We start from the raw sequence: 55233 nt of genomic DNA, 5'->3' as shown, positions 1-55233 counted from the left end.
AAATATTTAATCCTGTACCAAAACCTGTTTCACCGACACTGAAATATTCAAAATCAGTCAGAGCCGCGAGGCGAGTGTCGAGGTCATTCCCTTTTAAAAACACATGACGTGTTTCGAGCAGACCGTTGTCCTTCGAAAAATACACATCACCAAACTGTTTAGACACTGGAATATCAATGCCATCGATCATTTGCCAATCGAGATCGGCAGTCTGAATTGCACCTGACAAAACTCAAGCAACCTTTAAATGGAAGTAGAAAAACGAATTACCATTGACGACGACGTTTGGTATAGACGTAACTGGCCAATAAAAAACCTAAAATCACGCCAACACCGAGTGTGGTCCCGCCATATAAAAACATCTGCGCGCTACGTTCACTTTGTAGCACTTGTACTTGTACGCCCAAGCTATCATTTTTAAGTTGTAATTCTTGGTTTTGCGCCAAGGCTTCAAGGTTTGCTTTTTCCAACTGTTGTAAGCGTACAGATTGGTCTTTGACCATCGCTTTAACTTTGGCATCTTGCAGTGCTTTATTTTTTGCCAATTGCTCAATGGTCAATGGATTGGCATCTTGAGGTTGACCATTGGGATTGACGGTTGCCGCCACTTTAATGATGCCCGGTTTATTGGCAGGAATGTTATGCGGCACAGGATTGGGAGGAGGTGTTGCAGTCGTTGCTTGAGCAGCAGGGGCTACAGCAGGTGCAGGAGCCGGTTCTTCAGCCCATGCAGTTGAACAAATTAAAGATAAGCCCAATAAACTAGAAACAACGACGCGCATGAACCTTATCCTTTAGGAAATGCTTTGTTAAATGGTTTGACATCAATTTGGCCATAAACCCCTTCTTTGAGGAAAGGTTCATCTGCCAACCATTGGTCTAGGGCTTCACGACTATCAAAATCGACAATGATCGTACTGCCATAAAAACCAGCTTGCGGGTTTGCCGGATCTTTAGGCATCGCACCTGCAACAATCAGACGACCTTCATCATCAAGTTTTTGTAGACGTTCAAGATGTTGAGGACGAACCGCAAGGCGCTTTTCCACTGTACCTTCATTATCTGTACAGCTTACGACGAATAATGGCATGACTTTTCCTGATTTTTGACCGAATGGATTATTCTGAGGTCTTAAAGTATTTACGTAATACAATAAACTGAATAATGATAAAGGAAAACATCACGATCATGTCACCAAAAGCAGTGAATTCACCCCAATATTTTCCGTCTGCAAACAAATAAGCGAAAAAGGTGTGTAAACATGACATCACCACGAACATTGCAGCCCATGCATAGTTCAATCGTTTCCAACCGACAGCGGTTAAATTTAAGACTGGACCAAATAAACGTTCGATGAGTGGTTTCTTATCTTTACTAAATAGTGGAGAAAGTAAAAACGCGCCAGCAAATACCAAGTTCAGTAAAACGGCTTTTAAACGAATATAAAAATCATCGCTTAGCATCAGGGTAATACCACCAAAAATCACGGTCATGAACAACACAATCCATTGCTGTTTATCTAGACGGAATTTTTGCATGACAAACAATGCACCATAAACCACCAGCATGGAAATGATGAGACCTGATGTTGCCACAAGAATGTTATTGTTATCGACACCCCCAGCAGAACCAATTAATTGTAATAATGGGTGCTGCGTATCTTTTGGATCTACAGTTTTATATAAATAAAAGAAAATAATGAGTGGCACAAAGTCTAAAAGTGCTTTCATGTTAGAGTATCTAAATCTGATCAAATAAATGACATAGTATAGAGATGCAAGGCGTAGATTTACATACACACAGTAATATTTCTGATGGTACTTTGTCACCAGAGGCTTTGGTGCAGGCCGCAAGTGCTATTGGAATTCATACGCTGGCTTTGACTGATCACGATACGATGGACGGATTGTTGGCAGCAGAGCAGGTCGCGCATGAATTAAAGCTGCAATTAATCTCTGGCGTGGAGATTTCCAGCCAGTGGTCGAGACCTGCGACCAAAAAAAGTTATGGTGTGCATATCGTCGCTTTAAATATGCAAAATCCTGCGCCCTTACAAGCCTTATTGATGGATCAAAAGCGTATTCGAGCGGAACGTGCTCGGCAGATTTGTGACTTATTGATACCGTTAATTGGTCAAGATATTTATAGCGATGTGATTGCCAAAGTCGACCATATTCCAGATCGGGTAACACGCACGCATATTGCCAAAACTTTGGTGGAAAAGGGTGTGGTTGCGCGTCCACAACAAGCTTTTGATAAATATATTAAAGAAGGCAAAAAAGCCTTTGTAAAATTTGAAGGTCCGAGTCTTGCTGAAACCATTGAGGTGATTCATGCAAGTGGTGGCTTTGCAGTGTTGGCGCATCCGACGCGTTATGATTTATCTGCGACCAATATTCGTTATTTGATCGAAATCTTTGCAGAAGCGGGCGGCGATGCGGTGGAATTACCACCGGCAATTGAGCCATTATCGACTCGTCAAATGGTGGATCGCATGATTGCTGCCTTTAACTTAAAAGTTTCTGTTGGCAGTGATTTTCATGGCGACAATATGCCATGGATCAAACTCGGCAACATCCCTCGAGTGAAAGAAGGGCAAGTTGGAATCTGGGACAGTTTTAAGTCACATTGACATCAGGATCTTCGATAAACGGTGAAGTTCGATAATGCTGAATGTTACGGTAAAGCAGATAGAGGCAGCCCACGGCAACGCATGCCCAGAACCATGCCTTGAACAAAAACGCGATGATAAAAACACTGATGGCGATTATGCACAACAGTAGACTTGTCACGCGTTGAGGATGCCTCTTGGTCAGCAAGGCAGATTGCATGGTAGGTTGATGTTTAAAATTGCGATAAGGAATAAAATCAATGGCGCTTGAGAGTGCCAATTCGAGTTTATCAAAATGCCGTGCCTGTGAACTGATACGATAGCTCTGCCCATAACTGGTTTTCAGTTTGAGGAGATAACCGGGTTGATCTTCTTCACGAACGGCATGAATTTCCGATAAATAAGGTAAATCCAACGTAAGCCGTGTTGGAATCTGCTCAAAATAGATATTCCCCGTATAGGGCATGGCAAAGTAGTTTTTCATTTGATGAAAATCATCAAGCTGATCATGCGCATATAACTGCACGATGGTGCGCGTACGTGCCAAATAATGCACCCAAATCTGTTGCCCAATGAGGGCAGAATTCAATTGCACATGAATGTTTAAAAACAAAGTACTCGCAAAGACTTGATGGAGATCGACGCTAAACCATTTCGCCTCTTCAAGTTCATTGAGCTTTAAGAGCAATTGTTGCTGTTTGCCTTGCCACCAATGTTCACGGACCTCTCGATAATCCACAATCACAGCATCTGAACTGCGTAAGGCGTGTTCTTTTAAATCCAAAGCCAATTTGGGATCAATCAAATGCTGTTGAATCCAAAATGGAAATTTGATTCTTTGCGATTTGTCACGAAATATACTGATGACAAATAGAGCACTCATCAGGAATAAGAATTGCCAATTGCTTTGCCATGATGTGAATAATATGCCTTGCCATGCTAGGAGTAATGCGATGCTAAACAGCAACACAACGAACATGAAAATCACAGCAAGCGCTTTGCAAGGATGCAGAATCGGTTGTGGCTTATAAGTGAAAATCCGTTTTTTTATTTTCATGATTTTTCCTTATTATGGGTGTTGTATGGATCATGGATCTGAATGCGATCCGTGCATTCAGGCGAAACGCATACCAATTATAATAAATTATGATCTTTAGCTTGAATCGGTGGTGGGGTGGGTTTTCCTAAAGTTCCAAGAAGTTCAATTTCAATAGTTCGTACCATAGAGTCCAATGGAAGGTCATTACTCTGTGTGCCGAAGGGCTCTTCAATCTCTGAACTCAGTGCATCTAAGCCTAAAAAAGTATAAGCTAAAATCCCGACCAAAAGGGGGGTCGCAAGGCCTAAAGTAGAACCCAAGCTAAAGGGTAAGACAAAACAGAAAAAATAAACGGTTCGATTCAGCAAGACTGAATACGCAAACGGTAATGGCGTGGTGGCAATACGGTCACAGCCGGTTTGTACGGTGCTGAGTTCCATCACATGCTGATTCATCTGGGTATAAATAATATCTGAAATCTCACCATCTTTGAGCGCTTGCATTAGCTCCCATTGAATCAAACTCAACGTGTACTGCGGTGCATTGGCCTGTTGGTATAACTGGGTGATGGCATTCGCACTCATGCCGCTGGTTTCAACCAGTTCAGTGGGATTGGCGGTTTGATGGCGGAGTCGGTCACGTAAAACGTTGGCAAAGACGATTACATGTTGAATCACACGTTCACGACGGCCTTGACTGAGTAAACGGCAGTCACGGTCAAAATGTCGCGCGTTGGCAATCAAAATGCCCCATAAACGCCGAGCTTCCCACCAACGGTCATAGCAGGCTGAGTTTTTAAAGCCCAAGAAAATCGACAGCACAACACCGATCAGGGTAAAGCCGACCAAAGGAAATTCGGTAAAATGGAAGATATCGACATAGGATAAGCCGCCCACAATGGCAGACAGCAACATAACGATCCCGAGCGGCGGTAAAACCTTAGGTAAAATCGTTCCTCGCCAAGAAAATAGCAGTTTAAAAATACTCGGTTGGTCACGGACGATCATGTTCGAATGATAATTTCTAGTTTTAAAAAATTATGATGATCTTCGGGTTTGCTCAAGCACTTGTCAATAACTGTTTCATGCAGATGAGTGTGCTTGGAGCAAGCCATGTTCAGCAAAGGAAAAACTCCCTTCTGTTGAGATAATACAATGATCGATCAGTCGAATTTCCACCAGCTGACAAGCCTGCTGAATGAGTCGAGTCAATTCAAGATCGGCAGCAGAAGGTTCTGCACGACCGAAAGGATGATTATGTGCAATGACAATACTGCTGGCATGTTCAGAAATGACATAACGCAGCAGTTGATTGATGGAAATTTCACAGGTATTGAGGCTGCCATAAAAAAGTTTTTTAAAGTTTATTTTTCTTAAATGCGCATCTAGACAAAGCACGCCAAAGACTTCTTGACGTTCCGATAAAAATTCAAAGCGAAGAAAGTTTTGCAATTGTTCAGAATGTTGCAAGTGTAAGGCTTCATTTTGAAAATGTTGACTCACATAGCGTTTACCGAGTTCTTTTACCGCCATGAGCTGCGCATATTTACTGTTTCCAATGCCATGAAACTGGCGTAAATCCTCAAGTGAAGCATCCATCAGCGCTTGCAACTGACCAAAATGTTGGATCAGGAGTCGTGCGAGTTCGACAGCAGAGTGCTGCTGGGAACCAGAGCGTAGGAAAATAGCCAGTAGTTCAGCATCGGATAAACTTTGTGCGCCTTGATGAATCAGGCGCTCACGTGGGCGCTCTTGTTCAGGCCAATTTTTAATTGAATTATTCATTATTCTTAGACTTTTTTATTATCAGTCAATCGGCTTTTTCACAGCAGATTGTTGGGTCAGTGCATATTTAATGCTATTGTGAGCGCCACTGCAACAGATAGGTAGCCTGTTCGTGAGCTTTGATTTAAGTGTAATGCCCACAAAAAATATTCTTTTAGGTGTCACTGGTGGTATCGCAGCCTATAAAAGTGCCATTCTTGTCCGTCGGTTAAAAGATGCCGGATTTGATGTGCGCGTGGTGATGACTCAAGGTGCGCAAGCCTTTGTGACCCCGCTAACGTTTCAGGCGCTTTCAGGCAACCCTGTGCATACCGAATTACTCAATCCCGAAGCAGAAGCGGGCATGGGGCATATTGAATTGGCACGTTGGGCTGATTTGGTATTGGTTGCTCCTGCAAGTTGTGACACGCTGGCAAAATTTGCGGCGGGTTTAGCAGATGACCTTCTTTCGACACTTTATCTTGCGACTAAAGCACCCGTCTGGGTTGCCCCTGCGATGAATCAGCAAATGTGGGCAGCCAAAGCGACACAGCGTAATTTAAATACACTGGTTGAAGATGGCGTACATGTGATCATGCCCGATGCCGGTTCTCAAGCGTGTGGAGATGTGGGCTTAGGACGTATGCCTGAGCCTGAAGATTTGGCGGATCAAGTAACGGCCTATTTTCATCAAGCACAGCGAGCCATTGCTGAAAAATTTGGCATGCTTGCAGGCAAACATGTGGCGATTACAGCTGGTCCTACACGTGAGTCGATAGATCCTGTACGTTATATTTCCAACCACAGCACAGGTAAAATGGGTTTCGCACTGGCAGCGGCTTGTTATGCAGCTGGGGCTAAAGTAACGCTGATCGCAGGACCCGTCAGTTTAGATACACCAAATGGTGTACGACGGATTAATGTGCAGTCTGCAATTAAAATGTTAGAGACCAGTCTGCAAATGTTAGATGAAGGCTGTGATATTTTTATTGCAACAGCAGCCGTTGCGGATTATCGCGTGGCAGAAGTTGCAGAGCATAAAATCAAAAAAGCTGGTGATGAACTCAATGTGGCTTTAATTAAAAATCCAGATATCGTTGCAACGATTGCGCAGCAGTCAAAACGTCCATTTATGGTTGGATTTGCCGCCGAGACACGCAATGTCGAAGAGTATGCTGCCGGCAAACTTGTGGCAAAAAAACTCGATATGATTGCGTGCAATGATGTTTCACGTAAAGACATTGGTTTTGCTTCAGACGAAAATGCCATGACTGTGTTCTTCGCAGATCAATATCAAATGGAAAAGCGTGATTTAGAGAAAGCCTCAAAACAAGAAATTGCACAGCAATTGGTGGAAGCCATACATGATGCGCTACATCATGAGCCTGAAACAGACGATGAATAATTTCAGTTGATTCCTTAAAAATCCCCGCAATGTTTGGGGATTTTTTTTATGGCGCTTTTACGATGTTTTGTTTAAGGCTCTATATTGAAAAAATCACAATAGGATCGTTTTGATGTTGAAACTTTGACGGCTAGGAAACTATTACCAAAATGGTCATTTTCAACAAAAATATGTCAGCAATAGACCAAGGCTGTCAGTGTTTTAAAACAGCAAAAATGCAATTTAAGTGATTGATATCAAAATTAAATATAAAATTGAGAAATCTTGATAATTTGGCTTGTACTGTGTGTTTTATTGGCTATTATGAAGCAAACAATGAGGAATGTTTGGATCGCAATCTGTGAACGGTCTGACTTTTTCATCAAGAATAAATGCATCATGGGGGATGCAATATGTTTCGATGGCTCACCATTTTTTTACTGTTGAGTTTGGCTGGTTGTAGCTATTTTGTCTCGACAGATGAATTATCTCGGCAGATTGAGCAGCAGATGCAACACGAGTTTGATCAGAATCCAGATTATCGGCAGTACCATTTACGGATTCAAAATATAAAAGTATTAGAGCGTAAGGGATTAAGCTTTAAGGCTCAGGCGACGTTGCAATACGATGGTCAGCCTTATACTGTTTTGGTCGATATTTACAAAGACCTGCAAGGCTATGCATGGAAAATAGATGAAGAACAATTTGCCTTCATTGACGAAGCTGAAATTGCAAAGTATCAGGCGCAGTTAGATCAAGAGTTGAATCATTTGGTTGAGGAATTGGAACAACCAACCGAGGAGGTTGAACCTGTTACATCGGCGCCTGAGAGCTATGTGGGTTTACGTGAGGAAGAAGATCCATCCGATTATCAATGGACTGGCTATGATGATGAGCCTTTTCCCAAAGGGAACATTACGGTCAATAGTCATTGAGTGATGATTCTGATTGCTTAGATGATTTAGCTGAGTTGTGACGATGTTGCCAAACACGTATTTTGTGAGGCATGAAAATAAAAAAGCCCGCAAAATAGCGGGCTTTTACTTTATAGGATTAATCTTCTAAAACGACTTTAGGATGATCACGTAAATAGTCTTCTGTACGTTGCATTGCATACTTAATATTTTGGATGGCATTTTCCACATCGGCAAAGGTTTTGGCATTACCTCCACTTAAAGCCTGACGCCATTTTCGAGCACCCGGTAGGTTTTGGAATAAACCTAAAATATGACGGGTAATGATAGAAAGCGGTGCACCTTCTTCCATGCGTTTCGCAATATATGGCAGCATCTGATCAATAATATCGAAACGGTTGGGTAATTCGAGATCCCAAAGCTGACCGATCTCAGCCAATAAGTACGGGTTGTGATAAGCCTCACGGCCAATCATCACGCCATCAACATGTTGTAAATGTTGCTGTGTTTCAGCAAAGGTTTTCACCCCGCCATTAATTTCGATCAATAAATTTGGACGTTCTTGTTTCAGACGATAAACATCTTCATAACGTAAAGGTGGCACATCACGGTTTTCTTTTGGCGACAAACCTTGCAGCAGGGCAATACGGGCATGCACGATAAAATTGTTACAGCCAGTCTTTGCAACCGTATCAACAAAATGCAGCATTTCTTCATAAGACTGCATGTCATCAATCCCGATGCGGTGTTTCACGGTCACTGGAATATCAACAGCATTTCGCATTTCAGTAATACATTCTGCAACCAAATCAGGCTCTGCCATCAAGCATGCGCCAATTTTATTGTTCTGAACGCGGTCACTCGGACAGCCGACATTGAGGTTTACTTCATCATAGCCCCAGTCCTGTGCCATCTTGGTACAGGTCGCTAAATCTTTGGGATTTGAACCACCAAGCTGTAACACAATCGGGTGTTCTTCGTTGTTATAGTCCAAATGACGATTCGCACCGCCAAATAATATCGCACCTGTGGTGACCATCTCGGTGTAGAGAATCACATTAGGGTTAAACAAGCGTGCAAAGAAACGATAGTCACGAGTCGTCCAATCCATCATCGGGGCAACGGAAATACGAGGTTTTATTGAGTTATCAATAAGTTGTGGATTTTTCAGGGCTTTATCTACATTTTGCATATTGCATTTACTCGCATTTTTACTCATATTCCCCCATATTTCAGTATTTCGGTGCACCGTATTTGCACCGTGAAATGGGTTTTGGGTCAGGGTGCAAATTTATGGGTACAGTTACAGAAAGAGTTCTGTCCACTGGTGTGAAAAAATACAGGGCGCAGGTGCGCGTCAAGCGACAAGGGCTGCCGAATTTTACAGAGTCTAAGACATTTAGTAAAAGGTCACTGGCTGAAGCCTGGATTAAAAAACGAGAATATGAACTTGAATTGAATCCAGAACTGATGATTTCTGCAAATATTTCAAAGGGCATGACCTTAGCTGCTGCTTTAGAAAAATATTTAAATGAAGTTGAAGGTTTTGGAAGATCCAAACGCATGGGCATCCGCTTTTTAACTCATTGGCCAATCGGAAATGTCAAAATCAGTGATTTGACCAGGAAAGATTTCACTGATCATACATATTTAAGGCGAACAGGCTACCCAGAGATCGGTGCAGATCCGATTGAATCAAGTACTGCCTTGCAAGATTTGCAATATTTAAAGGTGGTTTTGACGCATGCGGATCTTGTTTGGGGTGAAAAAGTGAATCTTTTTGAGCTAGAACAGGCGATGAAAGGTTTACGCAATGCACGTGTGATCACCAAATCCAAGAAACGTGACCGTTTGCCGACATCAAATGAGCTGCAATTACTGACCAATTATTTCTATAAACGTTGGAAAACCAGTAAAACATCCATGCCTTTGCATCTGATTATGTGGTTGGCCATTTATACCTGCAGGCGTGAAGATGAATTGACACGACTTTTTTTGCATGAATATGACCAGGTGCATTCTGAATGGAAAGTTTTTGATTTAAAAAATCCGAATGGCAGTGCCGGCAATCATAAAAGTTTTAAGGTGACTGAACAGGCTGAACGTGTCATCAAAGAATTAATGAAGCCTGATGTGCGTGATCAAATGCTTCGTTTGGATTCTGCAGATCCATCAGTGTTGTTGCCATTGAATGCAAAATCATTTGCATCACGTTGGCGTGAAGCGATTAAGATGACAGGGATTGAAGATCTACGTTTTCATGATTTACGTCATGAAGGGATTACCCGATTGGCTGAAGATGGTTTGACCATTCCCCAGCTGCAGCAGATCAGTTTGCATGAGTCTTGGGAAAGTTTGAGACGCTATGTGAATTTGAAAAACCGTCGTGATCGATTGGATTTTGTGGAAGCCATGAAAGTGGCCAAAAAATTGGTATAAAAAAAGCCCCATTTATTGGGGCTTTATCAATGGTAACCAGTGCGTGATTTCATGTTCAAAATGACTTCCGATCCATAGACCTTCACCAATATATTTGGCGATTTTGAAATTCGGATCCTCATGCGGTGGTAAGTGTGCATGCGGTCTGTAAATTAAAACCTTTTCACCCTTTGGTGGAAATTGATCTTTTAAGCTGATCATTTGATACATATTTTGCATTTAGATCACCGCGATAAAGTCAAAGTGTTTTAAGTTCATGTGAAATGGTGTGAACCACGTTTTTACCCACATGGTGCGATTGAAAGTCAGTAACCGGTCTTTGCCATCTTCCTTGAAATATGTAATTCGGCTGCCTTTGACTGCAACAATGGTGGCACCTTCAGGTTTTTGTGCCTTTAATTTTTCAATATCTGTTTCGTATTCCATCGGCTTAACCTCGATGCACGCGTTTAGGCGTGCATATTTGTCCAATCTTGTTTAGAAATTTGACTTTGCTTGTTGAGCCATAAAGCAACGTCAGCAATGTTCACCATGTAAGGGGCTTTGTTTGAATCTTCTGCCTTGAACGTTGGGAAGGGCAGGTCTTGAACGGCTGCACGCTTCTTGGCTGTTTCAATTTTAAGATGCGGCAAAAAGTCCTTTACGATCACCTCCAGTGGAACCACTGGAGACTGATACTTCATGGCCAATAAGAAACTTGAATCAAACTGATTCAGAGCAGCATTCATCCTTGTGTTCCGTTTAAGTGTTCAAATTCAGCAAGCCATTGTTCACGACTTACACCATTTTCAGCGGTAGCCGGGGAAATGCCGGCAATGTAATAGCCTACTTTTGTGTCGGAAATTGGATATTCCTTAGCAATGATATTCACATATTCACAATTCATGGCTTTGACAGTGTCGTAAGCTTCAGCTGCTTTTTCATGGTCAGGGGTAACTTTGATCATTTTTTTATTTCCTTAAACCGCATTTGCCTGTGGTGCTGAATCCAGCATCTGTAAATTGTCTGCACGAACTTCTGTGCTGTAACGTTCCTGACCGTTTTGGTCATTCCATTTACGAGTACGAAGTGAACCTTCGATATAAACCTTTGAACCTTTTTTTAAGTACTGCTGGGCAATTTCTCCCAGACGATTGTTGGCCACAATGCGATGCCATTCAGTTTGTTCAATCCAGTCACCAGTCTGTTTGTTCTGCCATTTTTCAGATGTTGCGATGGAAAATTGACAAACTGAACCACCATTTGGAAAGGTTTTGCTTTCAGGGTTGGCACCAAGCGTGCCGACCAGGATTACTTTATTTACGCCACGCATGAAGCTGCTCCTTCAATTTTTGCAAAATGACTGAAATGTCCTGTGAAACATTTCTGATTATTGGTGAATGGAATGTTTGGATTTTCAATGTGGCAGACATATAGCTGGTCAGTGCCAACGATCTGCTTTACTTCAAAACGCTGATGACTGCTGACAATAAATTTGTAGCGTGCAAATACATCAGGGATCCAAACGGTGTCACCCACTTGGAAGTCGTGAACGGTATTGATTTCAGGATCCGTGAACGGCAGGGCATCATCAAAGTCGAGTTCAGCAGTTTCAAGGCCACCTGGCTGTGCTTTGCCAGTATCAACAATATTTTTCATTTCGTTGATCAAGGTGCATGCTTCGGTTGGCATGTGTTGAACGCAATGATGCTGATTTAAAATGCTGTGCAAGCGAAGTACACGTGCTGAAAGTTCTTGGTGTTCAGCGATCATGGTGTAATAGCTTTGGTCTTTGTTTTGAATATCCATCACCACACCTCAAATCCAGCACGATCCAACGCACTTTGTAATGCAGACACAGCGATTGCAATCTGCTTTGCTTCTCGTTCAGATTCAGCATTTTGTTTGTACTCGATATGGCCAATGCGCTTAACAAAATTCGCAAGTGCATACATTTCTGCTTCAGATACATCTGCTATTTCTAATTTAACATCCATTATTTTTTTGCCCCTAAATTTGGATTGGTGAAGATCCAGCACTTCACGTTACGGCTTGGTTTACCAGGTACTTCACGGCTTTTATTCACTGCTGCCACGTCATCGGCAGGGAAACGGTCTGAGTACACCTGTTTATTACTTTCAATGAATTTGTACTTGCGTGAGGTGCGAAGTAATTTTTTCATTTCATTGATTTCAGGCAGCTGCTGATAATTGCGTGCAGCCACTTTGTAAATTTCGTTTAAGTTGATTGCGACCGTTTGAGCATCGGCAGGGTGATGGTTCAAGCCCCATTCTGGTGAACGATTGCCTTGAAGGTATTCGTAAGCGTCCCAGAATTTTTCCACGTCAGGATGATCACCATTCAACTGTTCAACACGTTCACGCGCCATTTGTTCAAGCATTTCTTGTGCTTCAAGCATGTCTTCCAAGTCGATTGGCAAAACGTGTTTGGTCATTGCTTCGATCAGTGCAGCCACTTGTGCATGACATAAGGCAATACGTGTATGTGTAATACCAATTTCATGATAGTGATCTTCAATTGACTGTAACTTTGATGCGTATGTTTCCAAGATTTTGTCTTCATTACGCAGGCAATGGGTCATGAAGGTGCAAGCATCTTCAAGTTCCATGCGATCCAGTTCATCGACAATGCGTTTGGTTTCCAGTGACTGTCCTTTCCGGTCAAAGTACAAGTGCAAAGTACGTGTCAAAATTGCTTCTGAAGCCTGAATTGCCGTGTTTTGAGAAATCAGGATGGCACCACGGAACGGTGGTTCATAGGTTTCATTCCCTGCAGTCTTTAAACCTTTAGAACGAATTGCACGACCGTTGAAGGCATCTTTGAGTTCATCCCAACTGAATTTTGACTTTTGAACAGCATTGCCGTTCACATCGTTACGGTCGCCTTCGATCAGGACCACTGGCAGGTTTGCGATCTGTGCAAAGTTACGGTACACCGCCACGTTTGTTGATTTGTTTGCATCAAAGCCTTCATAGTCTTTACGGCCTGAAAGTTTCCACATCATTTCAATTAAACGTGATTTACCTGCACCTGCTTCACCGACAATTTCCATAAAAGGGTATGAGCTGTGCATGGCACGGATCTGTTCAGCAAAATATGAACCCATCCACCAAGCCAAAGCCACAATACCTTTGGCACCACGGACTTTATGGAAGTCATTCCACCATGACGGATCAAACTGTTTTTTCGGGTTCAATGTGATCGCTGGTGAACTTGCCAGTGTTTTAATTTCCTGACGTTTTACTTTGAAAAAGTCATGCTCATTAATCGCGATGATTTGCCCTTGATGAACGGCATATTTTTCAAAGATATAAGTTTGGTACTCACGGCTATAACCAATGTAGTCAATGGTTTTAACTTCACGTAAACGTTCGGTTTCACGTTTGATGAATGTTTCCAGTTGCATATCTGTGCCTGTCCACATTGCACCTGACATCACCGACATCACACGTGGTTTGAACTTTGAACGTGATGACATTTGATCAGCAGTAAATGTGGTTTTTGCTTCTGACCATGGGCTTTGCAATTTGAAGTAGTACCAAGATTCATCGGTGATTTCATTGCGCTGGAAGTACAACGGTTCAATCTGAGCATTACAAATTTCTTTTGCTGCTGAACAGTTCTTCAATGCACTGGCACGGATCTCTTTATCAGTCAGGATCTGCCCACCATTTTCTGCTGCTTCGTTGTTGCGGTCTTCCAGGTGCTGAACTGCTTTGTTGAATTTGTCATAGTCGAGTTCCCACCAGTACAAACGGAATTTGTGGTTGTAATAGAACGTGTGACGTCGACCTTCATAGAAGTTGTAAATTAAAAGACCGGCATCTTCAGCCGTTTCAGCAATCAGCAATTCACCATAGTGTTTGTACTTTGGGAATTGATCAGGGTTGAGTTTGTCCCACTGGAACAAGTCATTCCAATCAAGTTTTTTACCGCCATTTGCCGGTGGCTGTGCAGCAGTCGATGACCAACCTTCAGCACGTGAACGTTCATGCCATTTAACCGTGTAACCTTTACCTGCAGAGTCATTGTCGAATGCCCAGCGTAAACGTGGCTTGTCAATTTTGAGTTCATGACAACGGTCTGCAATTTGTTTTAAGAATACAGAAGGGTAGTTGACACATGACAGGCAAGACATGGCTTTCACACCTGACTGACTCAGTGCAATGGCATCAAAGATTCCTTCAGTGATCCAGATCGCTTGGCCTTTTTCCCCTAGACGGCAAAGTTCATCCAATTCATGCACTGACCATGCTTGGCCAGCATTTTTAAAACCATAGTTAAAACGTGCTTTTTTATTGCCGAAACGTTCTGGTCTGTCGATTAGACGTTCCCAATAGTTTTTTTCATCCAGCATAAAGCGAACAGTTGCTGATGATTCTTTGCTGTCTTTATCTGTATAGAACTGCTGGGTGTATTTGCCAATTAAGTTTTTAAGATCGAAACCACGACCTTCAGATAAAAATGCATCTGCTGCAGCATTTGGATTTGCATCAGTTTGCGGATGGTATTCAGACCAGTCTTTGAATAAGTCTTCACAGATATCTTTGACGTGTTCTTCATAACCACATTTGACCAAACGACCACATTTCACTAAACGTGGATTATGGGCATGGGTATAAAGTTCTTTTTTACCGCATTGTGGGCAGACACCTTCACGGAACCATTCGCCACGTGTCTTGAAACTGAACATATTTTCAAGACGGTTAATGATGCGGTTTTTAATATCAGACATTAGTGAAGTCCTTTTACGTTGCTGTCTACAATCCATTCCCAGTCCTTTGCGTCCTGGAAGATAATCAGTTGGTTATCGAATAATGCTTCGATATAACCCTTCAGTTTTTCAGCAAAACGTTGACGTTCTTCACCAGACAAAGTTTTAAGTTGTGCTATACGATTGCGTAAGGCTTCTGTACCATTGCGGTTCGCAATTTGATTCTTTCGCTTTATGCAAAGTTCTTGAAGTGTTGTCATTCTGTTTACTCTTAGCTTGAATTAAGTAAACTAATAAGCTTTTCAGGGGCTTATTGTTTATTTTTGGCTTCAGAAAATGGGTTGTCAGATTTTTCAACTTTCGATAAAGCTTCAGAAATGAGTTTTTCTGTAAAGCTGGAAATTGTCATTCCTGCTTCAGCAGCGCAGACTCTCAGGAACTGATGACGGTTCGGAGTTGTGTGTGTGATGATTGCTTTTGTTCTGCTTTCGACATTACTCATAGCAAGTCCTTAAAATGTTGGTAGAGCATCAGTGAATCACTGTATTACTAAATAATATTACGATAAATCGAAAGTTTCAATACTTTGGTGGGTTAAAATGTCGATTAATGAAAAGTTTTTAGAGCGTGGGGCACGTTTGAAAGCGGAAAGAAACCGTTTGAAGCTGACTCAACCTGAAATGGCTGAAATTATAGGTAAAGCAGTCGGATCTATAGTCCGTTATGAAAAGCATGGTGATGCCTTGAACCAGGATCAGCTGATTGCTTTGAGTAATGCGGGATTTGATGTCTTTTATATTACGTTTGGTTTAAGAGCTGATACTTTAAGTGAGCCTGAGCATGAAATTGTCACGGCATACCGTAGTCTGGGTGATGATGCCAAGGTTGCTTTTGTCAAAATGGTCAAGGCTTATGTGGCACAGTAATTTCAGGGCAAGCCTAAATCATCTACCCCAACCTTAGTTGGGGTTTTTTAGTGCTTTATATTGCTTTGGCGATCTGAACGACTTGGTGGTGTAGGGTGTTGAGGAGAGCGTTTAGTTCTTCGCTTGTGATTTCATGCTGTATTGATAGTTTTGTCAGTGCTGAGAGTGTTTGTTCCAGGTTTTTAATTGGAAAGCGTATTTCGTCCAGTATTTCTTCTGCAGTCATGGTGTTATGGCTGTTAATGTCCAGTATTGAGTTCATTGCTCCCCCTGTCTATTTATAGTGGGTTTATTTTGCTGAAAATTGTTTAAAGAATACAGTCATGCGCGACAAGTATTGTCGCACATGATGGTTGGTTTTGTAACTAATTCAAGAGTGGTGGATTTGTTTGGAACAACCAGCATTTGATATTTTTGCTGTCTAATGCGCTGTAAATCTGTCGGTTATTTTGCATAAATACCGGATGGGGGCTTTGACTTTGCATAAGTAGTGAAAAAAGTTGGGTTTTCAACGGTAATCCATCTATGCACTGATAAATCTGAGAAATATTAAGTGCCAAGATATATGGATTACGACTGTGATTGAGTCTATGTAAGCCATAGCTATTCACACTTGCCCAGAAGTCATTCAACATTTTATTGTTGATAATATTTTTTGTTTCTAAGGATAAACAAGCCACTGGAAGGATGTCACGGCACAGAGTCGCTTTATTATGCCAAATGACTTCAGCATCTTGCATGAAGCCATTCTGGTCATAGTGGATCTGACTCACGGTATAGATAGGACCACCTGACTTGAGTTGCACTACTGCACCGACATGGATACTTTCATTTTGGCCGTGCAAGTTGTAGAGCATGGCTGCCATTTGATTAAAGGTGTTGATGTAGGCTTCTTTAATTTTTGCGGCAGCTGCTCCAGTAAAACCCATAACCAAAAATATAAAGCCGTCTTTGGTCATTTCGTACATGGGTAATTTTCGACCCGTACTATCCAGATATTCACTAAGCGTAAAATTGCGCTCAGTGAAATCAGTTGAACAATCCAAGCTTTCAAGTTTACGTAATACATCCTTGTGCTGTTTATTAAAAAGCTCTGCCACTTTTAAACTGGTGGTTTTAACTTGATGTTCTTGAATAAAAACCGCGTCATCAATATGTGCAATTGCGCTCATGCTCATACTCCCCAAAACAATAATGAGAAGACGATAGAACATGCTGAAAAGAACACGGTGGTGTCTAAGATGTTTTTTAAAATTTGTTTACGCTTAAGTTTGCGCTGGCGTTTTTTGTATGCAGCTAGATCGTAAATAGGGGAGTGTTCACGTACGTTATTTTGAGTGCACGAATGTGCAGAAGCGAAATGTTTCATTTGCTGATTCCTGTCGTCAAGATGTAAACCTGACACCATTACTTCTCACGATAATGGTGACAGACTGAACAGGGGTGAGAATACCGTGACAACAGAAACGGCCAGCCCGAAGGCTGCCCTGTCCAGCCTGCCAAAAAGCAGCAAAGCTGAATTTTACGCAAAAAAATAGCCCGATGGCGGACTTTTTGCGCCTGTTGTCAAAAATATTTCAGGTTCTCACGCCTGACTACAGATTTTGCTGTAGTATTAAAACTGTATCAGTGAATCACTTTACGGGTCAAGTAACTTTATAAAAATATTTTTGAGGGGATTATGGTTTATTTATTCGCTTTGCTGTTCTTGGTTAGTTTAATTGCTGCTTTGGTAGGTTTAGTAAAACCAAGTGTATTTCAGTTTGGGAAGCCTAGCATTCCGAGTCGTTGGAAAGTTTTTGGTATTGGTTTACTTATAAGTATGTTGTCTTTGGCATTAGTTGGCGTTTTCGCACCCAAAGTTGAAGAAAAAAATAGTAAAGAAATGGCTGCTGTTAAAGATCCAGTAGTTGTAGCTAATCCAGATGTTGTAAAAGAGCCAGAGCAGAAAGTATTAAATGCGACTGCTGAGGCAAATTTGGGAATGAATCCTGAACAATTTAGACAAGCATTTAATAAACGGTTAAAAGATTTAGATATTGATACTATTCGTCCATTTGGTGAATTTGATGTGAAAAAAGGTGACGTGCATGATGTATTTCAAGTAAATGTTTCGCCTGATGTTAGTTTAACTGGTACCGTTAACCACGATGGTATGTTGCGTGGGATTACTTATATTGTGGTACCAAGTGGCGATAGTCAAAAAGCAATGATGGACACCCTGATTTTAGTTGGGATAACTTCAAATATTATTAGTGGTGAAGAAAATAAAAGTAAAACAAGTAAAGTTGTTACGGATTTATTGACTAAAGCCCTAGACGGTATTGATAAAGAAAAAAATTCACATAACGCTGTAGTTGGAAATGTGAAGTACTTTGCTACTGCTAGTAAATTAACGGGTTTATGGTTTGGCGTTGAACCTGTAAATGCAGACTAAAATCTTATTAATATTAATCTAGAAATAAAAAAGCCCCGAAAGGGGCTTCTTTATAGGATGCCTGATCAGGTCAAGCCCTGCACAGCATATTGATTATTCTGCTGTCATCCCGTTGTTATTATAACCGTTTTTTTAAAACCATCCTACTGTGTGAAGAAATAATAAAGCACTGCCGATCACACCCAGCATAGCACCGACTAAAAAAGGATAGAGCCACATATTTTTATCCTTTACGCTTGGTTTGGGTTTGAATAAATGCACAGCTTGGTTTGTTATTTTGCTGAATTAAGCTTTCAATGCGTTTGGTATAGCGGTCGAACAAGTACCATATGATGAGTACCACGGCAGCTAATAGGTTTACAACAATTAAAATCAGTGCAGTTTGTTGGTCCATTTTTATTTTTCCTTTGCTTATTCATCTTGTGATGTGCATTCAGGGCAGGGGCATTCGATTGGATCTGATGAATCAGCGATAACGATTGGCATGACGTTCTTCCTTGGTCTTGCATTCAATGCATAAAGTGACTGCACCTAGCTTTTGGCGTTCTGGTGGAATGTCATTGCCACACTCGGAACATTCAGACAGTGATGGTGCGCTGTAATCACGTGGCTTGATGTTGACTTGGTTTAGTTGATTTTCTTGTGCGCGGTCAATTGGATCAGACACATGCTCCCCCTTTTCCTTGTTTTGCTAATGACTTAGGAAGATGAATTTCAGGGTTTGGCATTGCAGATGGGGAGAGTTCAGCATCCCAAGTTAAAAAACCTTGAGCAGTAAAACCACAATGTAAATTGGTGCATTGACCGTATAACCGTTTTAAAAGTGGATCGACTTGTTCACTTGAACGGATCCAAAGAGATTCGCCGCAATGAGGGCATTTATTACTTATCGTACGTCCGGGTTTAGACATAGGTCCAGCCTTATTATTAGAATAAATAACATTCAACAAATATATAACAAAATTACGATATATCGAAATAAACTATTGTAAAAGTTTTAAAATATCGTTATTTTGTTCTTACCCATTTCATCCTGACTTCGCCCCAAAGTCAGGATTTTTTTTGTCCTATTTTTTGGCTTTGTCTATTCTTTTTTGTTCACGTTTTATTGCAACCATTGCAGTTTTTTTATTCTTATATTCTTGCGTGAATTTTAATGGTTTTGATTGATCTCCACTTGTTAGTGTTTTAGTTTTGCCATTTTCCCTGTAGTAAACAATGACACCGGTATAATCTGCATAATTTTTACCAGTGCGCTTCTTGGTTTTAGATTGTTCTTTTTCTTCTTCGGTTTTTTCCTCACGACCTTCAAACAGGGTCGATACATCATCGGCATCTGGAAGCTGTACTTCAAGTTCAACTGATGTGGTGAAGCCATTGTCATTGAGTGAATGGGTGACGTTTGTTCCTAACCAGATAATGTCATCAATTTCAGGTTTCAAGCCAATGAATTCAAATTCCTGTTCAGGGATTAAAGTTGGATCACCCAATGCCAAGGTATATGTCAGTTTTTGGGCAGTACGTTTGCAACGATTATATTCCGCATTGGCTGCCAGTTCAGCTGTGGTTTTATCCCGATGCACATAGCGGATCTCTTTCATGTTGTCTTCACTGTCACCGACCACGACATGCAATTTCTTGGCTTTGTTTTCAGTGTAGTAATAGGCTTTGACACCTGTGATATTGTCCGTACCTGTGCCATTGGTGTAGTTGTGCTGATCGCCCTTGTTCCTGGTGATTTGCACACGTGGCAAGGCTAAACCTGAAACCGTTTGACTTGCGCCACGTGGTAATAAAATCAAATACCCATTTTTCACGGTGGCAATTGCGTCATTTTCATCGGCAATACGTGTAATGAGATTGGCATCAGATTCATTCTGGGCAATGTACTTGACCTTTTTCGATGCGAATTTTTCATGAACAATGACGTTTAGTTCATATTCAGCACCGACTTTTTCAAATATTTCTTGAATGGTTTTGTCGCTCCAGCTGCGTTCACGCTTTTGTTTTAAACCTTCTGATACGTCATTGGCCATGGCAGAAATACTGAGTACATCTGGTGCGCCACGATGAGATGTGGAATCGACTTTGTATTTGCCTTTGTCAAATAAACCAGTATTGGACCAACCCAACCAGACCTGAATGATGGCACCTTTGGGTGGAATACTGAGCATGCCATCTGCATCATTCAATTCGATGTCCACTGAATCCACCACAAGCCCACGATTGTCTTTGATGTTGAGTGACATTAAACGTGAAGCCATAAGGGATGAAATATCGACACCATCCACTTCAACACGAAAAATTGGATAAGGGTATTCCGTCATTTTTTCAACAGAATTTAATGCGGTACCAACGACGTTCATGACTTTATTCAGCATTAGAGAATCCTATTCAGTGCGCCAATACCCATGCCGATCAGGGTGCCTAATAAGGTCGGTTGCCAATCGCGTACAATGGTCAGTTTTAAAGTGAATTCAGTTTTTCGAGCTGCACCATCTTTAAAGAAATAGGTTTTGGTTTCATCTAAATCATTGATGATGACTAAGCCATAAATTTTGCCTGTGCCTTCAATTAAGGTATATGCCTTGCCTGTATCTCCCATTTGTCTGAGGGTGTCCAATGTGGCGCGACTCCCTGTCAATTCGTGGTAAATCACGCCTTTAAGTGTAATGACATCTTCACCTTTACCAATAAATTGATAGGCAGGGGAGTCCCCGACACGGCTATTGGAAGGATGTCGCCAATTGGTGACACGTTGCAGTTCTTGATATGACGCTGTTCGTAATGAAAAGACAAACAAGCCTAGAGCCATCATCATGTTATGTATTACTCCGAATCTGTCAGGAATTTACGTCGTGCGTTTTGTTCTTCTAGCGCGACACGTCGAAGTTCTTGACGCATTGCTTCAGCCGTTCCTTTGACCACGGATCCATCTTTGACATGAATATGCACTTCAATCGTGTCTTGGCTGATATATGAACGTGGGTTATTGCGACCAACATTGATGGGTTTGACTGGCTTGGTTTGGGCAGCAGTATTGACCACACCTTGTGTGGCGGTGGATGTTGCTGCAATCGGTAACCCATTGGCATTTGAAATGCCGTTGGCCATACCTTGCATGGTATAGCCACCAATGCCCATGAAGACACGTGAAGGCGAATGAATACCTAGAATGCCCTTGGCTTTATCAATCACGCCACTGACAGCACCTGTGATGGCATCTTTGACGGCATTGACTTTGGATAAAATACCGTTCTTGAGCCCTTCTAAGATCATGGCACCAAAGCCGGTAAACTTCGCTGGAAGATCCACACCGAACCATGACAGTACTTTTGCAAATGCTGAATAGAACAGTCCGATTGGACTCCAATTGATGATTAGTGCTGATATGCCTTTAATGCCACCATTGAATGCCGTTTTGATAGTGTTCCAAATACCGACAAAGAATGCTGAGATCGGGGCCCAGTTTTTATAAATCAACAGGGCAGCACCAGCAATGGCAAGGACAATCCATGTAATTGGGTTGGTCAGTAACGCCATGCTCATACCTTTGGCAGCTAGTGCAACTACACCAAAGCCTTTCGCAACCATCATCATTGGTCCAAAGATGGCGATTGCACCAATGGATAGGGCAGATAACCCCCCAACAATGGCAATAGCACCGACTGCAATTTTTGTTAGTGAACTGGATAAGGCTGGATTCGCTTGTGCCCAAGTCTGTACGGATTTTATTACACCAGTAAATTTCTCGGTAATACTGTTAACACCTGGTAATAGTTGATTGCCGATGGTAATTCCCAGTGCTGCCATTGCATTTTTTGCAAGAAAAATATTATTGGCAGTGGTTTCTGCTCGTGCTGCATATTCTTTTTCCATACTGCCAGCGTACTTTTGCTTATCTGCAACTTTCCCTAAATTGTCTTCAAGGGCTTTCATGTTGGTCAACAAAGGTGCGATAGATCCAAGTGACTCAGAGCCAAATAATTCTTTTAACATGGCAGCTTGCTTGTACTTATCCATTTTTGAAATGGCTTTCAATACAGATAATGTGGTTCCTTCAGCATCCTTCTGCATGCCTTCAGCTACCTTTTTCGCATCCATACCTAATTCAATATAAGCATTGTGCTGTCCCTTTGTGGCAGACTCACCTGCAACCAAGGCAAGCATCATATTTTTAATACCTGTAGCAGCCACTTCTTCAGCTACGCCCATGCCACGAATTGTTGCCCCTAATGCGGCAATAGATCCAGAAGCAAAGCCACCGACTTCACCCAATGGACCAATACGTTGCACAATATCCATGATGCCTTTAGCCGCGGCAGGGGTATTGTTGCCTAGGTAGTTAATTTTATCCGCTAATGTTGTTACTTCAGATTGTGACATTTTGAATGCTGTACGCATTTCTGCCATTGCCTGTCCTGATTCTTCGGCTGTAATGTCGAAAGCTACACCCATCTTCACAGCTGTTTCAGCAAACTGAGTTAATTCATTTTTTGCAATACCAGATTGTCCACCTGCTGCATAAATAGCTGCAATATCTTTGGCGGCCATTGGCAATCGTGTACTCATGCTGATGATATCGTTTTCCATTTGCTTAAACTGCTGTGGGGTATCAAAGTCAACCACCTTTTTTACATCAGCCATGGCAGATTCAAAATCAATGGCAAGTTTTGCTGGTATAGATAATGCGACGGCACCTGCACCAGCCGCCACCAATCCTTTTTGGGCAATGTCTTTCCCTATAGACATTCGACCTTGCCACTTTTCATAATTTTTTTGGGCAGTTGAATGCTTTCCTAAGGCATCTTTTTGCTTGTTCAGTTCCATTGTTGTGAGGTGGATTTTGTTCTTTAGGTCTGATTCGCTTTGACCTAAATCATCCATTTTTATGCCTGCAACATTAAGGTCACGGACGACGCCTGTAATTTCTGCTGATTTACTTTTTAGTGCGTCGTTAGTACGACGAATGCCTTGTTCAAGCCCTTTGAGCTTCTTTGTTTGTTCCTCGCTTAATGGCCCAAGTTTGCTTTGGTCTTTTAATAACTTATGTTCACCGCGGTATTTTTCCAGCGTATCTTTAGTTTTTGCGATGCTGTCTTGAAGACTGCGAAAACTATCTACCTTACGCTGGGTCGCTTGTAAGCCTTTTAAGTCAGAATCAGTCTTTTTTAATGCAGCAGCCATAGATTTTGAGCCACCAACGATGGTTTTCATTGGCCCTGTGAGTTTATCAACTGCTCCAAATAGGACTTCTAATTTTAGTTTTGACATTGGTGGACTCTTTTATACAGTGGTTTGGTGACGCTTGAGCGCATGGTGATGCCATTTACTTAATTCGATGATGTCCATGTCATCGTATGCGCTCGGTGGCCAATGAAAGATGCAAGCAATATCGGCTATCGCTTCGTCTACATCATCGACCAGCTTTATTGCTGATCCTCTTTGATCGCTTTCTGCAGATCCTTCGGGTACAAAAAAGTGACCAAGTGACCTCCAAGTTGTGCAAAGTCCACTGGATCTAGTTCAAGTACTTGCTGTGGCGTTAATGCAGGTGTGGTCACACGAGGTAAAACTTTGATTAATGCGTTTACATCGTGCTGATAGATGGCTTGTAAACTGACACCACTTAATGCTTTGACATTTGGTTTGCGGATGGTGATTTCAGTAATGGTATTGCCACCAAATTGAATTGGTTGCTCAAGCTGAACAGTTTCTTGGTTCGGGTTTTGAATCAGTTGGGTATTTAATTCTTGATCTTGAGTATTCATGTTGCATTCCTAAAATAGATTTGAATCAAAAAAACCTTGCACAGAACGAATCCATGCAAGGGCAGGAAAACTTATAATCCGATAGCTTTACGTTGTGCTTCGAGACGGTCTTTGCCATCTACAACTTCTTTGAAGCCAAGCACGTCAATTTCGATTTCAACTTTGCCGTTGACTGTGAGTTTGTAATAAGCACAGTTGGTCACGACTTTGTGTTCAGTGTCTTCACCTGGTTCAGAGTCACCGCCATCAATTTCTTCATGACGACCACGAACCACGACTTCCACTGCATCGACTTCGCCTGTGTCATCACGTTGATAAGCACCAGCAAAACGCATATAAACACCGTCAACTTTTTCAAGACCGAATTGACGCAATGTGAGCAGGTCTAAACCACCAAAAGTCGATTCAAGTACAAGACCATCATCGCCCATGCCCATATCAATTTTTAATGGAGCATTCATACCGCCACCGCGATAGTCTTCCATTTTGCGTGTGAGCTTCGGCAAGACGACCGTTTTGATTTGCCCTAGATAACTTTCACCTTCGTTAAATAGGTTCATATTTTTGAGTTTACGAGGAAGGCTCATGCATCAGCTCCTATGCAGTGATCGTTGAAGCGAAGTCAGCCAAATAGCTGTCTGTAATACGCTGACGGAAGGTAAGGTCTTCAAGCGGTGGCACTGGGGTATAGTCATAGTCGATATACAATTTGCCGGCTTTGAGCGTGTCTTTTGAGTTTAGCTCTGGGTCATACCAAGCATCGCCACCCATCAGATAGCCTAGGCGTGTCCATTCACGTTGTTTGGCTTTGATGCCTTCCAACATGTCGTTGACCAGTGAACCGTGCATTGGTTTATCAATGGCCCACATGTGTGCTTCTGCAATCGTGTCAGCCATGATCTGTGCTGTACGTGTGTAGTTTTCAAAAGCAAAGAGTGGATCATCTGAACAGGTACGTGAGCCCCATAAACGGAAGCCGTCATGCTGAATCAGTGTGGTGATTTCATTGCTATTGAGATAGCCAGCATCGGTTGCAGGGTCTTGAAGGTCCCAAGTCACATCGGCATCGATACCTGTCACACCGTTCACCGCTACGTTTGATAGGGTTTTATGCCAACCGATTTCGTTGTCGATCTTGGCACGTAAGCCCATCGCCACTGCAACTGCAGGTACAGTTTCGGTTTGCGCTGTATCGACATTGAATGCCACGAAGTTTGGCCAAATCACCATGAGTTCACGCGCTGCAAACGCATCACGATAGGCAACGACTTCTTCTTTGGTTTTGCATCCCCAAGCATAGACATAGGCAAATGCACGAAGTTTTTGTGCAATGGTTGCAAGTTCAGTGGCAACAGCTTGAGTATCTAAACCTGGTGCACCAATGATGCGTGGCTGTACGCCTAGTTTTGATTTCGCTAATAGCAATGCTTTTGCACCGGTATATTTACCAGTAGCGTCTACGGTACCAATGACGTTTGCTGTTTGTGCTGCTTCATCTTCAGCAGCTGCAACACGTACCACGACGCAGATTGAATTCGCTTGGTTGGCCATGGCTTGCAGTGCTGTTTTTAGTGTGCCGTTGGTACCGGCTTTTGCAACTGCAGCTTGGGTGTTGGTAATGAGCACTGGCGTATTCAATGGGAAAACGGTTGCATCTGCATCTTCTGCAGTTGCAATGAGTCCTTGAACAGCAGTGGCAATGGTTCGGATCGGACGTGTACCTTCGTTGATTTCAACGACACGCAGTCCGTGGTGGTATGAATCTGCCATAAAAAAAGCCTGTTTATTGAGGTTTTATTTCAACAAACAGGCTTGCATGTGGATGAATAAAGCCCAAGTGTATGGGCTTGTATTAAGTGGGTTTTACAATGTCACTGTGGTGTCAGTATTGTGTTGTCAGTAGCTAACCAATCACTTATATCCTGATCACCCAGTGATCTCATAAATTTGTTGGTAGTAGTATTAAATATTTCTTTACCGAAAAACTTATTTTGCAAGTTAATATCATGAGATTTATCCAAAATCTGACTAGATTGTAATTTTGGAATACCAGATTGACCAATTTCTTGCCACGTTCCTGATCCTGAACTATCAGAACATGACCAGCCAATTGGAGCACCAATCACACTTGACTCGTTCCATAATATATTACCGATATCCCAGATGCCATCAGTCGGCTTTGTAGTCGATACTCCCTGATAATGATAAGTTCCCATGGTTATTCCATTTGAAAACCAAGGTCTACTTGTTAAAAGAGTTCTATTAAAATCTTCTAAAAATAATGTAATTGCAGCTGAGTCTAGATCTCCGATTGAAAATCTTTTTCCATGCATGAACATTTTTAATGCATTATCAGTTACGGCATCAGTTCCAAATCTAAGTTCTTGCTCCGATAAAGAGGCAAAATCACCACCTTTCCCATCGTAGACAGATTGAAGGTCGTTGGTTACTGAAAATCTTTTAAGAGTATATGGGCCCACGACAGAAGGATTAATAACGTTTGTATTATGAGGACCAGGTTGTGCACCTGTAGCTCCTAGAATTATTGATCTTCCATTAGTTGAGTAAGTGCTGTCTCGTTGTTGTTCAGCATAGTTTCCAATGTATACAGTTTTGGATGGGGTTACTGTTAATCCGCTGTTATCATGAGGAGCTCCTTGCTGAACGTAGTCACCCAAAATATTTACATGGGCCTGATTATTTATACAAACACCACCCAGTAAAGATGCATCATAAAAACCAAAATGATTATTGTATGCAGATAAACATGTATCGTTCTTAATTACGTTTGCATCGCTACCAATCTCAACAATTCCTGACCATCCATTAAATAGAGCTGCGCACTCTGTATTAGTCCCTTGATTTGCAATTCCACGGATAATGCCAAAATATTCAAAATCGGTATTAGCAACTGTTAAAATTCCGTGTTTTTGGTTGTTCATTGAACCCACACCTTTTAAATAAGATGGAGCATTTTTGATGATTCCATGTTCGCTGGATTTCAACACCTTAACATTTTCAATGGTTGAACCCGTTCCACTCAATCCAATTTGACCTATAGGTAAATTAGCTCCGTTGCCAGAATTATCATCAATAACACTTGGATGAATGATAAATATTCCACTTTTATAATTTTTGGTACCGACAGGGATGGCATGTTCAAAATCAAGAATTGAAGTAGATAACTCACCTACACCAATACCGTGGATATAATGTGGTCTTGTTATAAAAACACCTTTGCTAAACTTATATTGACCTGGATTGACAAAAATATCTAAAGCGTTTTCTTCAGGAAAAGCATTAATTAACTTAAACAGATTTTGATAGTTTTCTTCAGGTGACTTTTCTGAAGAAATTCCGTATTCTGCAAAAGAAACTCTACGATAATTATTCTTATTAATTTTTTGTTCAACTAATTCAACTGTAGCTAGCACAACATCAGGATCGATAATTAATTCAAAGTTTCCAGAGTTGTCGACTTGAATCACAATCCGAATCGTTTGAATTTTTGCTGCACCTTCTTCAACCGTTGGTTTATACGTTGGTGGGTAACTTGCAATTGCCAACATGGTATTACCAGTACTGTCATAGAGAGCCACTTCACGAATATTAAAACCACCTACGGCAGAAGGAATGATTGCTTCACAGACTAACCAATTGGGGTTCTTACTATGAATTTCAACTTTATTCACACCAACACGATAAACCTCATTGACTAATGAAGTCGCATTTTCATCAGGCTCAGGGATAGATCCATTACCGTCACCAAAGGCCATATAAGTAATAGGAACTTTAGAACTATTATTCATTGCAGCGGTAATTGCTGCTAAACCTGCTTTCGTAATCTTAGTGTAGTAACTCATGCTTGAGCTCCGAATGGGTAGACTTCTGTTTCTGTTTGTTCATAGAAAGCCCAAATTGGAATTGCTGAAATAATGGCATCCTGGACTTCTGGAAAAATGGTCGTATCGTCGCCGCTATAACTGCCTGCTAAGGCATAGATCTGTGCATAGCTGGGTGTGACATTGATTTGTATATGTTTGCAATGGCGTGTAAGTGGTCGAGCATCATCAATGAGCTGAAGTAAAGTATTCAGGCCCTGTTCAGTTAAAGACTGGTTATTGGTATCAATGGCGATCTGAAATGTGCCAGGTTCATTCATTGGTACTTCTTGCCACCATTCATAAATGGTGACGCTATAACCAAAAGCTTCGACAATTTTACGCAGGGCGTAATTGGTGCCTTTGTATTTGTGAACCTCAAAACTGGCCTTGATCTGCTGTTTTTTGACTTCTTCAGGCCAATCTTGCTGCCAACGGTCAACACTGTTTTCCCAAGCCAAGTGTGGTAAGAATTGGCTTGGTACATCATTCAAGGTGACAAGACTACGTAAATTTGCAGGCAGATTTGAATTATTGCCGAGTTCTTCAGCAACTTTACGTTCAAGATCGGTACTGTTTGGAGGGAGTAAGTTTTTCATTAACCCTCCGCGATGGTGACATTCACACCAGTACAAAACGATGCTTCAAATGCTGTGACCAAAACGTCTGCAGATGGGCTGATCAATTCAACACGTTCAACACCTGAAACATGCAATTGTTTAAATATGGCTGACAAGTAAATGCTTTGACCGATACGTTTTGGAGAATTAATAAACGCATTCATATTGGCAATTGCTTCTTCAAGCACTGGATCTGTTTCAGGAAGATTATTGTGGTGAAGAACGGCTTGAATTTGATATTCGATAATGCCAGCGGATTGAACCGTAACACGGTCAGCTGTAGGTCGAAGTTTTTCACCTGATACATAATCGTAAACTTTCTGACATAGTTCTGGTGAAGCAGCACCATTTTCAGAATCACGTTGCAAAATAGTGATCAGTGCCTGGGACGGTGCAGGTGAGGATGCATAAGCATCGGCCACACGACCATCAGCACTGAGTGAATGGAATTCATACGCTGACGTTGGACCTGCAACGGATAAAGCATCAAATGCTTTGCTTGCTCGGTAGCGTAGATCTTCATCACTTTCATAAACCGCTGGTGTCGGTGGTGTTGTGGTTAAATCTTCAGGCGAAATAATAAGACGCTGAATGCCATAGTCAGCAACTTTGTTATCAAGATCTTCTTTTTCTGCATAAGCCAAAAGCACTGCGCGATATTGGGCATTGAGCTTTGAGCGAAGTAGAACTTCACGATAAACGTTTTCTTGTAAAAGCTTGGTGAGTGGTTCGCTTTCACGTTCCAAGGTCTTACGAATTTGGTTTTGTTTGTTGCTTGGCCATAGCGCAATCAGGGCTTCTTTGCGCTCATTAAAAATAGTTTCAAAATCGAGTTCTTCCACCGCTTTGGGTGGTGTGAGCTGGTTAAAATCGACACTCATAACGTAGATCCAAAGTTAAGTGGAATGCTTAAAGACTGTTGCTGATTGTTGTCGACCACATTGCAGTCAATTTCCAATTCAAATGAGCCACGACCAATCTGATTGATCGACACTGAATTTAAGGTGATTCGATCTTCCCACTGCAGTAATGCTGTTGCTGTTGCTGCATAGAGTTGAAGCAAGGTGATTTCATTGAAAGGGGAGTCAATGAGCTGTGGCAGCAATGAACCATATTCACGACGCATGATTCGGGTACCAATGGGCGTGGTCAAAATGTCCTGAATGGATTGACGTATTTGATCAATTTCAGTTTCGAGTTCACGACCGCTTTCACGTGACATCATTACTGTGGTCCTCCAGTGGTACCACCGCTATCACCCGGGTGAGTATGGCCAGTGAGACTGATACCACTTGCAGTGACATCACCATCTGAACTGAATGTTCCTGAAGAATGACTGCTGCCTTGAACTAACTGACTGCCACCAACGGTATTGTTTCCTGTCATAGCCGTACTGCCATTCACTTGTAAATTTCCATTGATGGTCGTATCACCGTTGACAGTGACACCACCATCAGCAGTCAAAACAGCTGTGCCACCTGAAGGTAAAACAGCAGATAAATGATGTGCTGCAACGTCATAGGCAATGACACAGCCATCTGCAAACATACGGATTTTTTTGTTGAGATCATCAGAGGGTGCAGGGTGGTCGTCGTTATAAAATCCATATAAAACGAAGCTTGTTGGACCAATATCGCCACATGGTGAAATGACCACACATTCTTCATTGATCGATGGCATATCCCAAGTTGCATCGTCACCGGAACGAATATTTAGGCAACGGATTTCCGGTGTCTCTATATCGCCTAAATTGACGATGACACGTGGAATAGGTTTAGACGGATTGATGGTCTTGATGGTTCCAAATCGAACAATATTTTCAAGACGACGGTTAGCATCTGCATTCATGCAAACACTTTGCGTCAAGGACTAAGCCATTTCAGCTGATGGGGCTTGTATTAAGTGAGTTTTACAATGTTCAAAACTTAAAGATTGATATGTTTTAAGAATGAATCTTCAATCAGTTTTAAATCCTGATCTGTGAAGCCTAAAAGTTCTCGTTTTGGATAGACCACACTCGGTGCGCCACGTTCAGCACGATCTTTTAAACCTTCCTGGTGTACTTGTGCAATACGTGCAACACGTCCCACAAAGCCAATCGCAATGGCATCCGCATTGCTGAGCAATTTTAAATGAGCAGTATTTTTTAATTTGGTGAACATTTTGCGCTTAATTTTGCCTTTTTGTTCACGTAGGCGTTTGCGCCTTGGGGTGTATGTTGAACCATCAGGGTTTTGTTGTGCAGAAATACGTTTGCCCTGATTTTTTCTTAAATCACGACCGATCTGTTTTGAAAGCTTGGCACGTTCACCCACTGACAACCGTTCCAAATACGGCTGTAAGTAGGTGGCAAGTTCTTCAACATTGTTCGTCATGGATTTCGACCTGTTGGTGGCATGTCTAATGACCAACCTTGTTTTTCAGCAGTGGTCCATGAAGCAATGACTTCACCCGATGGATCGATGACTTCAAAATCAGTGGCAGGTTGATATTCTGTGTACTTCGGTTCTTCAGGATGACTGAGTTCTAATTTTCCATCTTGCAGCTTTTTCACGACGACACGTTCAGTCAGTGGAATTTGGAAGTTAATGTCATATTTACTGTTATCAATCAGTTCAGCTTCAAAACTAATGGCTTGTTTACCTTTTTCATGGTTGGCCATCAATTCAGGCTGATTTTCTGCAATCCACGTGAACAGCACCACACCAATGACATCAACATCACCGGCATAGTCCGTGATGACTAGATCCAATGTGTATGACATTTCAAAACTAAAACCACTGACCATGGTACTGCGAAGTGAACCATTGTTGGTGAAGATCAATAAGCGATCCTGATCAGGGCTGAGATCAGGAATCGCGTTGAGCAAATATTCTCTTAATTGATTTGGCTTTTTCATGCAGCTTTTGCACTCTTATAGTTTGGATCGAGGCGGTTCATCACACGTAAAAACTTAGTGTCATAGCCAAGTTTTTTATAGTTTTTGCCGTTATACAGTGAAAAAACCACGTGCCAATTTTCTTGACGTAACGCATCGATGAGCATCCATTTTTTGTCATCCACTTCACCAGACTTGGTTTCACAGTAGCGAAGGAATGCTTCAAACTGAAGGCTTTCACTTTTTTCATGCTGTGCTACAAATTCCTGAACAGATGCATAACCTAAGGCTTTCCAATTTTCACCCATGAGCTGGAAACGTCCCCACGATGCCGACTGTAATGCACATGATTCATCTAGCTGCTTGGCTTGACTTAAACGTGTGTACTCAGCAGATCCACCGTGATAACCACCTGTTTTGGTATTAACAATATTCGGATGTTTGGCCATGAGTGCATTGGCTTTGGTTTTGCCGAATTTCTGATTCAAATAGAAATACATGCGATGACGTTCAAACAGAATTTTAGGCTTACCATTTGGCAAATAACCTTCACCCAGCGTTTCAACTTCAGCAATGGCTTTGATTACGATGACAGGCACACCCAAACGTTTGGCACCTTCAACTAAATCACTTTCTTTTAAAAGTTTACTGGTGCATTCACCACGTAGGGCTTTTAGTGTGTAGTCACCGACCAATCCATCGACTTTCAGATTTTTCAGTTTCTGAAATTGAATCACGGCATATTCAGTATTTTCGCCAAAGTCACCATCAGCAATGAGTGGTTTCTTATTTTTACCAGTCATGCCATTTTTAATCAGCAGTTTTTGCAATTCAGTGACGGCTGAACCTTTTGAACCTAATTTTAAAATGCTCATGGTGTGCTCCTTAGCATTGAAACGACATTGCCTTTACTTCGAAAAATAAAGACCACTAAGAACACCGCGAGAATGGCATCCCAAATCGTGACCGGATCTTTAATGAAAATGATATGAATACTTTGCGCAAGGAATGCACCGATCAGAACAACTGCAAATAGTCGAAACGAACATTTTTGCAGGTGCAATCGATCAAAACATAAAATACGGAATGCACATGCCACATAGCACAGCACGGCAACGATGGAAAAAATTGTTTGTGCCAATGGCGACAACATGAGTTGCATCATTTTTTATTCTCCTTTCCAAAAGTGTTGGACAGGGCAGAAAAGAACTTTGAAGTGGTGTTGAATATCTCAGTCAATGTCGACTTATTCACCCATTTCATGACCTTCACCAAAACAGGCAAGGCAAACATGCTGGTAAAGCAAGCAATGACAGTGTGACTGTTCACACCAGTTCGGTTTGAAATTTCAGGGGCTAAGGCATAGCCCAAAGCGACGGACAACATGAGCGAAAAAATACGTTTTCCGTAGCTCAGTGACACTTGGGTGTATGCCAAAAATGCTGCACCAATTACTGCACCAAACAGTGCATCACCATTCACGAATGGAAGGAGTGATACCAAGCCGGCAGAAGCGGTAATTGCGACAGTCGTTGATGTGGTTGGTTCAGCCATATTTTTGTTCTCAGTCCCAAAGCTGAATGCTTTGCGTTTTATTTTGTTGTGTTTGAAGTTCTGGTAACTGAACCTTTGTCCCCATCGGGAGAAATGGACCAAATTCAGACAAGTGTGGATTGGCTTCAAGTACTGCTTCGACCACACCAGATGAGCGTCCATAGTTGCGCCAACAAATTGCGTCAACCGTGTCATTCTGAATGGCATAAACAGTTTTCATTTAAACCACTTTCCCCAGAAGCTAGTTCTGTTTTTTGAGCGTGTATCAATTTTGATTGGTCCAGGCACAGGAACAAATTCAGGTTTTTTGAGGCATGAACAAGGCTGATAGCCATTTCCATTGCGTCCATCAAAACCTTTGAAACATGAATTACATTTCTGAGTCATACCAGCTCCACATTCAAACGACGAATTTTTTTTAAATCACGAATGGCAAAGCGCAGATCTCGACGGTAATCATCAATCGTTGGTGTCAGATCATCTGCTTTTTGGCCACCATTGTTGTTGGTGTCATAAGCACGATACTTTTCAGTCAGTTCAGCACCAACAGCTGCTGCAACGGCACGAAAATACAGAACTTCAGTGATGGGTTTTTCCACACCTTTTGTGGTGATGGTTTTTGGACTGATTTCAGCAAGTGATGCTGCTTTTGATATCAGGGATTCGAGCTGATCATTGACTTCAATGATGGCTGATTCAATTGCAGGAATTAAACGCTGATCAGTGATACTTCCATCAAAGCGCAATGCTTCACGAATCGCTTTGCTAGATATGCCAGGGAAAAATGAATCACTGGTGATGACAACTTCTTCATTGTTGCGGTTGCCGTTTGCAATTAGTCCGGTCATTGTCATTCTCTAATAGTTGAGGGGTGGAGAATTGAGTTTGTAATTACGCATAAAAATGTCATTACAGCGTCAATTCTGCCCCTCGGTTGGCGCGGGGCACTCGTTACGTCGGATGAAACATCAAGTTGCCTTGATCATCGACGACCTGTGAACCATCAGCATTCAGCATCGGTTCAGGTGAATTTTTTAATTGTTCTTTGTAAAGCTTTTCAGCCTTTTTCAGATCAGGTTTACCGCCACAGTTTTCATTTTTTGCAATCGCCATTTTGAGGAATGCAACGGCTTCAGATCCACGATCTAACTGCAGGAAAGTACGACCAATACCTAAATATAATTTGGCGCGAATCTGGTCATGCATATCGTAATCAGCAGTTAATTGAGTGGCTTTTTCAAGAACATCAAGTTTAAAGACTTGGCCATCTTGATAAGCTTTGTGTGCAGCATTACCAATTTCTTCAGCAACAATACTTGCAGTACTGCGACTAAATGAATCAGGCATTTTTAGGTTTTGCTCTAAAGCATATTCAGCAAGACTTAAACCTTGATTGAATAGACCACAGTCAAAGCACCACAGCATGATGGTGGTAATGACTTCATCCTGTTCAACTTTTGCACCTGACTGAACAATACCCAACACATAAGGCATGTGCTTTGGAATCAGTTCTTTTTTCGCTTCAGCGCGTTTATCTTGAGACTGAATTGAACGTAAAACATGGATGTCATTTTTCAGTTCAGTCAGTTGTAATTGGTAGACGCTTGCGTCTGGACGTACACCACCAAATTCATCAGCCTTGGCAGCTTCAATAGCTGCCTTGGCTTTCAGTAGGTGTCGTCGAGCTGGACTCAACATAATTCACCTATTTATAGAATTTCGATGTTTTCCACGAAACCTACTTTTTCGTAGTTTTCGATCACGTAAGCATCATTTGAAGATTGGTATTCTTCCACTTGATCCAATGATGAGTTGTCAACGATCTGACGACGTTTGCCAGTTTCTTGGAAGTAAATTGACAAGTTATCAAGCGAAGTCACAAGCAACGCATTATCTGGGAAGAATGGAACACGTACCGCTGGCAAGCCACCGATTTGTTTTTGACTTACTAATACTTGACCAGCCAAAGTATCTGTATTGTCAGATGCATCATTCACCAATGGGAAGTTTTTATCATTGAGTAATTGACGGCCACAAATCACAACTAAATCAGTGTCATCTTGATGGATTTCGCTAATTAAGTTGCTGACGACATCAACGACCAGAGCATCCAAGTTTTTGTAATCACCGGCTGCACCAATTTTTACTTTTCCTGAAGCATCAACAACTTCAGGCATATAGCGTTCAGGTGCATTGGTACGGATTTTTTGAAGCCAGCCGATGTTCACGTCTTGAAGGAGTGGATTTGTATCACGATCTGTTTGTGTTGCAGCACTGATACCATTCCAGCCGATCATGATCATGTCTAAAGCAATTGCACGATCAACAAATTTCTTCCAACGAGCATAAAAGTCTGGGAATTTAGCCCAAGCATCCATTTTTTCGTAGCGGATTGCCACATCAAAATCAGTTTTGTGGCACTTGTAAGGATTAGACTTAAGACCTGTTGGATCCACTGGCGTACGTTTAGTACCACCTTTAGTGTTTGAACGACCTGCGATGGTTGAACCTTGAGTCAAGCCAATAGCTTCACCTTCTAATTCGTCGACAGGCTGAATATTAATTTTCTGTAAAAACTCAGAAGTTTCTTGAAGTGTATCCACCATTTTTTGGGCAATAGATGGTTCAACAGAGAATTTTTTTTCTGTAGTTTCCACACCATTTTTTTCAGCAAGTTTTGCAACGGTATGATTAAATTTTTGTAGCGTTTGCTTTTTCATGTTTTAGCACTCGATTTGTTCAGAGAAGTTGCCAGTGTTTTCAGGTGCAGGTGGTGTACCTGGATTTTCTTCGCCTTCTAATTTGGCTTTCAGAGCAGTAAAGTCTTTTTCCAATTTAGAATGCTTGGTTTGAAGTTCCGAAAACTCAGTTTCGACCTTTTGCAACTTGGTCTGAGTGTCGTTAAAGGTTTTTGCAACTTCTTCAAGGCACTGATTAATTTCCGTGAATTTGCCGTTATCTTTATTGTCTTTTTCTTCTAGTTTTGGCTTCAGCAAATCCATGAACTTTTTGAAGATACCTGGTGATTCAGATTCTTCGAATTCGATTGATGCTTCTTCAGCTGCAGTAAACAAATTGGCTGCATCTTGTTTACGACCCACAAATGGGTTTGCTTCAGGCTGTTTAGCAGCAAATTCCATGATTTGCGTACCTAATGAAGCAGGGGTATCAGTGAATGCAAGACCGACTAAATATGCTTTACCGGTATCAGCAAAATTTGGATTTACCTCAATTGAAGTAAATAATTTCTGACCTGCATTGTGAAGTTCGATTAATTGATCGAAAGCATCGACTTGGGCAAATAAAGCAAGTTTTTTGGTGCCGTTGATTTCTACTTCTTCAGCTTTTAGGGCAGTGACCTTTGCATACGTGCCAAATTCAGAACTTGGTGAAAAACCACGGTAGTGCTCAAGATTGCCTAGGGCTGTGTATGTATTTGGATCGTAGCTGTCAGCCATTTGTTGAATCCATGTTGCTTCGATCACGCGACCATCAGTCGTGGATCCAGCAACAGCAACACGGAAAAATTTGGATTTCTTCATTTCTGAATCCTGTGTCTATGTCGATAGATAAAATCTATTTAAAGTAGTTAGCAGAATCGGAAGAACGGCATAAACATTCAATGCAAAAGGCTTGTATTAAGTGGGTTTTACAAAGTAGCCACAATGAATAAATGTTATAGCGTTGGCTTAATGAGCCAATGGATAAAGCACTTGATACACCGAAAAATCTAAACTTCGACAAACGCCTTCTAGCAAAATTTTTGTATTGGATGGGGTGGCGAATCAGCTCGATTGCAGATTACATCGACGAGCCTGATAAAAATGTTCACGCTTGGAAAACACGCGATGAATGGGACAAAGATGCACCTGCAGGTCGAGTCGGTGAAGCTTTAACTGCTCAATTGATCAAACTGATTATTCTTGAGAAAAAAACACCTGGTGATTACAAGGAAATTGATTTGCTCATGCGCCAGCTGGAGCGCATGGCACGCATTGATAAATATTCTGACGGTGGCAACGAAACCGATCTGAATCCAAAACTTAAAAATAGAAATGCTGGACCACGTAAACCTAAACAGCCAAATGCACTGACTGAAGAACAGGTTGAAAAACTTCTTGAAGACTTTGATGAAGGTTTATTTGAGTATCAAAAGGTATGGTACCGTGCGCGTGAACAGCGAAATCGTGCCTTATTAAAATCACGTCAGATTGGTGCGACTTTCTATTTTGCACGTGAAGCATTGATCAAAGCTGTCACCACTGGTCGAAATCAGATTTTCTTGTCTGCATCTAAAGCCCAAGCACATGGCTTTAAGACTTACATCAAAAACTTTGTCATGCAATCCATTGAAGTGGATCTGCAAGGTGATCCGATTTCAATCACGCTTCCATGTGGTAATACCGTTCAGCTGATCTTTTTGGGTACCAATGCCAAGACAGCACAGTCATACCATGGCGACTTATATTTTGATGAATTCTTTTGGGTGCATGGCTTTGCCACACTGAAAAAAGTGGCATCGGCAATGGCTGCCCAAAAGCAGTATAAAAAAACTTATTTTTCTACACCTTCAAGTAAAACGCATGAAGCGTATGCCTTTTGGACAGGGGATGCTTTCAATAAAGGTCGTACCAAAGAAAATCGAGTTGAGATTGACACCAGTCATGCAAATTTAAGAGACGGTGCTTTATGTGGCGACAAAATGTGGCGACATATTGTCAATATTCAAGATGCCGAACGCCAAGGCTGTAATCTATTCGATATCGATGAACTCATTGCCGAAAACAGTCCTGAAGAATTTGCCAATCTTTATATGTGTGAATTCGTTGATGATGGTCACAGTGTATTTCCACTGTCCATCATTCAGCCATGTATGGTCGATTCATGGGAAGTTTGGTCCAAAGATTTTAAACCGTTGGCACTTCGTCCATTTGGTAATAAACCTGTTTGGATTGGATATGACCCAGCTGAAAGTGGGGACAGTGCAGGGCTTGTGGTCATCGCACCACCTGAACCTGATTATCCAAAATTCCGTTTACTTGAACATCATCAGTTCAAAGGCATGGACTTTGCGAGCCAAGCGCAATACATCAAAAAATTAACAACCAAATACAACGTCAAATATATCGGCTTAGACAAGTCAGGTATGGGCACTGGTGTTGCTCAATTGGTCCTTGAGTTCTTCCCGAACCTAACGACATTCAATTACAGCGTCGATGTCAAAACACAATTGGTCATGAAAGCAATGGATGTGATCAACAAAGGTCGTTTTGAATTTGATGCCGGATCCACTGACGTGGCTATGTCAATTATGGCTATTCGTAAAACGCTGACAGCTTCTCAAAGACAAATGACATTTGAAGCATCACGTGCAGAGAACATCGGTCATGCTGATTTGGCTTTTGCCATTTTCCATGCGTTCGCTAATGAACCTTTGACCCTTGATGACCAAACAAAATCTAAAAAATCCTCTATGGAGATTTACTAATGTCCGACAGCAAAGTGCAGGCATTTACGTTCGGTGATGCAGAACCGGTGATGAATGGCCGTGACTTATCACAGTTCTATGAAACTTGGTTATGTGGCAATTATTACGAACCACACATCAGTATGAATGCTTTGGCAAAATCTTTTAAGGCAATGCCATATTTGTCGACTGCAGTGTTTTATAAAAAGAATCAACTGGTGTCGTCATTCACACCAAATAAATTGATCAGTTCATCTGAGTTTGAACGCATTGCTTTTGATTACTTGGTATTTGGTAATGGCTATTTACAGCGGATCGATAATCGATTGAATGAGCCACACCACTATGATGGACTCATGGCCAAGTACACCAGACGCATGAAAAAACCTGATGAGTTTTTACAGCTGCTGAACGGTTTTGAAGAACACATTTTTAAACCTGGTACTGTTTGCCACATCAAAGGAATTGATGTCGATCAAGAAATTTACGGAACGCCTGAATATATCGCGGCACTTCAGTCCATGTGGCTCAATGAGTCAGCCACTTTATTTCGTCGCAAATATTATAACAACGGATCTCATGCCGGCTTCATCCTATATATGACTGATCCTGGTGTAGATGATGCAGATGTGGATGCATTGAAACAAGCGATGAAAGATTCACGTGGTCCAGGTAACTTCCGAAATTTATTTCTGCATGCACCAAATGGAAAAAAGGATGGTTTGCAACTGATTCCAATCAGTGAATTGGCTGCCAAAGATGAGTTCTTAAATATTAAAAATGTCACACGCGATGACGTTCTTGCATCCCAACGTACACCGCCACAACTTCTCGGAATCATTCCATCCAATGCAGGTGGCTTCGGATCCATCAGTGAAGCTCGTGAAGCCTATTGGTATTCCGAAATTGTCCCACTTCAAAATTTATTCGCTAACACAGTGAACGAATGGGCAGGTGATCAGATCATCCGCTTCAAAGAGTTTCATCAACTTCAATTCAAACAGGAAAAACAATAATGAATATTGCTTTGGCAATTAAAAATTGGAAATTCATCGTGATGGCTGCCTTGGCCATCGCTTTGGCATTTTCAGTCACCAGCTGCACAAGTAAGTCACATCAAATTGATTTACTCGAATCACAAAAAACTTTAGCTGAAACACAACGTGATTTGCTTGCATCGCAACGTGCAAATGAAGTGCATGAAGTAGAGCAGGCATGGTCGCAAGAACTTTTGGAGTCAGAACGAAATGCAAATAAAAACTTACAAGTTGCGTTGGCTGCTGCCAGTGACAGTGCTTTGGCTGTTGACCGGTTGTCAAAGCAGATCAGTGATACAAACAAACGTTTGTCCTCAGGTACCCATGAAGCCATCGTTGAATATGGAAAGACCTGCAACTTCGTACTCAAAACAATGGCAGACCGTGGTGGAAAAATCGCAGCAGCAGCTGATGGACACGCAATTGATGCAGAACGATTAGACCAGGCATGGCCACAGCAGGTGAAGCCAGATAAACAAAGCTAATCACAGTATTTACACGAAAATAAAAGTCCTCCATGTGTGAGGGCTTTTTTTTGGCCAAAGTTTCTAAAACCACAGAATCCGGTTCAAGCCGGGCGGTTGACCCCCCACCTCACCTGCCCAGTAAATGTGTCGAATATTCAACAGATTTGTGATCCCAACCGATGACCTTCTAAGCCACAGCAGTACTGGTGCATGACACAGCCGAATGCCCAAAATTCAGTTCTACATAATTCAACAGGGATTCTATGAATGCCTACAACTTTCGATTTATCAAAAGTTCCTTCAACTCAATCAATAGTGCTTAAAAAAGGTTAGAAACAGTGAAATGAAAGGTTTTTAATATTTAAGTATCTGATATTTAATAATTAAATTTCTAACCATATAAAGGTTAGAAGTGGTTAGAAAAAAGTTATAAAAGTTAAAATATTTATATAAAACAATAATATAAAAGGTTAGAACTTCTAACCAAAATTAGAGGTTAGAACTAACCAGAATCTAACCATTTTCTAACCTTTTTAAATTTGTAATTAATATATATAAATCAGTAATCTAAATACTGTTTTATAATTTTCTAACTTTTCTAACCTCTTTTTTTTCTCACCTGAAATTTTCAAAAACTTCAAAATCACATTAAAAAAGCCTTTTCCCAACGTTGGCCATTGCTGTCATATATATGTGTGTGATCTCTACATCTGATATATTTTCTGTACTACATACCAGGTGTGATGCTATGAATATTGATCATGTTCAAAATCTTGTCCGTAAACGATATATAGGTGAATTTGAAATAGATCCAAGGGAATTGAAGCTTTGGAGTCTTGCAAAGGAATATCATCAGATTACTGAAGATTATGATAAGAAGGTTTGTACTGGTGTATGTCCTTACGATGGATCTGCAATGCCAAACGGACCATACGAGTTTCAGTATATAAACAGACATGCACAACAAGTTCTAAAAAGCATACTTATGAAAGGTCAACGTGAGGGATTTACTAAATTAGAGATACAGAAGGCAATAAGTAACTTCAATTTTAAAAGCCGATGATCTTTTTCTTTGAGTATTAAAGGTACTATTAATAATAGGACCGATAGTTATTTTGCACCGTATTTGCACCGTGCTTTTTATTATTGAATTAAGCTACTGATAATAAGAATAAATTTTGAAATGTTGTCTAGTCCATCATTGGCGCAACACTAATTCGTGGTTGAAGTTTATTTTCAATGGGTTGGAGATCAGTCATTAAAAAAACACGCCTTAAAAGAACAAGATGGAAGAACGAAATGGAAAATGGTGAAGAAATACCAAAAGCTGTCTGAAATACGATGAAAAAAACCGCATTTCAAGACGCGCGCAATATTAGCATAAATTGTGGTTTGGGGCATGGTCTTGCTAGCGTGACATATTCAAGGTCAGGCTAGAAAAAGTCGGAAGTGTGGCTTAAGTAATTTAAATTTTTATGTGATTAATCTATAATTTTATAAACTTTATTGTATGGTTTCTCAGCAGATTTAACTGCCTGCCTTTATGTCTTTATTTTCCCAATATCTATTGCAACGCCAGTTTTGTATCTCGTTTGAATATCTAACGACGCAAAAAACGCATCTGGTCCCAACGACATTTGCAGGCTTTCCTGTGTGCATGACATTGGCTGACCGAGTACAAAGTGACACGGATATTGCTCCTTTAGAAGCAATGCAAGACTACCCTCAAAGCATTGAAAAAATTCTGCATTATTCGGGGAAAGGTCGAGATATCTCAGATTTTCAAACTTTTCTGAAAGATGCTCAGCAGCACGGGGTAGAGAATTTACTTTTGCTCAGTGGTGATAAACTCAAGCAGCATCAGGATGGGGCAAATGATCCGACTCTACGGAGCCGTTATTTAGAGTCGGTCAATCAAGTCATGGCAGCCAAAGACTTTGGCGGGTTTTATTTAGGAGTGGCATTTAATCCTTTTAAATATGCAGAAGCAGAAAAGGATGCGCAGTATTTTAAACTGAATAAAAAAATTCAAGCTGGCGCTGACTATGTGATTACACAGTTGGGCTTTGACATGGATGTGTTGAGCAGTTACCAACACTATATGCAGCAATACTATCCACATGTACCTGTATTGGCTTGTGTCATGCCTCTGACATTTACCCGTGCCCGCTTTATGGCCAAGCAAAAAGTCGCAGGCATCGTGCTTTCAGCAGATGTATTAAATTTTTTGCAACAAGAACAGCAAACTGATGCCATACAAGCTGAACAAAATGTCTATACTCGCTGTGCCTTACAAATTTTAATGTGTCAGCAATTGGGCTATGCAGGGGTTCATTTATCGGCTTGCCATAAAGCAGAAGAACAAGAGAAGTTGCAAAAAGCAATTCTGCAATTTGCCACATTAACGTTTGAACAATGTTTAGCAAAATGGAAGATGCTTTGGCGCTCTAGTGTCGATGTGAACTTCCACCCGACGGGCGCAAATAACCATAAGGCTCCAGTTGAACAGGTTTTGAAATATAAAAGTATGCATGTCATGCATGAGTTATTTTTTAGTTCAAAACTGGCCAAAGGGGCGGGATCTTATATTTTTTCGGCCAAATTATGGCAAAAACCGAAAGCTGATGCGGCCTTGCTGAAAACAGAATTTATCAGTAAACATGGCATCGTGGGTTGTGAAAGTTGCGGACAATGTCGTTTAGGTGAAACCTTATATATTTGTCCTGAAACCTGTCCCAAAGGATTAGCCAATGGACCCTGTGGTGGCTCCAACCTTGACCGCTGTGAGTTTGAAGACCGTGAGTGTATACACTCGGTCAAAGCGCGGTTGGCGAAAGCCGTCGGTCAAGAAAAAATGCTGAAGCAAGAGCTCATCCCTACCGTTGCAATTGAAACTCGCCACAGTAGCTCTTGGAAAAACTGGTTTGTTCCACCGAATTCGTCACCAACAGAACAATAATTCACTTAAAGCATTATTCAGTCTAAAACCTTCATAAAGGTGATTCTTTCAAGCGCTAATCATTCTAAAAATCAGACGAATAGTCGTATAAAAAAATGAAAAAGATGAAATAAACAATTAAGATCAACAGCAGATGAAAATCAAAAATTAAAAATAGAAATGTGAAGAATTTGGGGAATACCACATGATGAAAAAGACCTGCTTAGGAATAGCTTTAGTTTTCACATTGTCAGGCACAACAGGCTGTTCAGTTGTCATGGCAAGCAAGCAGCCAAACAAGAAAAATACCGAAATGATTCAACAAGGGCTGTCTCGTAACTTGGTGATTGCTGAATTTGGCGCACCGATCACCTCTGAATATAAAAATGGCAAACGCTATGAAATTTATACTTTTACCCAAGGTTATTCGACTGCCAGTAAAGTCGGACGTGCATTTTGGCATGGTGCTGCAGATGTGGCGACCGTGGGGTTATGGGAACTTTTAGGAACACCTGCCGAATCCGTTTTTAATGGAAAGAAAATGTCTTATGAATTGATTTTTGATGAAAATGATCTGTTAGAACGTTATACCTATCTCACACAAGATGAAACCAAATAGTTGAATACAGAGATATTTTGATTGCATGCCGGTAAACAATTGCGCTAAGTTCAAATGGTAGAAAAATAAACGAATTATCCATTGGAATTTAGCAGGCATGATGCTACTTGAAGAAATATTCAAAAGTAAAAAGTCGGAACATACCGACCAATTTAATTTACGCATTCATCGAGGTTTGAGTTGGCTGAAAAAGTCGATTGATCTTCAAGATGACCTCGATTTGCAATTTATCAGTTTGTGGGTGTCCTTCAACGCAATATATGCGCAAGACTTACAGATTGCTCAGGACAAGCAAAGCTTAAGGCAGTTTTTATATGTGATTTGCCAAAAGGATGCAGAGCATAAAATCTATAATATTTTATGGGAGCGTTTTAGTCAGCCGATACGGTTGTTTTTGGATAATCCCTATGTTTATCAGGGTTTTTGGGATTATCAAAATCAAAAAATTAGCCATGACGCATGCAAAGAGGGCTTGGCGCATGAAAAACAGAAAGTACTACGCGCGCTTAAAGAAAAAGATTCCGTTGATATTTTAATGGTGCTGTTCAATCGCATGTATACGCTACGCAATCAAATGGTTCATGGCGGCGCGACCTATAAAAGTTCGGTCAATCGGAAACAGCTTCAAGACGGCTGCACAATACTGTTGGCACTCTTACCGGTGTTTATGGTGATTCTTTTGGAAAATGCAGAAACCTTGGATTTAGGCAAACCCTTTTATCCTGTGGTGCAGGTCAGTTAATTTGTAAAAATAAAGCCACTTATTGTGGCTTTATTGCGGTGATGAATACTTCTCATTGTGGATATTTTAGTTGCCGCGAAGTATAGAGTTGATCGATCAATACAAAAAAACCAGAAGCAATCACTAAGGCAATCCCTGTCATGCAGGTGGTGGTCCAGCCGCCATGATGCCATGCAAATACGCCCAAAGCTGAACCACATGCACCACCGACAAAATAAAAAGTCATGTAAATTGAATTGATTCGAGAGCGTGCAATCGGGTTGAGTTGGAAAATAATATTTTGATTACAGCTATGCACCATTGCCAAACCTAGATTGATTAAACCATAGCCCAAAATATAAAAAGCTATAGATGATCCACCCAAATACAGCAGTCCCCAACTGAGGGCCAAGATGCTGCAACCGAGCCAAGTTAATTTTCGGTTGAAACCCAAATCCGCCCAACGCCCAATCCACTGTGTCGATAGGGCACCAAATACACCAACTAAAGTCACAACACCGACCCAAACATCGGCCAATTGAAAAGGTGGCTCAGTCAGTAACATGGCAATGGTGGAAAACAGCATACTCATCGCGGCAAAGACACAGCCTCCAATTAGAGAACGGAAAATTAACCGTGGCTCATGTTTGAGTAATGCGCCCATTGACTGGAAAACTTGGCTGTAGGGCATCCGTGTGATGCTGACCACGGGCAGACGTTTTTTGAGTAAGAGTGCTAATACCAACATCAAGAGCGCACTGAGGATGTAAATCGATTTCCAATGAAATAGATAGGACAATAAGCCAGAGAGACTGGTCGATAACAGAATGCCGACCAATAACCCACTCATTAAAAAGCCAACAACTGCCCCAATTTTTTCAGGTCGTATCGCAACAGTGACCAAAGGGATAAGAACCTGAGCAGCCACTGAAAATAGCCCCGTGATAATGGTTCCTGCCCAAAGCATGTATAGATTGGTCGAAAAAGCACAGAGGGCTAAACCGACAGTCGCACCAAGCATGAGTAATGGAATAAATTTGGCTTTATTCACAATATCGCCAATCGGCACAATAAACAGTAGACCCAAAGCATAAGAAATTTGCGCAAAGGTGACGGTTAGCGCAACTTCAGATTGTGGAGTTTGAAAGCTCTGTTGGATAGAAGCCACTAAAGGTTGGCAATAATAATTGGCACCCGCACATAAACCACATGCAGCAGCCATAAGCCACAACAGGGTTTTATCATGGCTAATGTCGATCGAGGCTTTCATAAATTGTCCAGATATTGGGCGGAAGCGTATGCAAAGAATTTGCTGCCACGCTGTTGTGGTCACTATAAGGAAAATCAAACAGGTCTTAAAGTGTTTCTCTGTGAATTGTATCCACGCACGCGTTTAGGATTTCTTACTGAGACTGATCATCAAGACACCCAGCATATTCAGACCGCAACCGACCCATTGCCATAGGTTTAAGTGTTCATTCAATAAAGCGACGGCCAGTAAAATCGTTAAAATGGGCCCGATAGATGCAATCATGGCCGATTGTGCAGCCCCAAGTCGGACGATACTTTGCATCATCAAAATGGTTGGAAGCACGGTTACCAATAGTCCTAGCGCTAAACCATACAGCCAGACTTGACTCGGGAGTTGTTGGAGCAAGGCGATAGGCTGTGGTGTTGCAAATAGAAAATGAATAATCGTCCCAACGCAGGCTATGCTCAGGGCTAGACCAGTAAAGTGTAAAGAACCAAACTTTTGCATGAGGCCTGGCGTGAGTAATAAGTAAATTGCAAATAACACGGCACTGGCAAAAACCAAACTACATCCGAGCCAAAAATACTGATCATGTGGTGTGGTACTTTGTTCTTGTAGCATCACTAATACTGTCCCGCCATAACTTAAAATCAGGGCAAGGATGGTTTTAAAACTCAGTGGCTTTTTGAATAAAACAGCGGAAGCCAGTACAGTTAATGTGGGATATAGAAAAAGAATAATCCGTTCAAGCGAAGCACTGATATACATCAAGCCACGGAAGTCGAGCCAGCTTGAAAAGTAATAGCCGATTAAACCGGAAATGAGCAAAAGTACCCAATCTTTTCGTTGAATCGTTTGATAGGAACGTCGACTTAGCCATGCAATGACCAAGAAAAACGGCAATGCACTCATCATGCGTAAAGCCATGAGGACAGTGGCATCGACAAGAGGAGAAAGTGCATAGGCTTGCTTAATAAAAATCGCTTTGGTACTAAACAAGAAGGCAGCAATCAGCGCAAAAATTGCACCGATGAAGTGCGGACTAAGGTTTCTTGACATAAGTTAAGGTGTGCCTAATAACGACTGAACGAATTCGACAGCATTGTTCCGATAAATTTGAACTGTCATTTTGATTATAAAAAATGCATCGTGCGAGTAAAAATGCAAAAAAAGAATAGTACTTATTCCTTTATGCATAAGTGATTGCTAGATCAAACATGAAAACAGCGGAAGAAATGACCAATTTGGTTTTAAATTTTTTCACCGCAACATGACTCTGCAGGTCAAATATATCAGGCTGAAACATTTAAGGTGAAAATTGCACACAAATGGTGCAATTATTGTTTTTGGTGATACAAAGCCAATAGCGATATCATAATGCTAAATATTCAAAAAATTATTTTTTTAGCTAAAAAAGCCAATTCTAAGACTTAAGGTGAAGCATCAGGTGGGGAGGGCAAGACTTCGATAAACCCGAAACGTGCGCAAAAATTCATCGAATATTCAAGCTGACCGATTTGACTAGACTGTGGTAGAAAAAAGTCAGTTTTCAATACCAGTCAGCACGTCAAAACTGTCAAATGAGTCAACGAGCTGATGCAGTTTGAATGAACGACTGGCTTTACCTGACTTAAGTCGATTTGTAACGACAAGTTCGAATCATTAGTTGTCGAATGAAAATGTCACAATGATCAACGCGCTGAAACAATACGCGCTAAAACCGACTAAATTATTTATGTTTTGAGTCTTAAGTAATATTAAAAAGTTATAAGTAGAATAAAAATGAGTAATAAATCGACAAATAAAACTGAATAAATGAAATATCGCATCATTCTTTTCATGAATCATGAGTTCAAAATATGGGCATTTATTAAATAAATATTGGGTAGTATTTTAAAAAAGTTCAATTAGAATCCAAAAATTGTACAAAAACACATCCTGAGGGGAGACATCGCGGATTGCGATGTTTACTTAAGAAAAATTAGCTTGAGGAACGCTCATGCAGATCGGAATTCCAGCCGAAACTGTTGTCGGTGAAAATCGCGTCGCTGCGACGCCTGAAACAGTAAAGAAGTTGATCAGCGCTGGTCATAGCGTCGTTATTGAACGTGGAGCAGGGGTAAACGCTGCTTACATCGATAGCGCCTATGAACAAGTTGGTGCCAAAATTACGGATGATGCCTATACCGGTAGTCAAATGATTTTGAAAGTTCGTGCGCCTAAAGGTGACGAAATTCAAAAACTCACAGCGGGCACCACCGTTGTGGGGATGTTTGACCCTTACCGCAACACCGAACTTGACCAATTTGCGTCACAAAACGTGTCTGCATTTGCATTGGAACTTTTGCCACGGACCTTATCTCGTGCGCAAAACATGGACGTACTTTCATCTCAAGCCAACCTTTCAGGTTATAAATCTGTGCTTTTGGCTGCGGCAGAATATCAACGTATGTTCCCAATGCTGATGACAGCAGCAGGTACAGTAAAACCTGCACGTGTTGTGATCATGGGCGTAGGTGTTGCAGGCTTACAAGCTATTGCAACAGCGAAACGTTTAGGTGCCGTAGTTGAAGCAACTGACTTACGTCCTACAGCACGTGACCAAGTTGAATCTTTGGGTGGTAAATGGTTAGACGTACCAATGTCACCAGAAGAGCAACAAAAAGCAGCTGATGCTGCAAAAAATGGTTATGGCTGGATGCCAGGTGAAGACTACATTCGTGACCAAGCGATTATTGTTGATAAAGCCGTATCGAATGCTGACATCGTGATTACGACTGCATTATTGCCGGGCCGTGACGCACCACGTTTAATCAAAGCAGAAACTGTTGCCAAAATGAAACCGGGCTCAATCATTTTAGATATGGCGGTTGAAACTGGCGGTAACGTTGAAGGTTCTGTCTGCGGCGAAAATGTTGTGACTGCAAATGGCGTGAAAATTCTCGGTATTCCAAATATTCCTTCAACAGTTTCGACTGAAGCGTCGGCACTGTATGCACGTAACGTTTTGAATTTCATTGAAACCCTGTTTGATAGCGAAAAGAACTTCGCAATTAACCCTGAAGAAGAAATTCAAAAAGCACTACTTGTCACTCATGGCGGCCAAGTGCTGCTGAAACGTGGTTAAGGAGAATCATCATGGTTGAAACGATTACTATTTTTGTCTTGGCAATCTTTGTTGGTTACTACGTGGTTTGGGGGGTAACACCTGCGCTACACACACCATTAATGGCTGTAACCAATGCTTTGTCATCGATCATTATCGTTGGTGCGATGATTCAAACCGTTGGTATCCCAGGTATTGTGGATGCAAGCGTACAGTTCCAAAGCATTAACGTAGTGAGTATTTTAGGTGCGATTGCCGTTTTCCTTGCAAGTATCAACATTTTTGGTGGCTTTGCGGTGACTGCACGTATGCTTGAAATGTTCAAACCTAAGCAAAAGAAAAAAGAGGGTTAATCCATGGAATTCATTAAAGAATATGCGGATTGGTTCTACCTGATTGGTGCCGTTCTTTTTATCTTAACGTTGCGTGGTTTGTCTGGTCCAAAAACTGCGATTCAAGGTAACCGTTATGGCATGATCGCAATGGCAATTGCTGTAATTACTACATTCTTTGTCGCAGATCATCCAGTGATTTGGATGATTGTGGGTGCAATGGTGTTGGGTGCGGTCGTTGGTATTGCACGTGCAAAAACAGTTCCGATGACGCAAATGCCTGAAACTGTGGCACTGATGCACTCATTGGTCGGTTTGGCTGCGGTACTGATTGCGATCGCTGCGATTCTACATAACAACCAATTGACTGCGGCATTCGCGGAGAATGAAGCGGTATTAACAGCAGCGGGTGTAGAACATGCCCACATGAGCAAAGTTCATTTATTTGAATTGTTTGTAGGCTGTTTCGTTGGTGCGATTACATTCACAGCGTCGGTATTTGCTTACGGTAAATTGGCTGCGAAGAAATGGGCAAAAACCATTTCAGGTGGATGGGTAAAACCTGTTCAAGCCTTAATTTTCCTTGCGATGTTGGCGTGTGGTATCTACTTCTTCACTACAGGCAACATGAATGCTTTCTGGGCAATGACTGTTCTTGCACTGGCATTTGGTTGGGTATGGATTGCACCAGTAGGCGGTGGTGATATGCCAGTGGTGGTATCGCTACTGAACTCGTTCTCAGGTTGGGCAGCAGCAGGGATTGGTTTCACGCTTGAAAACAACATGCTGATTGTTGCAGGTTCACTGGTTGGTTCATCGGGTGCAATTCTGTCTTACATCATGTGTAAAGCCATGAACCGTTCAATCATCAACGTTTTGTTTGGTGGTGCAATGGGTGGTACAGCAGTAGCGGCGGCGGATAATGGTGAAAAAGCACAGCGTAATCACCGTTCAGGCTCTGCAGACGATGCTGGCTTCTTGATGTCAAATGCGGATAGCGTGGTGATCGTACCGGGTTATGGTATGGCGCAAGGTCGTGCACAAAATGCCGTGAAAGAATTGTGTGAAATCTTAAAAGAACAAGGTGTAAAAGTTCGTTTTGCGATTCACCCAGTGGCAGGTCGTATGCCGGGTCACATGAACGTACTTTTAGCTGAAGCTGATGTTGCATACGAAGACATTCTTGAAATGGACGAGATCAACTCAGACTTCCCAGCAACAGATGTAGTACTGGTGATTGGTGCGAATGACGTTGTGAACCCAGCGGCAAAAGACGATCCAAGTTCTCCAATTTACGGTATGCCAATCCTTGAAGCGCATAAAGCACGTACCATTATGGTGATCAAACGTTCTATGGCTACAGGCTACGCAGGTCTAGATAATGACTTGTTCTATAACGATAAAACGATGATGATCTTCGGTGATGCGAAGAAAGTTGTGGAAGATATGACAAAAGCCATTAATGGCGGTGGTCATTAATCCATATTGCCAAAGTCCCGCTGTGATAAAGCGGGATTGAGGAAGATTTAAACCACCTTCGGGTGGTTTTTTGTTTTCTTCGCTTTTATTTTCTTGGCTTTTGATTAATGAATGCTTCACACTAAAAGTGCACAAATATTTAGCGCATCAGGTGCTTGAATCAAATTGATGCGTGTTTTGAAACCAAGGTACAGATCGATGAGCTGTTTTGTTCCATTAAATTCGATCTCAGTGATTCAAAATATTGTCGCGAACTGGTTTTGTGACGCAATGCATTGAAAAATAATTAATTGTCTGAAATTTGGTATTCTTTTTGCACAGCATGGTTATTCTTGGGGGAATAATCATGAAAAAAACATACTTGATGGCACTGTTTCTGAGTGTCCTGACATCGACTGCATGGGCAGTTGACCCGCAAATCGCCAGTAATATTCAAGAAATTCGTATCTCGCTCGACAGTATTTGGGTGGTACTGGGCGGTATCTTGGTGTTCTTTATGCAAGCCGGATTTGCCATGATCGAAAGTGGTTCAGTTCGCAGTAAAAATACCGTGAATGTACTCATGAAAAACTACATGGATGCCTGCTTGGGTGGTCTGGTGTTTTGGTTGGTGGGTTTTGGTCTGATGTTTGGGGTCAATACCACGGGCTGGTTTGGCTTCAGTCATTTTGCACCCGATCAACTGGATGATTGGCACTGGAACCTTCTATTTTTCCAAATGATGTTTGCTGCAACGGCAACCACCATTGCCAGTGGTGCAATGGCAGAGCGGATTCATTTTGTCGCTTATGTGGTGAGTGCGGCCGTTGTCTCAGGTCTGATTTATCCTGTCTTTGGTAGTTGGGCATGGGGCAGTTTATTTGGCGGAGACGGTTGGTTAAAAGCACTCGGATTTATCGACTTTGCAGGTTCGACCGTGGTGCATTCAATGGGCGGCTGGGTTGCCTTGGCTGGCATCATTGTATTGGGACCACGTTTGGGTCGATTTGGACGCAATGGGCAAAGCCATTATTTACCAGGGCATAACTTACCTTTGGTAGCATTAGGCGGTTTTATTTTATGGTTAGCATGGTTTGGTTTTAATGCAGGCTCGACCATTAATGCCAATGTCAGCGTAGGACGTATTGCTTTAAATACGCATCTTGCGGCGTGTGCTGCCGTGGTTGCATATATGTTGCTCTGTCTCATCCGATCTAAAGCCATTTTGATCCGCAGTACGATCAATGCCTCACTGGGTGGCTTGGTTGCCATTACGGCAGGCTGTGCAACGATGTCTCCACTGTATGCGGTCATCACCGGTTTATGTGCAGGTGTGATGGTGACCTTCCTACCAATGCTCATGGAAGAAATGAAACTGGATGATGTGGTTGATGCGGTGACCGTGCATGGATTCTGTGGCGCATGGGGAACATTGGCTGCAGGGATCTTCCTTGAAAATAATATGTTTAATGGCGATGTCATCGCGATACAAGGGCTTGGAGTGATTGCAGCCTTTTTATGGGGCTTTGGCGTTGCGTTCATTGTATTTAAGGTCTTGGATCAATTATTGGGTGGCTTACGGGTGAGTAAGCAACATGAACAACGTGGTTTGGACTATACCGAGCATGCTGAATTGTCTTATCCCGAGTTTCAAAAAGATGTGACTTTTGAAACGGATGATATGACCAAACGTCATTAACAGGAGTAATGCAATGAGCACCGAACTGTTGAATTTGGCACAACGCCGCGAAGCTTTAGAAAAAGGCTTACAACAATTTATTCATGGGACTTTACTCGACAGTGCACTACGGCACTGGGAGCAGCAGTACAGCATGAAACCGTCATTTGTCTTAAATCGCTTCTTAAATGATATCTGTACCACAGAAGAGCTACGCTTTTATCGTAAAGATATGCTGAAGCAAGTCTTGTATGAGTTATCTACCTTGGAAAAGCAGGAACTGTTACGGGTTGAAAAACCGCAGGAGCAGGAGCAAGAAGACGAGCTCATTGCAGAGACCATTAGCGAGGCCTTTTTAGGCTTTATCGAGTCAGTCATGCTGACGGTGAAATCTACAGATCAGGCTGATTTCACCCAAGATGTGATTCAGCAATTAGAAGAAATCGGGCTGGCAATTGCGGCAAATGCACAAATTAATTCAGCGAGTTTTGTCGAGTTTTTGCCTTTGACCAGTTATGCCAAAGTTTTAACGAGCATTTATGAAGTGTATTGTGACTTTTATGGCCCGATGCGTGCAGACCAAGTTTATGCACAAACCAAGCTGAAAATTAAAGCCAATTATCCTGAGGTGGATTTACACCAACTGCTTTAGTGTCGGGGGTAAAACACCATGAAGCTGATTGTCCGTGTATAAAGTGAAGGGATAAAAAAAGCGACCTAATTAGGTCGCTTTTTTCTGGAAGCTTAAGCTACAGTTTCTGGAGCTGTACGCCATAAGCTTTCTAAATCATAGAATTTACGTGCTGTAGGTAACATCACATGTACCACTACAAAACCGAGATCAATCAGGATCCATTCAGCATCACGTTCGCCTTCAACACCGATAGGGCGGAATCCAGCTTTACGTGCTTCTTCTGCCACGTTGTCTGCAAGAGACTTAATGTGACGAGTTGAAGTACCGCTCGCAATAACAATCGCATCTGCTACGTTGCTGATAGTGCTGATATCAAGTTCAATAATATCTTTGGCTTTTACATCTTCAAGTGCTTCACGTACAACAGCTAAGCAAGCTTGTACGTCTTTGATTTGCGTTGATTTTGCGAGATCGAGAGAATTAGAAGCGCTGGGCGATGGTTCTAAATTCATAGAGGGTATGATTTCCTGACAATTTTACATGGTCTAATATAGCGGTTTTGTTGCTGAATTTCAAATCAACACGTCATTGGCCATTGGCTAAATGAGGGAAGTATTTGTCTTTCCACGCAAAAGAATGTGATGAGTTGCTTCGTGGTCGGTATTCAGCCGCGATGTAGCCTGTATATTGGCTTTGATCTAACCATTTAAAAATCTCTGCAAATGGAATCTGCGCTGAGTCAGGTTCATGTCGCCCCGGACAGTCAGCAAACTGTATGTGACCGATATCCTGAATATTTTCTGCCAAAGTACTGAGAATATCTTCACCCATCATCGCCATGTGGTAGCAGTCATATTGCATCTTCAAAGCAGAGTGTTGTACAGCTTCAAGCATTTCCTGAGCTTGGGCAATATTTTGGACCAAAAAGCGCGGCATATCAGTGCCATTAATCATTTCAAATACCGGTTGAATATGATGTTCAGACAACATGTGGCACGCCAGTTTGAGGTTGCTCGACAAGGTATTTAAACATGGGAGCAAGTCAGCATCTTGTGGCTGTTTGCCGGCTAAAATATTGACACTCGGTACATTTAACGCAGTGGCATAGCGAATGCATTGTTCTAAGGCCTGATGAAATTGATTTTCACGCCCCGGAACTCCCGCAAGACCATCACCACCTTGCATCAAATCACCCGCAGGGACATTGATTAAACACAGGCTTAAATCATTGATGGTGAGTTGGGTTTGGATCTGCTCAATACTCAGCTCATACGGAAACTGAATTTCTACATGCTTAAAACCGTGTTCACGAGCCAACGCAAAACGCTCTAACAATGGCACTTCGGTAAAAATCATGGATAAATTAACCGCGAGCTGAGTCATGTATATCGTCCTTGAAGCAATTTACTTCTAAAGTGAAAGTCGTTAGTTATGTTCGACATGTTGAATGATGGTGGCTAAATCTTTTTCTGCAAAACCATTGTCCTGATGGGCTTTGAGTTGCGATAAAGCAAGGCTGGCAACAGGGATGCTTAATTCAAACTGGGCAGCCAGTTGGACTGCATTATTCAGGTCTTTAGATAAAGTTTGAACTTTCCATTGCACGGGCTCGAACTGATGCGTTGCCATACGTGGAGTTAAAATCTGAAAAGGCTTTGAGTCTGCAAATCCACCAGCAAGTGCTGGTGCTAATAACGTGGTGTCTACACCTGATTTCTCGGCTAATGCGACGGCTTCTGCGATTAACGTGCTATTGGCAGCGACGATCAGCTGATTACAAATTTTGGTGGCTTGACCTGTACCTGAGTCGCCCATGCGGGTAACACGTTGTGATAAAACATTGTAGATCAGACTCAAATCTTGAATCGTTTGAGCATCACCACCGGCAAAGATGACCAAAGTGCCTTGCTCAGCGCCTGCTGTGCCCCCCGAAACAGGAGAGTCAATCCAAGTGACTTGTTTCAACGTTGCAGCATGAGCCAATTGATGAGTTTGATTCACAGATAGACTCGAGAAGTCGACAATAATTTGTCCTGCCGCTAAATGATTTTCGATGCTTGCATATACCGCAGCAACAGCAGCATCATCTGCGAGACAAGATAAAACCACAGGATAATGGGCAATCTTCTCCAATTGAAGCGCTGTCGCGCCAATCGCAATCAACTCATCACACGCAGCAGCAGTTCTGTTCCACACCGCAACTTCAAATCCTGCCTGAATGAGGCGCGTGGCCATGCGGCTACCCATCAGCCCCATACCTAAAAATGCAATTTTTGTATTACGATCAAACGCCATGTGCTGTACTCAATCTATCCTGTGTGACTATTTTACTTATATTGGCGTGGTAAAAACTGAACCTCAGGGTTCTTGTCTTTTTTACGTGCCAATTGGCTGTTTTTGCCGAGCAGTAATTTTAATTGCCAGATTTTTTCTAAGCGTAAAGATCGTTTTGGACTATGTTCCATGGCATCTAAGACTTGTTTTGCTGCTGCCAAAGCATCTGGAGAACGTTGTGATAATTCTTCGGCTAACTGCTGCGCCTGAAGCAAAGGTTGTTCATTTAAATGTGTCACCAATCCAATTTCCTTGGCAT

At 41.7% G+C, this 55233-nt stretch carries 69 protein-coding genes and 1 pseudogene (2 of these 70 running past the window's edge); 18 read left to right on the top strand and 52 right to left on the bottom strand.

Going from position 1 to position 55233, the window contains the following annotated elements:
- The 4 genes in view from mnmC to FTU17_RS01370 are tightly spaced (at most 37 nt apart) and all read right to left on the bottom strand, a layout consistent with a single transcriptional unit that may run on beyond the window.
- A protein-coding gene (gene mnmC / locus FTU17_RS01385) for an FAD-dependent 5-carboxymethylaminomethyl-2-thiouridine(34) oxidoreductase MnmC (protein ID WP_180134538.1) crosses the window boundary here: on the bottom strand, positions 1-229 show its 5' portion. 1718 nt of this gene lie to the left of the window's left edge; 229 of the gene's 1947 nt are visible here — the first part of the coding sequence; the start codon lies at positions 227-229; the stop codon falls past the left edge of the window.
- Between the two features lie 37 nt (positions 230-266).
- A complete protein-coding gene (locus FTU17_RS01380; RefSeq protein ID WP_180039847.1) occupies positions 267-782 on the bottom strand; it encodes a hypothetical protein in 516 nt (171 codons plus the stop codon).
- A 5-nt stretch (positions 783-787) separates the two neighbouring features.
- Positions 788-1090, bottom strand: coding sequence for a YciI family protein (locus FTU17_RS01375; protein ID WP_078191312.1), 303 nt, complete (start codon positions 1088-1090; stop codon positions 788-790).
- Positions 1091-1118: 28 nt separating this feature from the next.
- Positions 1119-1730 (bottom strand): inner membrane-spanning protein YciB, encoded by a 612-nt coding sequence (locus FTU17_RS01370; protein WP_078191311.1) that lies wholly within the window; start codon positions 1728-1730, stop codon positions 1119-1121.
- A gap of 44 nt (positions 1731-1774) precedes the next feature.
- On the opposite strand from FTU17_RS01370, the gene FTU17_RS01365 reads away from it, so the two are divergent.
- The gene (locus FTU17_RS01365; protein ID WP_180134537.1) at positions 1775-2632 is read left to right on the top strand and encodes a PHP domain-containing protein; all 858 of its coding nucleotides are present in this window, start codon (positions 1775-1777) and stop codon (positions 2630-2632) included.
- On the opposite strand, the gene FTU17_RS01360 is transcribed toward FTU17_RS01365, so the two are convergent.
- From FTU17_RS01360 to radC, 3 genes are all read right to left on the bottom strand, one after another.
- Complete coding sequence (locus tag FTU17_RS01360; RefSeq protein ID WP_111885438.1) at positions 2619-3668, bottom strand: hypothetical protein; 1050 nt, start codon at positions 3666-3668, stop codon at positions 2619-2621. The genes FTU17_RS01365 and FTU17_RS01360 overlap by 14 nt on opposite strands.
- A gap of 77 nt (positions 3669-3745) precedes the next feature.
- The gene (locus tag FTU17_RS01355; protein WP_078191309.1) at positions 3746-4657 is read right to left on the bottom strand and encodes a bestrophin family protein; all 912 of its coding nucleotides are present in this window, start codon (positions 4655-4657) and stop codon (positions 3746-3748) included.
- 75 nt (positions 4658-4732) lie between these two features.
- Positions 4733-5434 (bottom strand): DNA repair protein RadC, encoded by a 702-nt coding sequence (gene radC / locus FTU17_RS01350; RefSeq protein WP_168378714.1) that lies wholly within the window; start codon positions 5432-5434, stop codon positions 4733-4735.
- A 112-nt stretch (positions 5435-5546) separates the two neighbouring features.
- Between radC and coaBC the strand changes: the two genes are divergently transcribed.
- Together coaBC and FTU17_RS01340 are read left to right on the top strand one after the other, a co-directional pair.
- A complete protein-coding gene (gene coaBC, locus FTU17_RS01345) occupies positions 5547-6818 on the top strand; it encodes a bifunctional phosphopantothenoylcysteine decarboxylase/phosphopantothenate--cysteine ligase CoaBC (RefSeq protein ID WP_078191307.1) in 1272 nt (423 codons plus the stop codon).
- A 392-nt stretch (positions 6819-7210) separates the two neighbouring features.
- Positions 7211-7732: an Asp-tRNA(Asn)/Glu-tRNA(Gln) amidotransferase subunit GatC gene (locus FTU17_RS01340; RefSeq protein WP_078191306.1), complete on the top strand. Its 522-nt coding sequence runs from the start codon at positions 7211-7213 to the stop codon at positions 7730-7732.
- 118 nt (positions 7733-7850) lie between these two features.
- Here FTU17_RS01340 and dusA read toward each other — a convergent pair whose 3' ends face one another.
- Entirely contained in the window at positions 7851-8903 is a 1053-nt protein-coding gene (gene dusA, locus FTU17_RS01335; RefSeq protein WP_180134545.1) for a tRNA dihydrouridine(20/20a) synthase DusA, read from the bottom strand.
- A 101-nt stretch (positions 8904-9004) separates the two neighbouring features.
- Here dusA and FTU17_RS01330 point away from each other — a divergent pair, with 101 nt between their 5' ends.
- The gene (locus tag FTU17_RS01330; RefSeq protein WP_180134536.1) at positions 9005-10150 is read left to right on the top strand and encodes a tyrosine-type recombinase/integrase; all 1146 of its coding nucleotides are present in this window, start codon (positions 9005-9007) and stop codon (positions 10148-10150) included.
- 12 nt (positions 10151-10162) lie between these two features.
- Here the strand turns inward: FTU17_RS01330 and FTU17_RS01325 are convergent, their stop codons facing one another.
- The 10 genes and pseudogenes from FTU17_RS01325 to FTU17_RS01280 all read right to left on the bottom strand — a co-directional run bounded on the left by FTU17_RS01325 (position 10163) and on the right by FTU17_RS01280 (position 15366).
- Positions 10163-10369: a DUF551 domain-containing protein gene (locus FTU17_RS01325; RefSeq protein ID WP_110135491.1), complete on the bottom strand. Its 207-nt coding sequence runs from the start codon at positions 10367-10369 to the stop codon at positions 10163-10165.
- Positions 10370-10576 (bottom strand): hypothetical protein, encoded by a 207-nt coding sequence (locus tag FTU17_RS01320; RefSeq protein ID WP_180134535.1) that lies wholly within the window; start codon positions 10574-10576, stop codon positions 10370-10372.
- A 23-nt stretch (positions 10577-10599) separates the two neighbouring features.
- Positions 10600-10878 carry a pyocin activator PrtN family protein gene (locus FTU17_RS01315; protein WP_120661832.1) on the bottom strand — a complete coding sequence of 93 codons (279 nt, stop codon included), beginning with the start codon at positions 10876-10878 and terminating at the stop codon, positions 10600-10602.
- Positions 10875-11096 (bottom strand): hypothetical protein, encoded by a 222-nt coding sequence (locus FTU17_RS01310; protein ID WP_180134534.1) that lies wholly within the window; start codon positions 11094-11096, stop codon positions 10875-10877. Before FTU17_RS01310 ends, FTU17_RS01315 begins: the two co-directional genes overlap by 4 nt.
- Positions 11097-11123: 27 nt before the next feature.
- Positions 11124-11462: pseudogene (ssb, locus tag FTU17_RS01305) on the bottom strand (single-stranded DNA-binding protein); the annotation flags it as partial.
- On the bottom strand, positions 11450-11938 hold the full coding sequence (locus FTU17_RS01300; RefSeq protein ID WP_137311806.1) for a hypothetical protein: 489 nt from the start codon (positions 11936-11938) through the stop codon (positions 11450-11452). The gene FTU17_RS01300 and the pseudogene ssb, both read right to left, overlap by 13 nt.
- The gene (locus FTU17_RS01295) at positions 11938-12126 is read right to left on the bottom strand and encodes a hypothetical protein (protein WP_110135486.1); all 189 of its coding nucleotides are present in this window, start codon (positions 12124-12126) and stop codon (positions 11938-11940) included. The genes FTU17_RS01300 and FTU17_RS01295 overlap by 1 nt, the downstream gene beginning before the upstream one ends.
- A complete protein-coding gene (locus FTU17_RS01290; protein WP_180134533.1) occupies positions 12126-14885 on the bottom strand; it encodes a toprim domain-containing protein in 2760 nt (919 codons plus the stop codon). The genes FTU17_RS01295 and FTU17_RS01290 overlap by 1 nt, the downstream gene beginning before the upstream one ends.
- Complete coding sequence (locus tag FTU17_RS01285; RefSeq protein WP_180134532.1) at positions 14885-15124, bottom strand: hypothetical protein; 240 nt, start codon at positions 15122-15124, stop codon at positions 14885-14887. Before FTU17_RS01285 ends, FTU17_RS01290 begins: the two co-directional genes overlap by 1 nt.
- A 50-nt stretch (positions 15125-15174) precedes the next feature.
- Entirely contained in the window at positions 15175-15366 is a 192-nt protein-coding gene (locus FTU17_RS01280; RefSeq protein ID WP_004670204.1) for a hypothetical protein, read from the bottom strand.
- 97 nt (positions 15367-15463) lie between these two features.
- Between FTU17_RS01280 and FTU17_RS01275 the strand changes: the two genes are divergently transcribed.
- Entirely contained in the window at positions 15464-15790 is a 327-nt protein-coding gene (locus FTU17_RS01275) for a helix-turn-helix domain-containing protein (RefSeq protein WP_180134531.1), read from the top strand.
- Between the two features lie 55 nt (positions 15791-15845).
- Here FTU17_RS01275 and FTU17_RS01270 read toward each other — a convergent pair whose 3' ends face one another.
- The 3 genes from FTU17_RS01270 to FTU17_RS17425 form a co-directional block, all read right to left on the bottom strand.
- Positions 15846-16052, bottom strand: coding sequence for a hypothetical protein (locus tag FTU17_RS01270; protein WP_137311810.1), 207 nt, complete (start codon positions 16050-16052; stop codon positions 15846-15848).
- A gap of 103 nt (positions 16053-16155) precedes the next feature.
- Positions 16156-16962 carry a Rha family transcriptional regulator gene (locus tag FTU17_RS01265; protein ID WP_180134530.1) on the bottom strand — a complete coding sequence of 269 codons (807 nt, stop codon included), beginning with the start codon at positions 16960-16962 and terminating at the stop codon, positions 16156-16158.
- 2 nt (positions 16963-16964) lie between these two features.
- Positions 16965-17159 (bottom strand): hypothetical protein, encoded by a 195-nt coding sequence (locus FTU17_RS17425; RefSeq protein WP_257227350.1) that lies wholly within the window; start codon positions 17157-17159, stop codon positions 16965-16967.
- 312 nt (positions 17160-17471) lie between these two features.
- Here FTU17_RS17425 and FTU17_RS01260 point away from each other — a divergent pair, with 312 nt between their 5' ends.
- Complete coding sequence (locus FTU17_RS01260; protein ID WP_180134529.1) at positions 17472-18227, top strand: hypothetical protein; 756 nt, start codon at positions 17472-17474, stop codon at positions 18225-18227.
- Positions 18228-18450: 223 nt separating this feature from the next.
- Here the strand turns inward: FTU17_RS01260 and FTU17_RS01255 are convergent, their stop codons facing one another.
- From FTU17_RS01255 to FTU17_RS01135, 25 genes are all read right to left on the bottom strand, one after another.
- Complete coding sequence (locus tag FTU17_RS01255; RefSeq protein WP_004670216.1) at positions 18451-18621, bottom strand: hypothetical protein; 171 nt, start codon at positions 18619-18621, stop codon at positions 18451-18453.
- Between the two features lie 72 nt (positions 18622-18693).
- Complete coding sequence (locus FTU17_RS01250; RefSeq protein ID WP_180134528.1) at positions 18694-18894, bottom strand: TraR/DksA C4-type zinc finger protein; 201 nt, start codon at positions 18892-18894, stop codon at positions 18694-18696.
- Positions 18887-19138: an ogr/Delta-like zinc finger family protein gene (locus FTU17_RS01245; RefSeq protein WP_004670219.1), complete on the bottom strand. Its 252-nt coding sequence runs from the start codon at positions 19136-19138 to the stop codon at positions 18887-18889. The genes FTU17_RS01250 and FTU17_RS01245 overlap by 8 nt, the downstream gene beginning before the upstream one ends.
- A 156-nt stretch (positions 19139-19294) precedes the next feature.
- Positions 19295-20608, bottom strand: a complete 1314-nt coding sequence (locus FTU17_RS01240; protein ID WP_180134527.1) for a contractile injection system protein, VgrG/Pvc8 family — start codon at positions 20606-20608, stop codon at positions 19295-19297.
- The gene (locus FTU17_RS01235) at positions 20608-21048 is read right to left on the bottom strand and encodes a phage tail protein (RefSeq protein ID WP_004670221.1); all 441 of its coding nucleotides are present in this window, start codon (positions 21046-21048) and stop codon (positions 20608-20610) included. The genes FTU17_RS01240 and FTU17_RS01235 overlap by 1 nt, the downstream gene beginning before the upstream one ends.
- An 8-nt stretch (positions 21049-21056) precedes the next feature.
- Complete coding sequence (locus tag FTU17_RS01230) at positions 21057-23501, bottom strand: phage tail tape measure protein (protein ID WP_180134526.1); 2445 nt, start codon at positions 23499-23501, stop codon at positions 21057-21059.
- A 12-nt stretch (positions 23502-23513) separates the two neighbouring features.
- A complete protein-coding gene (locus FTU17_RS01225; protein WP_225479795.1) occupies positions 23514-23621 on the bottom strand; it encodes a GpE family phage tail protein in 108 nt (35 codons plus the stop codon).
- A 35-nt stretch (positions 23622-23656) separates the two neighbouring features.
- On the bottom strand, positions 23657-23998 hold the full coding sequence (locus tag FTU17_RS01220) for a phage tail assembly protein (protein ID WP_004672760.1): 342 nt from the start codon (positions 23996-23998) through the stop codon (positions 23657-23659).
- A 71-nt stretch (positions 23999-24069) separates the two neighbouring features.
- Positions 24070-24585: a phage major tail tube protein gene (locus FTU17_RS01215; RefSeq protein ID WP_099336587.1), complete on the bottom strand. Its 516-nt coding sequence runs from the start codon at positions 24583-24585 to the stop codon at positions 24070-24072.
- A gap of 10 nt (positions 24586-24595) precedes the next feature.
- Positions 24596-25768: a phage tail sheath protein gene (locus tag FTU17_RS01210; protein ID WP_180134525.1), complete on the bottom strand. Its 1173-nt coding sequence runs from the start codon at positions 25766-25768 to the stop codon at positions 24596-24598.
- A gap of 101 nt (positions 25769-25869) precedes the next feature.
- Entirely contained in the window at positions 25870-27861 is a 1992-nt protein-coding gene (locus FTU17_RS01205; protein WP_180134524.1) for a phage tail protein, read from the bottom strand.
- Positions 27858-28478: a phage tail protein I gene (locus FTU17_RS01200; RefSeq protein WP_180134523.1), complete on the bottom strand. Its 621-nt coding sequence runs from the start codon at positions 28476-28478 to the stop codon at positions 27858-27860. The genes FTU17_RS01205 and FTU17_RS01200 overlap by 4 nt, the downstream gene beginning before the upstream one ends.
- Positions 28478-29380, bottom strand: a complete 903-nt coding sequence (locus FTU17_RS01195) for a baseplate J/gp47 family protein (protein WP_180134522.1) — start codon at positions 29378-29380, stop codon at positions 28478-28480. Before FTU17_RS01195 ends, FTU17_RS01200 begins: the two co-directional genes overlap by 1 nt.
- Positions 29377-29724: a GPW/gp25 family protein gene (locus tag FTU17_RS01190; protein WP_004670230.1), complete on the bottom strand. Its 348-nt coding sequence runs from the start codon at positions 29722-29724 to the stop codon at positions 29377-29379. Before FTU17_RS01190 ends, FTU17_RS01195 begins: the two co-directional genes overlap by 4 nt.
- Positions 29724-30347 (bottom strand): phage baseplate assembly protein V, encoded by a 624-nt coding sequence (locus tag FTU17_RS01185; RefSeq protein WP_180134521.1) that lies wholly within the window; start codon positions 30345-30347, stop codon positions 29724-29726. The genes FTU17_RS01190 and FTU17_RS01185 overlap by 1 nt, the downstream gene beginning before the upstream one ends.
- A gap of 77 nt (positions 30348-30424) precedes the next feature.
- Positions 30425-30874 carry a phage virion morphogenesis protein gene (locus FTU17_RS01180; RefSeq protein WP_002060551.1) on the bottom strand — a complete coding sequence of 150 codons (450 nt, stop codon included), beginning with the start codon at positions 30872-30874 and terminating at the stop codon, positions 30425-30427.
- A complete protein-coding gene (locus FTU17_RS01175; RefSeq protein WP_004670232.1) occupies positions 30871-31398 on the bottom strand; it encodes a phage tail protein in 528 nt (175 codons plus the stop codon). Before FTU17_RS01175 ends, FTU17_RS01180 begins: the two co-directional genes overlap by 4 nt.
- On the bottom strand, positions 31395-32252 hold the full coding sequence (locus FTU17_RS01170; protein ID WP_180134520.1) for an N-acetylmuramidase family protein: 858 nt from the start codon (positions 32250-32252) through the stop codon (positions 31395-31397). Before FTU17_RS01170 ends, FTU17_RS01175 begins: the two co-directional genes overlap by 4 nt.
- On the bottom strand, positions 32249-32542 hold the full coding sequence (locus FTU17_RS01165) for a phage holin family protein (protein WP_002060568.1): 294 nt from the start codon (positions 32540-32542) through the stop codon (positions 32249-32251). The genes FTU17_RS01170 and FTU17_RS01165 overlap by 4 nt, the downstream gene beginning before the upstream one ends.
- Entirely contained in the window at positions 32539-32931 is a 393-nt protein-coding gene (locus FTU17_RS01160) for a putative holin (RefSeq protein ID WP_002060577.1), read from the bottom strand. Before FTU17_RS01160 ends, FTU17_RS01165 begins: the two co-directional genes overlap by 4 nt.
- Positions 32932-32941: 10 nt before the next feature.
- Positions 32942-33151 (bottom strand): tail protein X, encoded by a 210-nt coding sequence (locus FTU17_RS01155; RefSeq protein ID WP_004670236.1) that lies wholly within the window; start codon positions 33149-33151, stop codon positions 32942-32944.
- Between the two features lie 163 nt (positions 33152-33314).
- Positions 33315-33779: a head completion/stabilization protein gene (locus FTU17_RS01150; RefSeq protein ID WP_180134519.1), complete on the bottom strand. Its 465-nt coding sequence runs from the start codon at positions 33777-33779 to the stop codon at positions 33315-33317.
- A 103-nt stretch (positions 33780-33882) separates the two neighbouring features.
- A complete protein-coding gene (gene gpM, locus FTU17_RS01145; protein WP_180134518.1) occupies positions 33883-34629 on the bottom strand; it encodes a phage terminase small subunit in 747 nt (248 codons plus the stop codon).
- A gap of 11 nt (positions 34630-34640) precedes the next feature.
- Entirely contained in the window at positions 34641-35651 is a 1011-nt protein-coding gene (locus FTU17_RS01140) for a phage major capsid protein, P2 family (protein WP_180134517.1), read from the bottom strand.
- Between the two features lie 3 nt (positions 35652-35654).
- Positions 35655-36473, bottom strand: coding sequence for a GPO family capsid scaffolding protein (locus FTU17_RS01135; RefSeq protein ID WP_180134516.1), 819 nt, complete (start codon positions 36471-36473; stop codon positions 35655-35657).
- A 158-nt stretch (positions 36474-36631) separates the two neighbouring features.
- On the opposite strand from FTU17_RS01135, the gene FTU17_RS01130 reads away from it, so the two are divergent.
- From FTU17_RS01130 to FTU17_RS01100, 7 genes are all read left to right on the top strand, one after another.
- Positions 36632-38419 (top strand): terminase large subunit domain-containing protein, encoded by a 1788-nt coding sequence (locus tag FTU17_RS01130; protein WP_180134515.1) that lies wholly within the window; start codon positions 36632-36634, stop codon positions 38417-38419.
- Positions 38419-39414, top strand: coding sequence for a phage portal protein (locus FTU17_RS01125; RefSeq protein WP_137311831.1), 996 nt, complete (start codon positions 38419-38421; stop codon positions 39412-39414). Before FTU17_RS01130 ends, FTU17_RS01125 begins: the two co-directional genes overlap by 1 nt.
- Positions 39414-39920: a hypothetical protein gene (locus FTU17_RS01120; RefSeq protein WP_137311832.1), complete on the top strand. Its 507-nt coding sequence runs from the start codon at positions 39414-39416 to the stop codon at positions 39918-39920. Before FTU17_RS01125 ends, FTU17_RS01120 begins: the two co-directional genes overlap by 1 nt.
- 730 nt (positions 39921-40650) lie before the next feature.
- The gene (locus FTU17_RS01115) at positions 40651-40965 is read left to right on the top strand and encodes a hypothetical protein (RefSeq protein ID WP_180134514.1); all 315 of its coding nucleotides are present in this window, start codon (positions 40651-40653) and stop codon (positions 40963-40965) included.
- A gap of 480 nt (positions 40966-41445) precedes the next feature.
- Complete coding sequence (locus tag FTU17_RS01110) at positions 41446-42861, top strand: methylenetetrahydrofolate reductase C-terminal domain-containing protein (protein WP_180134513.1); 1416 nt, start codon at positions 41446-41448, stop codon at positions 42859-42861.
- Positions 42862-43048: 187 nt separating this feature from the next.
- A complete protein-coding gene (locus FTU17_RS01105) occupies positions 43049-43459 on the top strand; it encodes a hypothetical protein (RefSeq protein WP_180009025.1) in 411 nt (136 codons plus the stop codon).
- 97 nt (positions 43460-43556) lie between these two features.
- Positions 43557-44201: a HEPN domain-containing protein gene (locus FTU17_RS01100; protein WP_180004612.1), complete on the top strand. Its 645-nt coding sequence runs from the start codon at positions 43557-43559 to the stop codon at positions 44199-44201.
- A gap of 52 nt (positions 44202-44253) precedes the next feature.
- Here the strand turns inward: FTU17_RS01100 and FTU17_RS01095 are convergent, their stop codons facing one another.
- Together FTU17_RS01095 and FTU17_RS01090 are read right to left on the bottom strand one after the other, a co-directional pair.
- On the bottom strand, positions 44254-45450 hold the full coding sequence (locus FTU17_RS01095; RefSeq protein WP_180134512.1) for an MFS transporter: 1197 nt from the start codon (positions 45448-45450) through the stop codon (positions 44254-44256).
- A gap of 123 nt (positions 45451-45573) precedes the next feature.
- The gene (locus FTU17_RS01090; RefSeq protein WP_180004610.1) at positions 45574-46491 is read right to left on the bottom strand and encodes a DMT family transporter; all 918 of its coding nucleotides are present in this window, start codon (positions 46489-46491) and stop codon (positions 45574-45576) included.
- Between the two features lie 940 nt (positions 46492-47431).
- On the opposite strand from FTU17_RS01090, the gene FTU17_RS01085 reads away from it, so the two are divergent.
- From FTU17_RS01085 to FTU17_RS01065, 5 genes are all read left to right on the top strand, one after another.
- Positions 47432-48559, top strand: a complete 1128-nt coding sequence (locus tag FTU17_RS01085) for a Re/Si-specific NAD(P)(+) transhydrogenase subunit alpha (RefSeq protein WP_111885447.1) — start codon at positions 47432-47434, stop codon at positions 48557-48559.
- Between the two features lie 11 nt (positions 48560-48570).
- On the top strand, positions 48571-48891 hold the full coding sequence (locus FTU17_RS01080; RefSeq protein ID WP_078191287.1) for a proton-translocating transhydrogenase family protein: 321 nt from the start codon (positions 48571-48573) through the stop codon (positions 48889-48891).
- Between the two features lie 3 nt (positions 48892-48894).
- A complete protein-coding gene (locus FTU17_RS01075; protein ID WP_078191286.1) occupies positions 48895-50349 on the top strand; it encodes an NAD(P)(+) transhydrogenase (Re/Si-specific) subunit beta in 1455 nt (484 codons plus the stop codon).
- Between the two features lie 346 nt (positions 50350-50695).
- Positions 50696-52027, top strand: a complete 1332-nt coding sequence (locus tag FTU17_RS01070) for an ammonium transporter (protein ID WP_180134511.1) — start codon at positions 50696-50698, stop codon at positions 52025-52027.
- Positions 52028-52040: 13 nt separating this feature from the next.
- Positions 52041-52658 carry a hypothetical protein gene (locus tag FTU17_RS01065; RefSeq protein WP_168378723.1) on the top strand — a complete coding sequence of 206 codons (618 nt, stop codon included), beginning with the start codon at positions 52041-52043 and terminating at the stop codon, positions 52656-52658.
- 92 nt (positions 52659-52750) lie between these two features.
- Here FTU17_RS01065 and rsfS read toward each other — a convergent pair whose 3' ends face one another.
- From rsfS to FTU17_RS01045, 4 genes are all read right to left on the bottom strand, one after another.
- Positions 52751-53152 (bottom strand): ribosome silencing factor, encoded by a 402-nt coding sequence (gene rsfS / locus FTU17_RS01060; protein ID WP_078191283.1) that lies wholly within the window; start codon positions 53150-53152, stop codon positions 52751-52753.
- 73 nt (positions 53153-53225) lie between these two features.
- A complete protein-coding gene (locus FTU17_RS01055; RefSeq protein WP_180009001.1) occupies positions 53226-54023 on the bottom strand; it encodes a hydroxypyruvate isomerase family protein in 798 nt (265 codons plus the stop codon).
- A gap of 42 nt (positions 54024-54065) precedes the next feature.
- On the bottom strand, positions 54066-54935 hold the full coding sequence (locus FTU17_RS01050; protein ID WP_180009003.1) for an NAD(P)-dependent oxidoreductase: 870 nt from the start codon (positions 54933-54935) through the stop codon (positions 54066-54068).
- 32 nt (positions 54936-54967) lie between these two features.
- Positions 54968-55233, bottom strand: the 3' end of a protein-coding gene (locus FTU17_RS01045; RefSeq protein WP_180009005.1) for a crotonase/enoyl-CoA hydratase family protein. It continues 523 nt past the right edge of the window; only the last 266 of its 789 coding nucleotides appear in the window; its start codon lies off the right edge, out of view; its stop codon occupies positions 54968-54970.

The sequence above is a fragment of the Acinetobacter sp. YH12070 genome (genome assembly GCF_013419625.1).
Taxonomy (GTDB): domain Bacteria; phylum Pseudomonadota; class Gammaproteobacteria; order Pseudomonadales; family Moraxellaceae; genus Acinetobacter; species Acinetobacter amyesii.
Note: the sequence above shows the minus strand (reverse complement) of the source record. Positions and strands in the feature narration are given on the sequence as shown.

Coding starts and splice junctions, on each gene's coding strand:
- FTU17_RS01075 (WP_078191286.1), top strand. CDS start 48,895: ATGGAATTCATTAAAGAATATGCGGATTGGTTCTACCTGATTGGTGCC.
- FTU17_RS01300 (WP_137311806.1), bottom strand. CDS start 11,938: ATGGATATTCAAAACAAAGACCAAAGCTATTACACCATGATCGCTGAA.
- FTU17_RS01245 (WP_004670219.1), bottom strand. CDS start 19,138: ATGTCTAAACCCGGACGTACGATAAGTAATAAATGCCCTCATTGCGGC.
- FTU17_RS01085 (WP_111885447.1), top strand. CDS start 47,432: ATGCAGATCGGAATTCCAGCCGAAACTGTTGTCGGTGAAAATCGCGTC.
- FTU17_RS01120 (WP_137311832.1), top strand. CDS start 39,414: ATGAATATTGCTTTGGCAATTAAAAATTGGAAATTCATCGTGATGGCT.
- FTU17_RS01205 (WP_180134524.1), bottom strand. CDS start 27,861: ATGAGTTACTACACTAAGATTACGAAAGCAGGTTTAGCAGCAATTACC.
- FTU17_RS01180 (WP_002060551.1), bottom strand. CDS start 30,874: ATGACGAACAATGTTGAAGAACTTGCCACCTACTTACAGCCGTATTTG.
- FTU17_RS01230 (WP_180134526.1), bottom strand. CDS start 23,501: ATGTCAAAACTAAAATTAGAAGTCCTATTTGGAGCAGTTGATAAACTC.
- FTU17_RS01240 (WP_180134527.1), bottom strand. CDS start 20,608: ATGCTGAATAAAGTCATGAACGTCGTTGGTACCGCATTAAATTCTGTT.
- FTU17_RS01380 (WP_180039847.1), bottom strand. CDS start 782: ATGCGCGTCGTTGTTTCTAGTTTATTGGGCTTATCTTTAATTTGTTCA.
- FTU17_RS01235 (WP_004670221.1), bottom strand. CDS start 21,048: ATGATGATGGCTCTAGGCTTGTTTGTCTTTTCATTACGAACAGCGTCA.
- FTU17_RS01050 (WP_180009003.1), bottom strand. CDS start 54,935: ATGGCGTTTGATCGTAATACAAAAATTGCATTTTTAGGTATGGGGCTG.
- FTU17_RS01370 (WP_078191311.1), bottom strand. CDS start 1,730: ATGAAAGCACTTTTAGACTTTGTGCCACTCATTATTTTCTTTTATTTA.
- FTU17_RS01055 (WP_180009001.1), bottom strand. CDS start 54,023: ATGACTCAGCTCGCGGTTAATTTATCCATGATTTTTACCGAAGTGCCA.
- FTU17_RS01140 (WP_180134517.1), bottom strand. CDS start 35,651: ATGAAAAAGCAAACGCTACAAAAATTTAATCATACCGTTGCAAAACTT.
- FTU17_RS01275 (WP_180134531.1), top strand. CDS start 15,464: ATGTCGATTAATGAAAAGTTTTTAGAGCGTGGGGCACGTTTGAAAGCG.
- FTU17_RS01260 (WP_180134529.1), top strand. CDS start 17,472: ATGGTTTATTTATTCGCTTTGCTGTTCTTGGTTAGTTTAATTGCTGCT.
- FTU17_RS01095 (WP_180134512.1), bottom strand. CDS start 45,450: ATGAAAGCCTCGATCGACATTAGCCATGATAAAACCCTGTTGTGGCTT.
- FTU17_RS01310 (WP_180134534.1), bottom strand. CDS start 11,096: ATGATCAAAGTTACCCCTGACCATGAAAAAGCAGCTGAAGCTTACGAC.
- FTU17_RS01190 (WP_004670230.1), bottom strand. CDS start 29,724: ATGATGTCACGTGAAAGCGGTCGTGAACTCGAAACTGAAATTGATCAA.
- gpM (WP_180134518.1), bottom strand. CDS start 34,629: ATGTTGAGTCCAGCTCGACGACACCTACTGAAAGCCAAGGCAGCTATT.
- FTU17_RS01285 (WP_180134532.1), bottom strand. CDS start 15,124: ATGACAACACTTCAAGAACTTTGCATAAAGCGAAAGAATCAAATTGCG.
- FTU17_RS01365 (WP_180134537.1), top strand. CDS start 1,775: ATGCAAGGCGTAGATTTACATACACACAGTAATATTTCTGATGGTACT.
- FTU17_RS01210 (WP_180134525.1), bottom strand. CDS start 25,768: ATGGCAGATTCATACCACCACGGACTGCGTGTCGTTGAAATCAACGAA.
- FTU17_RS01110 (WP_180134513.1), top strand. CDS start 41,446: ATGTCTTTATTTTCCCAATATCTATTGCAACGCCAGTTTTGTATCTCG.
- FTU17_RS01220 (WP_004672760.1), bottom strand. CDS start 23,998: ATGAATACTCAAGATCAAGAATTAAATACCCAACTGATTCAAAACCCG.
- rsfS (WP_078191283.1), bottom strand. CDS start 53,152: ATGAATTTAGAACCATCGCCCAGCGCTTCTAATTCTCTCGATCTCGCA.
- FTU17_RS01330 (WP_180134536.1), top strand. CDS start 9,005: ATGGGTACAGTTACAGAAAGAGTTCTGTCCACTGGTGTGAAAAAATAC.
- FTU17_RS01215 (WP_099336587.1), bottom strand. CDS start 24,585: ATGAGCCTTCCTCGTAAACTCAAAAATATGAACCTATTTAACGAAGGT.
- FTU17_RS01270 (WP_137311810.1), bottom strand. CDS start 16,052: ATGAACTCAATACTGGACATTAACAGCCATAACACCATGACTGCAGAA.
- FTU17_RS01325 (WP_110135491.1), bottom strand. CDS start 10,369: ATGCAAAATATGTATCAAATGATCAGCTTAAAAGATCAATTTCCACCA.
- FTU17_RS01090 (WP_180004610.1), bottom strand. CDS start 46,491: ATGTCAAGAAACCTTAGTCCGCACTTCATCGGTGCAATTTTTGCGCTG.
- dusA (WP_180134545.1), bottom strand. CDS start 8,903: ATGCAAAATGTAGATAAAGCCCTGAAAAATCCACAACTTATTGATAAC.
- FTU17_RS01130 (WP_180134515.1), top strand. CDS start 36,632: ATGGATAAAGCACTTGATACACCGAAAAATCTAAACTTCGACAAACGC.
- FTU17_RS01100 (WP_180004612.1), top strand. CDS start 43,557: ATGATGCTACTTGAAGAAATATTCAAAAGTAAAAAGTCGGAACATACC.
- FTU17_RS01375 (WP_078191312.1), bottom strand. CDS start 1,090: ATGCCATTATTCGTCGTAAGCTGTACAGATAATGAAGGTACAGTGGAA.
- FTU17_RS01290 (WP_180134533.1), bottom strand. CDS start 14,885: ATGTCTGATATTAAAAACCGCATCATTAACCGTCTTGAAAATATGTTC.
- FTU17_RS01360 (WP_111885438.1), bottom strand. CDS start 3,668: ATGAAAATAAAAAAACGGATTTTCACTTATAAGCCACAACCGATTCTG.
- FTU17_RS17425 (WP_257227350.1), bottom strand. CDS start 17,159: ATGAAACATTTCGCTTCTGCACATTCGTGCACTCAAAATAACGTACGT.
- FTU17_RS01185 (WP_180134521.1), bottom strand. CDS start 30,347: ATGAATGCAGATGCTAACCGTCGTCTTGAAAATATTGTTCGATTTGGA.
- FTU17_RS01255 (WP_004670216.1), bottom strand. CDS start 18,621: ATGGACCAACAAACTGCACTGATTTTAATTGTTGTAAACCTATTAGCT.
- FTU17_RS01355 (WP_078191309.1), bottom strand. CDS start 4,657: ATGATCGTCCGTGACCAACCGAGTATTTTTAAACTGCTATTTTCTTGG.
- FTU17_RS01175 (WP_004670232.1), bottom strand. CDS start 31,398: ATGAAAAAGCCAAATCAATTAAGAGAATATTTGCTCAACGCGATTCCT.
- FTU17_RS01125 (WP_137311831.1), top strand. CDS start 38,419: ATGTCCGACAGCAAAGTGCAGGCATTTACGTTCGGTGATGCAGAACCG.
- FTU17_RS01160 (WP_002060577.1), bottom strand. CDS start 32,931: ATGGCTGAACCAACCACATCAACGACTGTCGCAATTACCGCTTCTGCC.
- FTU17_RS01135 (WP_180134516.1), bottom strand. CDS start 36,473: ATGAAGAAATCCAAATTTTTCCGTGTTGCTGTTGCTGGATCCACGACT.
- FTU17_RS01065 (WP_168378723.1), top strand. CDS start 52,041: ATGAGCACCGAACTGTTGAATTTGGCACAACGCCGCGAAGCTTTAGAA.
- FTU17_RS01295 (WP_110135486.1), bottom strand. CDS start 12,126: ATGGATGTTAAATTAGAAATAGCAGATGTATCTGAAGCAGAAATGTAT.
- FTU17_RS01265 (WP_180134530.1), bottom strand. CDS start 16,962: ATGAGCGCAATTGCACATATTGATGACGCGGTTTTTATTCAAGAACAT.
- FTU17_RS01170 (WP_180134520.1), bottom strand. CDS start 32,252: ATGAGCATTTTAAAATTAGGTTCAAAAGGTTCAGCCGTCACTGAATTG.
- FTU17_RS01200 (WP_180134523.1), bottom strand. CDS start 28,478: ATGAAAAACTTACTCCCTCCAAACAGTACCGATCTTGAACGTAAAGTT.
- FTU17_RS01280 (WP_004670204.1), bottom strand. CDS start 15,366: ATGAGTAATGTCGAAAGCAGAACAAAAGCAATCATCACACACACAACT.
- FTU17_RS01105 (WP_180009025.1), top strand. CDS start 43,049: ATGAAAAAGACCTGCTTAGGAATAGCTTTAGTTTTCACATTGTCAGGC.
- FTU17_RS01115 (WP_180134514.1), top strand. CDS start 40,651: ATGAATATTGATCATGTTCAAAATCTTGTCCGTAAACGATATATAGGT.
- FTU17_RS01070 (WP_180134511.1), top strand. CDS start 50,696: ATGAAAAAAACATACTTGATGGCACTGTTTCTGAGTGTCCTGACATCG.
- FTU17_RS01320 (WP_180134535.1), bottom strand. CDS start 10,576: ATGGAATACGAAACAGATATTGAAAAATTAAAGGCACAAAAACCTGAA.
- FTU17_RS01340 (WP_078191306.1), top strand. CDS start 7,211: ATGTTTCGATGGCTCACCATTTTTTTACTGTTGAGTTTGGCTGGTTGT.
- FTU17_RS01080 (WP_078191287.1), top strand. CDS start 48,571: ATGGTTGAAACGATTACTATTTTTGTCTTGGCAATCTTTGTTGGTTAC.
- FTU17_RS01165 (WP_002060568.1), bottom strand. CDS start 32,542: ATGATGCAACTCATGTTGTCGCCATTGGCACAAACAATTTTTTCCATC.
- FTU17_RS01315 (WP_120661832.1), bottom strand. CDS start 10,878: ATGAATGCTGCTCTGAATCAGTTTGATTCAAGTTTCTTATTGGCCATG.
- FTU17_RS01195 (WP_180134522.1), bottom strand. CDS start 29,380: ATGAGTGTCGATTTTAACCAGCTCACACCACCCAAAGCGGTGGAAGAA.
- radC (WP_168378714.1), bottom strand. CDS start 5,434: ATGAATAATTCAATTAAAAATTGGCCTGAACAAGAGCGCCCACGTGAG.
- FTU17_RS01155 (WP_004670236.1), bottom strand. CDS start 33,151: ATGAAAACTGTTTATGCCATTCAGAATGACACGGTTGACGCAATTTGT.
- FTU17_RS01150 (WP_180134519.1), bottom strand. CDS start 33,779: ATGACCGGACTAATTGCAAACGGCAACCGCAACAATGAAGAAGTTGTC.